The organism is Finegoldia sp., assembly GCF_046991905.1.
Classification (GTDB): Bacteria; Bacillota; Clostridia; order Tissierellales; family Peptoniphilaceae; genus Finegoldia.
The window spans coordinates 1-57,671 of record NZ_JBKWZF010000011.1 but is presented as its reverse complement, the minus strand read 5'-3'; the positions used below and the strand labels follow the sequence as shown (position 1 = coordinate 57,671).

The 57,671-nt window shown below is 32.3% G+C and carries 56 protein-coding genes, 1 tRNA gene and 1 other RNA gene; 41 read left to right on the top strand and 17 right to left on the bottom strand.

The genetic code is table 11. From position 1 onward, the window contains the following. Positions 1–109 precede the first annotated feature (109 nt). Complete coding sequence (locus ACLUJM_RS06350; RefSeq protein WP_294685394.1) at positions 110–628, top strand: adenine phosphoribosyltransferase; 519 nt, start codon at positions 110–112, stop codon at positions 626–628. Positions 629–711: 83 nt separating this feature from the next. On the opposite strand, the gene ACLUJM_RS06345 is transcribed toward ACLUJM_RS06350, so the two are convergent. Then, positions 712–2,160 (bottom strand): nicotinate phosphoribosyltransferase, encoded by a 1,449-nt coding sequence (locus tag ACLUJM_RS06345; protein WP_294685395.1) that lies wholly within the window; start codon positions 2,158–2,160, stop codon positions 712–714. A 114-nt stretch (positions 2,161–2,274) separates the two neighbouring features. Here ACLUJM_RS06345 and ACLUJM_RS06340 point away from each other — a divergent pair, with 114 nt between their 5' ends. From ACLUJM_RS06340 to ACLUJM_RS06240, 21 genes are all read left to right on the top strand, one after another. Then, positions 2,275–4,617, top strand: a complete 2,343-nt coding sequence (locus ACLUJM_RS06340) for a heavy metal translocating P-type ATPase (RefSeq protein WP_412412473.1) — start codon at positions 2,275–2,277, stop codon at positions 4,615–4,617. Continuing rightward, a complete protein-coding gene (locus ACLUJM_RS06335; protein ID WP_294685397.1) occupies positions 4,617–4,817 on the top strand; it encodes a heavy-metal-associated domain-containing protein in 201 nt (66 codons plus the stop codon). Before ACLUJM_RS06340 ends, ACLUJM_RS06335 begins: the two co-directional genes overlap by 1 nt. Further along, positions 4,817–5,080, top strand: coding sequence for a metal-sensing transcriptional repressor (locus ACLUJM_RS06330; protein WP_002841343.1), 264 nt, complete (start codon positions 4,817–4,819; stop codon positions 5,078–5,080). Before ACLUJM_RS06335 ends, ACLUJM_RS06330 begins: the two co-directional genes overlap by 1 nt. A 140-nt stretch (positions 5,081–5,220) precedes the next feature. Beyond that, positions 5,221–5,760 (top strand): ribosome hibernation-promoting factor, HPF/YfiA family, encoded by a 540-nt coding sequence (hpf, locus tag ACLUJM_RS06325; RefSeq protein WP_316082973.1) that lies wholly within the window; start codon positions 5,221–5,223, stop codon positions 5,758–5,760. A 69-nt stretch (positions 5,761–5,829) separates the two neighbouring features. Then, on the top strand, positions 5,830–6,093 hold the full coding sequence (locus tag ACLUJM_RS06320) for a hypothetical protein (RefSeq protein ID WP_294685398.1): 264 nt from the start codon (positions 5,830–5,832) through the stop codon (positions 6,091–6,093). Positions 6,094–6,102: 9 nt separating this feature from the next. After that, the gene (gene deoD, locus ACLUJM_RS06315) at positions 6,103–6,807 is read left to right on the top strand and encodes a purine-nucleoside phosphorylase (protein ID WP_094223250.1); all 705 of its coding nucleotides are present in this window, start codon (positions 6,103–6,105) and stop codon (positions 6,805–6,807) included. A gap of 1 nt (position 6,808) precedes the next feature. Further along, entirely contained in the window at positions 6,809–7,450 is a 642-nt protein-coding gene (gene deoC / locus ACLUJM_RS06310; RefSeq protein ID WP_316072282.1) for a deoxyribose-phosphate aldolase, read from the top strand. A gap of 48 nt (positions 7,451–7,498) precedes the next feature. Further along, entirely contained in the window at positions 7,499–8,290 is a 792-nt protein-coding gene (locus ACLUJM_RS06305; protein ID WP_294685400.1) for a PHP domain-containing protein, read from the top strand. Next, a complete protein-coding gene (locus tag ACLUJM_RS06300; protein WP_412412472.1) occupies positions 8,290–9,231 on the top strand; it encodes a 2-hydroxyacid dehydrogenase family protein in 942 nt (313 codons plus the stop codon). The genes ACLUJM_RS06305 and ACLUJM_RS06300 overlap by 1 nt, the downstream gene beginning before the upstream one ends. A gap of 59 nt (positions 9,232–9,290) precedes the next feature. After that, entirely contained in the window at positions 9,291–10,583 is a 1,293-nt protein-coding gene (locus ACLUJM_RS06295) for a hypothetical protein (protein ID WP_412412471.1), read from the top strand. A 2-nt stretch (positions 10,584–10,585) separates the two neighbouring features. Next, positions 10,586–11,605, top strand: coding sequence for a YveK family protein (locus ACLUJM_RS06290; RefSeq protein ID WP_094205370.1), 1,020 nt, complete (start codon positions 10,586–10,588; stop codon positions 11,603–11,605). Between the two features lie 83 nt (positions 11,606–11,688). Beyond that, positions 11,689–12,342, top strand: coding sequence for a Crp/Fnr family transcriptional regulator (locus ACLUJM_RS06285; protein WP_094205371.1), 654 nt, complete (start codon positions 11,689–11,691; stop codon positions 12,340–12,342). Between the two features lie 89 nt (positions 12,343–12,431). Next, entirely contained in the window at positions 12,432–14,093 is a 1,662-nt protein-coding gene (gene hcp / locus ACLUJM_RS06280; RefSeq protein WP_412412470.1) for a hydroxylamine reductase, read from the top strand. A 132-nt stretch (positions 14,094–14,225) separates the two neighbouring features. After that, entirely contained in the window at positions 14,226–14,771 is a 546-nt protein-coding gene (locus ACLUJM_RS06275) for a GNAT family N-acetyltransferase (protein WP_094208352.1), read from the top strand. Between the two features lies 1 nt (position 14,772). Continuing rightward, the gene (locus ACLUJM_RS06270) at positions 14,773–16,170 is read left to right on the top strand and encodes an MATE family efflux transporter (protein ID WP_412412469.1); all 1,398 of its coding nucleotides are present in this window, start codon (positions 14,773–14,775) and stop codon (positions 16,168–16,170) included. Positions 16,171–16,255: 85 nt separating this feature from the next. After that, the gene (gltX, locus tag ACLUJM_RS06265) at positions 16,256–17,725 is read left to right on the top strand and encodes a glutamate--tRNA ligase (protein ID WP_412412468.1); all 1,470 of its coding nucleotides are present in this window, start codon (positions 16,256–16,258) and stop codon (positions 17,723–17,725) included. An 8-nt stretch (positions 17,726–17,733) separates the two neighbouring features. Then, a complete protein-coding gene (cysS, locus tag ACLUJM_RS06260) occupies positions 17,734–19,122 on the top strand; it encodes a cysteine--tRNA ligase (RefSeq protein ID WP_412412467.1) in 1,389 nt (462 codons plus the stop codon). Further along, positions 19,122–19,883, top strand: a complete 762-nt coding sequence (gene thyX, locus ACLUJM_RS06255) for an FAD-dependent thymidylate synthase (protein WP_412412466.1) — start codon at positions 19,122–19,124, stop codon at positions 19,881–19,883. The genes cysS and thyX overlap by 1 nt, the downstream gene beginning before the upstream one ends. A 12-nt stretch (positions 19,884–19,895) precedes the next feature. After that, entirely contained in the window at positions 19,896–20,741 is an 846-nt protein-coding gene (locus ACLUJM_RS06250; RefSeq protein WP_412412465.1) for a DegV family protein, read from the top strand. A 19-nt stretch (positions 20,742–20,760) separates the two neighbouring features. Next, positions 20,761–22,128, top strand: a complete 1,368-nt coding sequence (locus ACLUJM_RS06245) for an MATE family efflux transporter (RefSeq protein ID WP_154254464.1) — start codon at positions 20,761–20,763, stop codon at positions 22,126–22,128. Positions 22,129–22,472: 344 nt separating this feature from the next. After that, complete coding sequence (locus ACLUJM_RS06240; RefSeq protein WP_412412464.1) at positions 22,473–23,753, top strand: dicarboxylate/amino acid:cation symporter; 1,281 nt, start codon at positions 22,473–22,475, stop codon at positions 23,751–23,753. 111 nt (positions 23,754–23,864) lie between these two features. Here the strand turns inward: ACLUJM_RS06240 and ACLUJM_RS06235 are convergent, their stop codons facing one another. Together ACLUJM_RS06235 and murC are read right to left on the bottom strand one after the other, a co-directional pair. Then, positions 23,865–24,794 (bottom strand): linear amide C-N hydrolase, encoded by a 930-nt coding sequence (locus ACLUJM_RS06235; protein WP_412412463.1) that lies wholly within the window; start codon positions 24,792–24,794, stop codon positions 23,865–23,867. A 1-nt stretch (position 24,795) separates the two neighbouring features. Further along, positions 24,796–26,181: a UDP-N-acetylmuramate--L-alanine ligase gene (gene murC / locus ACLUJM_RS06230; protein WP_311437313.1), complete on the bottom strand. Its 1,386-nt coding sequence runs from the start codon at positions 26,179–26,181 to the stop codon at positions 24,796–24,798. A 145-nt stretch (positions 26,182–26,326) separates the two neighbouring features. Here murC and ACLUJM_RS06225 point away from each other — a divergent pair, with 145 nt between their 5' ends. Together ACLUJM_RS06225 and ACLUJM_RS06220 are read left to right on the top strand one after the other, a co-directional pair. Further along, entirely contained in the window at positions 26,327–27,112 is a 786-nt protein-coding gene (locus ACLUJM_RS06225) for a PfkB family carbohydrate kinase (RefSeq protein WP_412412462.1), read from the top strand. 102 nt (positions 27,113–27,214) lie between these two features. Continuing rightward, positions 27,215–28,087, top strand: coding sequence for a YitT family protein (locus ACLUJM_RS06220; protein WP_412412461.1), 873 nt, complete (start codon positions 27,215–27,217; stop codon positions 28,085–28,087). 129 nt (positions 28,088–28,216) lie between these two features. Here ACLUJM_RS06220 and grdD read toward each other — a convergent pair whose 3' ends face one another. The 7 genes from grdD to ACLUJM_RS06185 all read right to left on the bottom strand — a co-directional run bounded on the left by grdD (position 28,217) and on the right by ACLUJM_RS06185 (position 34,932). Continuing rightward, positions 28,217–29,362, bottom strand: a complete 1,146-nt coding sequence (grdD, locus tag ACLUJM_RS06215; protein ID WP_412412460.1) for a glycine/sarcosine/betaine reductase complex component C subunit alpha — start codon at positions 29,360–29,362, stop codon at positions 28,217–28,219. Between the two features lie 10 nt (positions 29,363–29,372). Further along, positions 29,373–30,920 (bottom strand): glycine/sarcosine/betaine reductase complex component C subunit beta, encoded by a 1,548-nt coding sequence (gene grdC / locus ACLUJM_RS06210; protein ID WP_294684145.1) that lies wholly within the window; start codon positions 30,918–30,920, stop codon positions 29,373–29,375. Positions 30,921–30,959: 39 nt separating this feature from the next. After that, on the bottom strand, positions 30,960–32,270 hold the full coding sequence (gene grdB / locus ACLUJM_RS06205) for a glycine reductase complex selenoprotein B (protein WP_412412459.1): 1,311 nt from the start codon (positions 32,268–32,270) through the stop codon (positions 30,960–30,962). Between the two features lie 18 nt (positions 32,271–32,288). Next, the gene (gene grdA / locus ACLUJM_RS06200; RefSeq protein ID WP_080545250.1) at positions 32,289–32,765 is read right to left on the bottom strand and encodes a glycine/sarcosine/betaine reductase complex selenoprotein A; all 477 of its coding nucleotides are present in this window, start codon (positions 32,763–32,765) and stop codon (positions 32,289–32,291) included. 58 nt (positions 32,766–32,823) lie between these two features. Further along, complete coding sequence (locus tag ACLUJM_RS06195) at positions 32,824–34,116, bottom strand: glycine/sarcosine/betaine reductase component B subunit (protein WP_412412458.1); 1,293 nt, start codon at positions 34,114–34,116, stop codon at positions 32,824–32,826. A 99-nt stretch (positions 34,117–34,215) separates the two neighbouring features. Further along, positions 34,216–34,536, bottom strand: coding sequence for a thioredoxin TrxA (gene trxA / locus ACLUJM_RS06190; RefSeq protein ID WP_002835444.1), 321 nt, complete (start codon positions 34,534–34,536; stop codon positions 34,216–34,218). A 21-nt stretch (positions 34,537–34,557) separates the two neighbouring features. Next, positions 34,558–34,932, bottom strand: a complete 375-nt coding sequence (locus ACLUJM_RS06185) for a GrdX family protein (protein WP_294684237.1) — start codon at positions 34,930–34,932, stop codon at positions 34,558–34,560. 332 nt (positions 34,933–35,264) lie between these two features. Here ACLUJM_RS06185 and selA point away from each other — a divergent pair, with 332 nt between their 5' ends. After that, positions 35,265–36,653 (top strand): L-seryl-tRNA(Sec) selenium transferase, encoded by a 1,389-nt coding sequence (gene selA / locus ACLUJM_RS06180; protein WP_412412457.1) that lies wholly within the window; start codon positions 35,265–35,267, stop codon positions 36,651–36,653. Between the two features lie 259 nt (positions 36,654–36,912). Next, positions 36,913–38,046, top strand: coding sequence for a hypothetical protein (locus ACLUJM_RS06175; RefSeq protein WP_412412456.1), 1,134 nt, complete (start codon positions 36,913–36,915; stop codon positions 38,044–38,046). A 196-nt stretch (positions 38,047–38,242) separates the two neighbouring features. Here the strand turns inward: ACLUJM_RS06175 and grdA (ACLUJM_RS06170) are convergent, their stop codons facing one another. Beyond that, positions 38,243–38,719: a glycine/sarcosine/betaine reductase complex selenoprotein A gene (gene grdA / locus ACLUJM_RS06170; RefSeq protein ID WP_080545250.1), complete on the bottom strand. Its 477-nt coding sequence runs from the start codon at positions 38,717–38,719 to the stop codon at positions 38,243–38,245. Positions 38,720–38,894: 175 nt separating this feature from the next. Further along, positions 38,895–39,827 carry a thioredoxin-disulfide reductase gene (gene trxB / locus ACLUJM_RS06165; protein WP_094206891.1) on the bottom strand — a complete coding sequence of 311 codons (933 nt, stop codon included), beginning with the start codon at positions 39,825–39,827 and terminating at the stop codon, positions 38,895–38,897. A 439-nt stretch (positions 39,828–40,266) separates the two neighbouring features. On the opposite strand from trxB, the gene ACLUJM_RS06160 reads away from it, so the two are divergent. Then, positions 40,267–41,658 carry an alanine/glycine:cation symporter family protein gene (locus ACLUJM_RS06160; protein ID WP_294684648.1) on the top strand — a complete coding sequence of 464 codons (1,392 nt, stop codon included), beginning with the start codon at positions 40,267–40,269 and terminating at the stop codon, positions 41,656–41,658. Between the two features lie 182 nt (positions 41,659–41,840). Here the strand turns inward: ACLUJM_RS06160 and ffs are convergent. From ffs to ACLUJM_RS06145, 3 genes are all read right to left on the bottom strand, one after another. After that, positions 41,841–42,104: signal recognition particle sRNA large type (gene ffs / locus ACLUJM_RS06155), an RNA gene on the bottom strand. Beyond that, positions 42,104–42,194 (bottom strand) — tRNA-Ser (locus tag ACLUJM_RS06150). The genes ffs and ACLUJM_RS06150 overlap by 1 nt, the downstream gene beginning before the upstream one ends. Before the next feature lie 154 nt (positions 42,195–42,348). Next, complete coding sequence (locus tag ACLUJM_RS06145; RefSeq protein ID WP_002835434.1) at positions 42,349–42,603, bottom strand: GlsB/YeaQ/YmgE family stress response membrane protein; 255 nt, start codon at positions 42,601–42,603, stop codon at positions 42,349–42,351. A gap of 189 nt (positions 42,604–42,792) precedes the next feature. Between ACLUJM_RS06145 and ACLUJM_RS06140 the strand changes: the two genes are divergently transcribed. The 4 genes from ACLUJM_RS06140 to ACLUJM_RS06125 all read left to right on the top strand — a co-directional run bounded on the left by ACLUJM_RS06140 (position 42,793) and on the right by ACLUJM_RS06125 (position 47,864). Then, positions 42,793–43,692, top strand: a complete 900-nt coding sequence (locus ACLUJM_RS06140) for an ethanolamine ammonia-lyase reactivating factor EutA (RefSeq protein WP_412412455.1) — start codon at positions 42,793–42,795, stop codon at positions 43,690–43,692. 1 nt (position 43,693) lies between these two features. Next, positions 43,694–45,886, top strand: coding sequence for an RNA degradosome polyphosphate kinase (locus ACLUJM_RS06135; RefSeq protein WP_412412454.1), 2,193 nt, complete (start codon positions 43,694–43,696; stop codon positions 45,884–45,886). Positions 45,887–45,933: 47 nt separating this feature from the next. After that, positions 45,934–46,716, top strand: a complete 783-nt coding sequence (locus tag ACLUJM_RS06130; RefSeq protein WP_412412453.1) for a P-loop NTPase — start codon at positions 45,934–45,936, stop codon at positions 46,714–46,716. Positions 46,717–46,880: 164 nt separating this feature from the next. Continuing rightward, a complete protein-coding gene (locus tag ACLUJM_RS06125; protein WP_412412452.1) occupies positions 46,881–47,864 on the top strand; it encodes a helix-turn-helix domain-containing protein in 984 nt (327 codons plus the stop codon). A gap of 57 nt (positions 47,865–47,921) precedes the next feature. On the opposite strand, the gene ftsH is transcribed toward ACLUJM_RS06125, so the two are convergent. After that, the gene (gene ftsH, locus ACLUJM_RS06120) at positions 47,922–49,808 is read right to left on the bottom strand and encodes an ATP-dependent zinc metalloprotease FtsH (RefSeq protein WP_412412451.1); all 1,887 of its coding nucleotides are present in this window, start codon (positions 49,806–49,808) and stop codon (positions 47,922–47,924) included. A 9-nt stretch (positions 49,809–49,817) separates the two neighbouring features. Further along, complete coding sequence (locus tag ACLUJM_RS06115; protein ID WP_412412450.1) at positions 49,818–50,255, bottom strand: MarR family winged helix-turn-helix transcriptional regulator; 438 nt, start codon at positions 50,253–50,255, stop codon at positions 49,818–49,820. Between the two features lie 123 nt (positions 50,256–50,378). Between ACLUJM_RS06115 and ACLUJM_RS06110 the strand changes: the two genes are divergently transcribed. The 10 genes from ACLUJM_RS06110 (at position 50,379) to rimI (ending at position 57,552) form a co-directional block, all read left to right on the top strand. Next, the gene (locus tag ACLUJM_RS06110; protein ID WP_412412449.1) at positions 50,379–51,053 is read left to right on the top strand and encodes a hypothetical protein; all 675 of its coding nucleotides are present in this window, start codon (positions 50,379–50,381) and stop codon (positions 51,051–51,053) included. Further along, positions 51,053–52,591, top strand: coding sequence for a chloride channel protein (locus ACLUJM_RS06105; protein ID WP_412412448.1), 1,539 nt, complete (start codon positions 51,053–51,055; stop codon positions 52,589–52,591). The genes ACLUJM_RS06110 and ACLUJM_RS06105 overlap by 1 nt, the downstream gene beginning before the upstream one ends. Next, entirely contained in the window at positions 52,584–53,546 is a 963-nt protein-coding gene (locus ACLUJM_RS06100; RefSeq protein ID WP_412412447.1) for a hypothetical protein, read from the top strand. Before ACLUJM_RS06105 ends, ACLUJM_RS06100 begins: the two co-directional genes overlap by 8 nt. A 2-nt stretch (positions 53,547–53,548) precedes the next feature. After that, positions 53,549–54,130, top strand: coding sequence for a sulfurtransferase-like selenium metabolism protein YedF (gene yedF / locus ACLUJM_RS06095; RefSeq protein ID WP_306479302.1), 582 nt, complete (start codon positions 53,549–53,551; stop codon positions 54,128–54,130). Further along, entirely contained in the window at positions 54,130–54,384 is a 255-nt protein-coding gene (locus ACLUJM_RS06090) for a DUF3343 domain-containing protein (protein ID WP_002835422.1), read from the top strand. Before yedF ends, ACLUJM_RS06090 begins: the two co-directional genes overlap by 1 nt. A 3-nt stretch (positions 54,385–54,387) precedes the next feature. After that, entirely contained in the window at positions 54,388–55,227 is an 840-nt protein-coding gene (locus tag ACLUJM_RS06085; RefSeq protein ID WP_306479303.1) for a mechanosensitive ion channel family protein, read from the top strand. Beyond that, positions 55,217–55,444 (top strand): DUF951 domain-containing protein, encoded by a 228-nt coding sequence (locus tag ACLUJM_RS06080; protein ID WP_373276985.1) that lies wholly within the window; start codon positions 55,217–55,219, stop codon positions 55,442–55,444. Before ACLUJM_RS06085 ends, ACLUJM_RS06080 begins: the two co-directional genes overlap by 11 nt. A gap of 17 nt (positions 55,445–55,461) precedes the next feature. After that, positions 55,462–56,451, top strand: coding sequence for a bifunctional glycosyltransferase family 2/GtrA family protein (locus ACLUJM_RS06075; protein WP_094223280.1), 990 nt, complete (start codon positions 55,462–55,464; stop codon positions 56,449–56,451). A gap of 122 nt (positions 56,452–56,573) precedes the next feature. Further along, positions 56,574–57,047, top strand: coding sequence for a hypothetical protein (locus tag ACLUJM_RS06070; RefSeq protein ID WP_094223281.1), 474 nt, complete (start codon positions 56,574–56,576; stop codon positions 57,045–57,047). A gap of 61 nt (positions 57,048–57,108) precedes the next feature. Then, positions 57,109–57,552, top strand: a complete 444-nt coding sequence (gene rimI, locus ACLUJM_RS06065; protein WP_412412446.1) for a ribosomal protein S18-alanine N-acetyltransferase — start codon at positions 57,109–57,111, stop codon at positions 57,550–57,552. Positions 57,553–57,671 lie beyond the last annotated feature (119 nt).

Sequence of the window (57,671 nt, the reverse complement as noted above, 5' to 3'; positions counted from 1 at the left end):
TTAAAAACTTGTGCATTATAATACTATTAATAATTTAACAACAAACAAATCCCACAATATGGTATACTATTAATGTAGATAATACAGTATAAAAGAAACGGTGATGAAAATGGATTTAAAAGAAAAAATTAGAGTTATAGATGGATTTCCAAAAGAAGGAATCTCATTCAAAGACATTACTACATTATTAAATGATAAAGATGCCTACAAATACGCGGTAGACCTTATGGTAGAAGATTTAAAAGACAAAGGAATAACTGTAATTGCAGCTCCTGAAGCTAGGGGATTTTTGTTTGGATCAGCTGTAGCATATGCTCTTGGAGTTAGATTTGTTCCAGTGAGAAAACCTGGAAAACTTCCTGGAGAAGTGTCAGAATATTCTTATGATTTGGAATATGGAACTGATAAATTAGAAGTTCACAAAGATGCAATTCAAGAAGGCGATAAAGTTGCAATTGTCGACGATTTATTGGCAACAGGAGGAACTGTTAATGCAGTTGCTAAGTTGGTTGAAAAAAACGGCGGAGAAATCACAGCTATGGAATTTTTGATCGAACTTACAGAACTTGGCGGAAGAGATGTCAACAAAAATTATTACATCAACACATTAGTTCAATACGAATCATAAAACTTATCCACATGTAAAAAGCATGTGGATTTTTAATTGCAAAAAAAGCACAACCTCTGACATTCAAAGGTTGTGCTTTTAAGTTATTTGCTTTGCATTAATAAATTGTATTTGATATCCCATAATTTTTGAGATAAATCGACATGGAACAAATGAGGATGTTCAAATCTTTTAACTTCTTCCCATTGTTCGTCGATTTGTTCATTCTTTCTTTTGATGATTTCTTCTAATTTAGGTAAATCGTACACTAATTCTCCCTTATCAAACACTCTCACTAACAACTCTTTTGTTGTAAAGTTAGTCAATGTTTTTCTCTTCCAAGTGTGAATAGGGTGGAAGATTTCCAAATCTTTTGTTTCATCAATTTTTTCATCGTGAAGAGTAATCAAATCAGCTTCTGCTTTTCCACTATTTTTGTCGTAAATTCTGTAAACTGTTTTGAAAGCAGGTGTTGTGATTTTTTCGATGTTTTCACTGATTTTGATTTTAGGGATGATTTCTCCGTTAGGTTTTTCAACGGCGCATAATTTGTAAACGCCACCTAAAACAGGATCTGATTTTGCTGTAATCAATCTTTCGCCGACCCCAAATCCGTCTAGTTTTGCTCCTTGTTCAATCAAATCTGCTATTGTGTATTCATCTAATGAGTTACTTGCCATGATTTGACAATTTTCATATCCTGCATCATCCAACATTTTACGGGCTTGTTTGGATAAATAAGCAAGGTCTCCACTATCAATTCTAATCGACATATTTTTGATTCCACGAGGTTTCAAAACTTCATCGAAAACTTTAATCGCATTTGGCACACCTGATTTTAAAACATTGTAAGTGTCTACCAAAAGTGAACAAGAATTTGGGAAAATTTCTGCGTATTTTTTGAATGCTTCGTATTCTGAATCAAACATCATAATCCAAGAGTGAGCCATTGTTCCAAAAGCTGGAACATCGTAAGTGAGATCTGTCAAAGTGTTACTTGTAGCAGTAGCACCACCTATAAAAGCTGCTCTTGCTCCAAGAACTGTCGCATCCACTCCTTGTGCACGTCTTGCACCGAATTCCATGACAACTCTTCCTTCAGCTGCATGAACAATTCTATTCGTTTTTGTTGCAATCAATGATTGGTGATTGATAGATAACAGAGCAAAAGTTTCTATTAATTGCGCTTGAGGAGCAGGACCTCTTACTATCATCAAAGGTTCGTTAGGAAATGCAACTGAACCTTCAGGCATTGCCCACACATCGCATTCAAATTTAAAATTTCTAAGATAATCTAAGAATTTATCGCTGAACATATTTTTGCTCTTGAAATATTCAATGTCTTGTTCATCAAATCTTAAATTTTGAATATATTTTACAACTTCTTCCAATCCTGCAACGATAACAAACCCTCCGCTGTCAGGAATTTTTCTGAAATACAAATCAAAATAAGCATATTCATCTTCCATATTATTTTCTAAATATCCATTCATCATTGTAAATTCATAAAAATCAGACAACATGCTTAAATTTTCATAATTTTTCCAATCCATAATTTGCCTCCATATTATATTATGATTATTATAATCCAAATCCAAATGTTTGACAAAAAATTTAAAATATTATATAATAACCATACCATCAGTAGGGGGGTAGAAAGGGGAAAAATGGAAGAAATAAAATTAAAAATACAAGGCATGAGCTGTGAATCATGTGCGGCTAGAATAGAAAAAGTATTAAGTAAATACGAATACATCGACACAGTTAACGTGAACTTGCTTCAAGAATACGCATATTTGAAATTAAAAGAAGGATACGACATAGAAACTATCGTAGACAAAATAAAAAAAGCGGGGTATGATGTTCCTGTGAAGACATCGAAGTTTGACATCGAAGGAATGAGCTGTCAGTCATGTGCATCTAGAATAGAGAAGGTTTTGAACAAAAATAATTTTAAAGATGTTAACGTAAATTTGTTGCAAAACTCACTTACAGTAAGTTTTTATGAAGGATACAAGACCAATTCTGATGTAAAAAGATTAGTTGACAAAGCAGGATATTCTGCAGAAATAAAAACAGACAATAAAATAGCTAACGAAAAAAATATAACTGAATACGAAAAATTGAAACGTGATTTTATAATTTCTGCGATTTTTTCAATTCCTTTATTTTCAGCGATGTTTTTTCACATGGCAGGAGTTCACACGATTTTAAATAATGGATATTTTCAATGGGCATTGGCAACAGTTGTTCAATTCTACATCGGAAGAAGATATTATGTGAATGCATACAAATCATTAAGAGGTGGAGGAGCAAACATGGATGTTCTCATAGCATTGGGAACAAGTGCTGCCTACTTCTACTCGATTTATCATGTATTAGTAGGATCTGACCAATTGTATTTTGAATCGTCTGCTGTTGTTATCACTTTGATTTTACTCGGAAAAGTTTTCGAAAAAAGAGCAAAGACAAGGACAACTGATGCTATAAGTAAATTAATGGGACTCCAAGCGAAAAAAGCTAACATAATAAAAAATGGTAAAACTATTGAAACTGATATTGAAGATGTAATGGTTGGAGATAAAATTCTTGTAAAACCAGGAGAAAAAATCGCTGTTGATGGAATAATTGTTGAGGGAAGTTCATCAATTGATGAATCGATGATTACTGGAGAATCGATGCCTGTACAAAAACAAGTTGGAGATGAATGTATTGGCTCTACGATTAATAAAAATGGATCATTTGTATTTGAAGCGAAAAAAATTGGTGAAGATACAGTTCTAAGTCAAATCGTAAAATTAGTGGAAGATGCACAATCCAACAAAGCACCAATTCAAAGATTAGCAGATAAGATTTCATCTGTTTTTGTACCCATTGTTATTGTAATTGCTGTAATTACATTTGTCATCACTTATTTTGTGACAAAACAATTTGACAGGGCGTTGCTAAATTCGGTTTCAGTTCTTGTAATAGCGTGCCCTTGTTCATTGGGACTTGCAACTCCGACGGCCATTATGGTAGGAAGTGGCAAAGGCGCAGAGCTTGGAATTTTAATAAAAAGTGCTGAAGTTTTAGAAACTGCTAACAAAATCGATGCAGTTATTTTGGATAAAACAGGAACAATAACAAATGGTAAACCAGAAGTTGTAGATTACCAATCAAAAGATACAGACTTCTTAAAAATTGTATCATCAATTGAAAAAAATTCTGAGCATCCACTTGCAGATGCTGTGGTTAAAGAATATGAAAAAAATAGTTCGGAGTTTTATAAAGTTGAAGATTTCGATTCGATTACTGGTAAAGGACTTTCAGCCACAATAAATAATGACAATTACTACATTGGCAATGAAAAATTGATGAGAGACAATAATATTGATGTCAATGTAGATATTCAAAAATATCAATCTCAAGGAAATACAGTTGTGCTTGTTGGAAAGAACGATGAGTTTTACGGATATATTTTGATTGCAGATAAAATAAAAGAATCTTCTTCAAAAGCTGTGGAAAAATTAAAGAATGATAATATCGATGTGTATATGATTACAGGAGACAGCGAAAATACTGCAAAACATATCGCAGAAAAAGCTAACATCGACCATGTGATAGCAGAATGTTTGCCAAAAGACAAATCAGACAAAGTTTTGGATTTGAAAAATAAAGGCAAAAAAGTTGGAATGGTTGGAGATGGAATAAACGATGCTCCAGCACTTGCGACAAGTGATGTTGGATTTTCTATTGGAACTGGTACTGATGTTGCGATTGAGGCGAGTGACATCACAATTATAAATGGAGATTTAAATAAAGTTAATACTGCGATTAGATTAAGTCACAGAGTAATAAAAACAATAAAACAAAATTTGTTCTGGGCGTTTTTCTACAATGTTATTGGTATTCCGATTGCTGCATTTGGATTTTTAAATCCAATGATAGCAGGTGCTGCAATGGCGTTCAGTTCGGTAACTGTAGTTACAAATTCGTTAAGAATTAAAAATTTTAAGGAGGAAAAATAATGAAAAAAGAATTTGAAGTGTTGGATATGGTGTGCAATCATTGCGTAGAATCAGTGACAAAAGCTTGTAAATCTGTAGAAGGTGTGACAGATGTCAATGTAAATCTTGATGACAAAAAAGCGGTAGTAGAAGGAGATTTTAACGAAGCTGATATCATTAAAGCAATTGATGAGATAGGGTTCGAGGCAGTTGCAAAATAATGACAGAACACAAACAAAAAGCTCTCAAAAAAATCAAAACCGTTCGTGGGCAACTTGATGCGATTGTAAATATGATTGAAGAAGACAGATATTGTGTGGATATTTCAACTCAAATATTAAGTTGCATCGGACAATTAAAGAAAGCTAACATTGATATTTTGAACGGTCACATGAGGACATGCGTTAAACATGCTATTGAAAATGATAACGCAGATGAAAAAATAGAAGAAGTGATCAATATTATCGACAAATATATCAAATAATCGAAAAACTTTTCCGGCACAAATTCAAAGTTTGTCGGGGAAGTTTTTTATTTTGTGTATAGTATCGTTTGCAAAATCATAAATTGGGTATATATAGAATAAGAAAATTATTTCTTAATTCGCAAAACAGGAGGAATTTTATGAAACTCAATTATGTAACAAAAGGTATCAAATTGACTGATGATTTGAAACAAATGGCAGAAACTAAATTACACAAGTTAGATAAATATTTCCACGATGAACAACAAGCTCGTGTAGTTTTCAAGAAAGAAAAGGACAAAGCCAGAGTTGAAGTCACAATGGTTTTAGATAAAGGAGTTGTATTAAGAGCAGAAGAATCCAACGAAGATATCAAAACTGCAATAGACAAAGTTGAAGATGTACTTGCTAGACAAATCAGAAAACACAAAACAAAATTACAAAAGAGATTTACAGAAAGTAACTCCATTAGATTTGAAGCCGTTGAAGATAATAGCGACAAAGAAATTCCAAATGGTACAATCGTAAAAACAAAAGAATTCGGAATAAAACCAATGGACAAGGAAGAAGCTATCATGCAAATGGAATTGATTGACCATGATTTCTTCGTATTTTTAGATTCTAAAACTAATAATGTAAATGTAGTTTACAAAAGAAAAGATGGCAACTACGGATTATTAGTTCCAGGATTTGAAAAATAGCAAAAATGTTCAAATTGATGATATAATAAGAGAGAAACAAGATTTCTCTCTTATTTGATTGGAGAGAATATGAAAATAGAATTAAGCGAAAAATTAAAATCATATTGCAATCAAAAATCCAAGGACAAAATATTGTTGTACATGGGTCAAAGTCCGTGCTGTACAATTGCTGAAGCTAAGTATTACGCTAAGTTTATCTCAAAAAAACCTAACTTAAATGTAACTAAAGTGGAGGGGATTAGCGTTTATTATGAAGATTATATCGAAAAGTTTTTGGATAAATGTCAATTAGATTTGGTAAAATTTTTGAATATGATTATAGTAAATTATTAGGAGGCTATTATGTCAACACCACATATCGAAGCGAAAAAAGGAGATATCGCAAAAACAGTTTTATTGCCAGGAGATCCATTGAGAGCGAAATTTATTGCAGATAATTTCTTGGAAGATGTAAAACAATTCAACACGGTTAGAAATATGTTCGGATACACTGGAAAATACAAAGGAAAAGAAATTTCTGTTATGGGAACTGGAATGGGAATTCCATCTATAGGAATTTATTCTTACGAACTTATCAACGAATACGGAGTAGAAAATCTTATTAGAATTGGTTCAGCAGGGGCTTACAGCAAAGACCTTGATTTGTACGATGTCGTAATAGCAATGGGAAGTTGTTCAGATTCCAATTTTGCTCACCAATTCGATTTGGAAGGAACTTTTTCAGCGATTTGTGATTATGATTTGTTGAGAAAAGCAGTAAATGTTGCAGAAGAAAAAAACATAGACGTTCACGTTGGAAATGTATTCTCAGCAGATATTTTCTACAACCAAAAATCTGAAGAATGGAAAAAATGGGAAAAAATGGGCGTGCTAGCAGTTGAAATGGAAAGCTACGGATTGTATTTGACAGCAAAAGCCAACAACGCAAGAGCTTTGACTATTTTGACAATTTCTGACTCATTCCATTCAGATAAGCAAACTACTCCTGAAGAAAGACAAACATCATTTACAAAAATGATGGAAATAGCATTGGAATTGGGTGAATAATATGGAATTAAATAAATATATTGATCATACTTTATTAAAAGCAGATGCAACATCGGCTGACATTAAAAAAATCTGTGATGAAGCAATCAAATACGATTTTAAAAGCGTGTGTGTGAACTCTTGCTACACTTCACTAGTAAAACAATCGTTAGAAAAATCAAGCGTTTTGGTGTGCACAGTTGTTGGATTTCCGCTTGGAGCTATGAGTTCTAAAGCCAAAGCTTTTGAAACTAAGACTGCAATCGAAGATGGCGCAGATGAGATAGACATGGTTTTAAATATCGGAAAATTAAAAGAAAAAGATTATGATTATGTCGAAAAAGATATCCAAGCTGTAAGAGATGCTTCAAAGGGAAAAGTTTTAAAAGTAATCATAGAAACATGTTTATTAACTGATGAAGAAAAGAAAAAAGCTTGCGAAATCTCTGTTAAATGTGGCGCTGATTTTGTAAAAACTTCTACAGGTTTTTCAACAAGTGGTGCAAAAGTTGAAGATGTAAAATTGATGAAGGAAACTGTCAGAGATAAAGCCAAGATTAAAGCAAGCGGTGGAATACATTCTAGAGAAGAAGCTCTGTCTATGATAGAAAATGGAGCAGATAGAATTGGAGCATCGAGCGGTATTAAAATAGTAGAAGGATAATTGTAAAGATGCTAATTTTTAGCATCTTTAATTAATTTAAGGAGTAATATGTATTATAGAGATCAACATTGTCACACTGAGTTTTCATTTGATAGCAAGGAAAAATTTGAAAATTATTTGAAACTGGTACAAGGAGATATCATAACCACAGAACATTTGGATTATGGATTTACCTATAATGATGGAAGAGTTGAGGATGTGGACATTGATTACGATAAGTATTGCAAAGTAATCGATGAACATAATCAAAAAAGTTCACAAAAAATCCTAAAAGGAATTGAAATAGGATATACTACGGAAAATTTGGAGAAAATAAAACAAACTTTAAGTAAGAGAGATTACGATATTCAACTTTTATCAATTCATCAGTATAACGGCAAGGATTTTATGAATCCAAAGCCAGAAGATTATTCTCAAAGAGAGTTTCTAATAAATTATTTTGAAAAAATGTTAGAAGCTGTGAACAAATTCAAGGATTATGATGTTCTAACACATATTGATTACGCATTAAGACTTAATCGATTGGATCCTAAAAATATGGACATTGTAGATGAATATTTGACGAAAGTTTTTGCTGAACTTATTAATGACGAAAAAGCGTTGGAACTGAATACTAGAAGCGTGTACCAATACAACAACTTGGATTACTACACTTTTGCAATAAAAAAATACGTCAAAATGAAAGGCAAGTTGTTTTCTGTAGGAAGTGATGCTCATTTTGAAAACTATTACAGATATCACTTTGATGATGCTTTCAAATTATTAAAAAGCGTGGATGCAAAGTATCTTGCAATGTTTGAAAACAGAAAAATGACGACTATTAAAATGGAGGATATGTAGTGAAAGTTTTGATTACCAATAGAATTCCAGAAGAAATAATAAAAAAATACGAAGAGAATTTTGAAGTTGATTATAACGATAGCTTGGATTTTTTGTCAAAAGATGAATTGAAAACTAGAATAAAAGATGCGCAATGTTTGGTGTGTCCTTTGAGCGAAAAAATTGACAAAGAAATAATAGATGCAGCTGAAAATTTGAAAATAATAGCAAATTATGGAGCTGGATTTGACAATGTCGACATAAACTACGCAAAAGAAAAAGGAATAATAGTAACAAATGCACCGGCATCAGCCTCTACAAAATCAACTGCAGAACTTACTTTCGGTTTGATTATAGATTTGCTCAGAAATATTACGAAGATGAATGCTGACTGCTACGACGATTCTTTTGAAGGTTGGAAGCCTGTGTATGGTTTGGGAGAAACATTAGAAGGAAAAACTTTGGGAATAATTGGACTTGGAAGAATTGGAACTGAAGTTATGAGAAAAGCAAAAGCTTTTGATATGGATGTGATTTTCTACAATCGCAGCAAAAAAGAGGTAGAAGGCGCAAAACAAGTCGATTTGGATTATTTGTTAGAAAACAGTGACGTTATAACTTTGCACACTGCCTACAGCGATGAATTGCACCATTTAATAGATAAAAAAGCTTTTGAAAAAATGAAAAAATCAGCATATCTAATCAATGCATCTCGTGGCAAAGTAATCGACGAATTGGATTTGTTAAATGCTTTAAACGAAGAAAAAATAGCAGGCTGTGCGCTAGATGTATATGAATTTGAGCCTAAAATTTCAGATGAATTGAGAAATGCCAAGAATATTTTATTGGCTCCTCATTTGGGAAATGCCACTAAGCTTGCGCGCGTTCAAATGGGAGATTTTACATTCGATAATATTATGCAATTAAAAAACGGAGAAATCCCTAAAAATAAAGTAAATTAGTTTGATATCGCGTTTTTTTGTGGTATACTAATTTAGTAAAAAAATGAAAAGGGGAATTTATGACTGATGATATAAAAGCATTGTTCCAATCAAAAGGGTTTTTTGTGTTTTTATCATTGATGTTTAAATTGTTTCTGGATTTAAGTTACGCTTATGCAATAAGTCCGTTGTTTTCGTACATGGGACTGGTGAACAATTTAGATATATATAAATTGATAGAATCATACGCTTTGGTTGTAATAATGTGTTATACGATAAGGCATAAAGTAGAAAGAGTCAGCGATTTTTACCTGATGCTATTTTATGTTTTGATAATCATACCGTGTTTAAATATTTATCCGTTTAAGGATTTCTCCAGATTATATATGTATATGCTGATAGCATCTTTTTATACTATGCAAATTTTCGCAAATTCACCAAAGTTGAGACTATCTTTGTCGGACAAAAAAATCAACGAAAGTTTCATAGTTTATGCTTTTGCACTAGTGGGAATATTGATGTTTGCTTGGATAATAATGAGAGGCGGACTAAAATATTTGAATTTTGATTTTAGAAAAGTTTACGACACTAGAAGAGAAATCGCGGAAGTAATCTTCCCGGGACCATTCGCATATTTTATGAACTGGTATGGTAAAATTATCAACCCAACTTTGTTGGTGTTCTGCCTATGGGATAGGAAAAAATTAGGAACTGTAATCACATTGATTTGCCAAGTATTTTTCTTTGGATTTACTTCACATAAGTCAATGCTGTTTTATCCGGTTTTGGTAATTTTTATAGCTATCGTAAAAGGAAATAAATACACTGGAAATTTAATGACTATGGGACTAGCTGGTCTTACGTTTTTGTGTTTGGCATTTTATTTAATAACAGATAATTGGCAACCTATAAGTGTAATCGTAAGGCGTGTTTTCATGGTAACTGCAGATAATCATTTCAGATATTATGATGCATTCAAAAATATTGATTTCGTGTATTTGACAGACAAATCTTGGGTATTTGGAGGTAGATTATATCCATACAACTATCCTATTCAAGCTTTAATTTCGATGATTTACTATGGTCATCCAAATACTTGGGTAAATACAGGATTTATTGCAAACGGATACGCTAACTTTGGTTTTTACGGAATGTTAACTTATTCTGCAATTACTGGTTGGTTAATTGGAATTATGGATGAAATCTCATACAAAAAAATGCCTTTATGGGTAGCTATAGCGATAACTATTGTGCCTATGTTCAATCTTATTAGTGTAGATTTACTTACAGGACTTCTATATCACGGGTTGATTATGAGCATATTTTTAATGTGGTTATTGAGTAAAAGAGATAAAAAAGTTAAGGAGATATAAACTTGGAAGAATTAAATTTAAAAGAAGCGTGGCAAGCAATACTTAGAAAATTGCCACACATTATAATAATAATGCTTGTGTGTGCGTTATTGACAAATGTTTTTAATAATGTTTTGGGAAAGGACTCTTACTCATCAAAAGTTTCAATAATGGTGGGAAGTCCAGAAGATTTTGAAAAAGAAGGAGCAGTTGTTTCCAAAGTAGATGCAATGATCAATACACAATTGGTTTCAAATGTTGAACAATTGATTAAATCAAATTCTGTTTTGGATACAGTAGCAGAAAAAGTAGGAAATGGTGTTAGCTCTTCTGATTTAAGAAAAGATTTGAAAGTAAAAAGCGTTCCATCTACATCAATTATTGAAATGGAATATTCAAGTGAAAGCGCTCAACAAACTAACAAAGTATTGGAAGAATCATTAAAAGCTATTACAGATTTGACTAAAAAGACAATGAAAAAAGATAATATTCAAGTCGTTGATGCACCAAATGCTAAGAAAAAAATCAAACAACTTATCAATAAAATAGACACAGCAATAGGATTGTTCTTGGGAATGTTAATAGGTCTAGCATATGCATTCGCTTCATATTACAAAGATCCTAATATTTTCAGCAAAGAACAATTGCAAAACAAATTGGGACTTGAAACAGTTAGCGTACTTTCAAATGATTATGACGAAAATTCAAATAGCGCATTGAGCTTATTGAACAGAAGAATAGATAGTTTTGACAATGTTGGTGTGTTTAGTTTTGATCAAAACACAGCAAATTTAGCCAAAGCATACAATTCAAATTTCGAAAAGAAAATTACAGCTATAAGTCCAATTTCAGAAAAAGTAGACCTTACAGACCTGACAAAAGACATTCAAAACGCAATCGTACTTTACAAGAAAGACGATTCAAGATTAGGAGAAATCAAAAACACATTGGAAGCCATAAAATCGTTGGGAATTAATCCAATAGCAGCAGTTGAAATCTCCAAATACAATTCAAACGACAAAAAATATTTACCATATGCTTAAAACCAAACGCATTAGAATGAAAATTCTGATGCGTTTTTTGTTGTACATAGAAAATTATTGGGTATAAAAATAATGGTGATTAAATGATAAATTCAAAACTTTTTAAAAATTTTACAGAAGAAGAATTTGAACAATTTCTTATTGAATCCAATTCGATAATAAACAAATACAACAAAAATTCGTACGTTTTTTCTCCGGGAGATATTTGCAATAAAATCTACGTTTTGAAAAGCGGAAAGCTCAGTCTTGAAAAGACGGATATTAATGGGAAAAACACTGTCGTGAATATTTTCAAAAATCATGGGGAAGTAATGGCTGAGGTGTATTCGTATTTGAATAAAATCAGCGATTTTACATTAGTGTGCAACACTGATTGCGAAATTCTTGAAATTCCTGTAAGTTTTTTCGATATATCTGAAAGCTCCACTTCGATTAAAAATAAAATTATGACTAATCTTATAACGATTCTTGCAGAAAAAGCATTTTTCTTAAATAGCAAGGTAAGATTGTTGTCTAGTTTTTCGTTGAGGCAAAAAATCGCAACTTTTTTAATTCAAACAGAAAAAAAAGACGTATCAAACACGGAAATGACAAGGCAACAGATGGCAGATTTTATGGCTACGACCAGACCTTCATTATCAAGGGAATTATTGAGCATGGAGGATAGTGGTCTTATTGAATTAAACGGATCTGAAATTAAAATTAAAAACAGAGAAGAATTGGAAAACTTATTGTAATGAACAAATGTAACTTATGTTACAGAAACTCATACTTATGATTCATTATAATTAAATCATAAGTTAGACTTAATCAAGGGGGAAATAAAATGGAAAAAACTATTGAAAAAAATGAAGAAATGTTTTGTTATCAATGTCAAGAAACAGCAAAAAACATCGCATGTACAAAAAAAGGGGTTTGCGGTAAAACATCAGATGTAGCAAACATCGAAGACTTGCTTGTATGGGTTACAAAAGGATTAGGCGAAATCCTAACTAGAATGAGAAAAGAAAACAAAGATATCTCTGATTTACATTCTTATGTCAACAATAATTTGTTTACTACAATTACTAATGCAAACTTCCACTACGAAGATTTGTTAGAAAAAGTAAAAGAAACTATCGATTTGAACCAAAAATTAATCGAAGGCTTAGATGACAAAGAAAACTTGTCAAAGGCAGCTTTGTATAACGAAAAAGACGATGATGAATTAAAACTAAAATCACAAATTATAGGCGTGTTGAATACTTTGGATGACGATAAGAGAAGTCTTAGAGAACTTATAACTTACGGATTGAAGGGTATGGCAGCTTACAATAGACATGCAAATGTTCTTGGTAAGTTCGATGAAAATGTCGACATTTTTATGGAAGAAACACTTGGAAAATTAATGGACGATAGTTTATCCGTAGAAGATTTGATAGCTCTTACATTAGAAACTGGATCAAATGGTGCAGCAGCAATGGCTCTTTTGGATAGTGCAAATACATCTGCTTACGGAAATTCAGAAATTTCAGAAGTAAATATAGGAGTTAGAAACAATCCTGCGATTTTGATTTCAGGTCATGATTTGAAAGATATGGAAATGCTTTTGGAACAAACTCAAAACACAGGAGTAGACGTGTACACTCACAGTGAAATGTTACCTGCAAATTATTATCCAGCTTTCAAAAAATACGATAATTTCGTGGGAAATTACGGAAATTCTTGGTGGTTACAAGACAAGGAATTTGAATCATTTAATGGTCCAATCTTGATGACTACTAACTGTATAACTCCACCAAAAGATTCTTACAAAGATAGAGTATTCACAACTGGCGTTGCAGCATATCCTGGAATGAAACACATTGTAGCAGATGAAAATGGTCACAAAGATTTCTCAGAAATAATCGAACTTGCAAAAAAATGTGATTCTCCAAAAGAAATCGAAAACGGTAAAATAGTCGGTGGATTTGCACATAATCAAGTGTTAGCTTTGGCAGACAAAGTTGTTGAAGCTGTTAAAAATGGAGATATTCAACAATTTGTAGTAATGGCTGGTTGTGACGGAAGACAAAAAGGTAGAAATTACTACGAAGATTTTGCGAAAGCATTGCCTGATGACACAATTATTTTAACTGCTGGTTGTGCAAAATACAGATACAACAAATTAAACTTAGGAGATATCAATGGAATTCCAAGAGTTTTAGACGCAGGTCAATGTAACGATTCTTATTCATTAGTTGTAATAGCACAAGCTTTACAAAAAGCTTTTGGTCTTGATGATATCAACGATTTGCCAATTAGCTACAACATTGCATGGTATGAACAAAAAGCAGTAATCGTACTACTTGCACTTTTGAGCTTAGGCGTTAAAAATATTCATCTTGGACCAACTCTTCCTGCATTCCTATCTCCAAATGTAGCCAATGTTTTGGTAGAAAATTTTGGAATTGCTCCAATAGGAGAAGTTGATGAAGATATGGAAAAATTTGAAATAAAAACAAAATAATTCGTGAAAATTCATTTAATTAAGAGTCCGAAAGGGCTCTTTTTTGTTTGAAGAAATCTTGTTTTAAAATCGATTGACTTCCAATTTTTAAAGATATATTATTAAATAGATTGAAAAAATTTGGAGATATAAATGAAATACGAAGATTTTATTTTAAAATGTGAATATGTAGAAATAAAAGCGTTGGAAATGAAATATTTGAGAGATTTTTATGAATACGCCATGCAAAATGAGGTGGGACCATCTGCGGGATGGAAACCACACAAATCCATCGAACAATCTAAGAAAATTCTCAACGATTTCATCGATTCAAAGTTAGAATATGGTATTTTTCAGGAAGACAAACTAATAGGAATGATTGGAGTGTACGAAGACGATTATTTGTATGCACAGCCAGAGTTTGAAGGGAAAACAGGCGTTGAAATCGGGTATAGTCTGAACAAAAATTATTGGAATCGTGGGATTATGACAAAGGTTGTGAAGTGTTTTGTAAATCATTTGCTAAAGGATTTGGATTACGATTATGTTTCTTGCAGTTGTTTTGTTGAGAATAAAAAGAGTGCAAGAGTTATTGAAAAATGTGGGTTCAAATTTTATGGTGAACATCTGTATGAAAACTTTGATGGAACAAATAAGCTTTGCAATTATTATTACATAAAGAATTTGAAGGAGGGATAGATTGAATTTAGTATTAAAGAAGAGTAAGTTTTTCGGGGATAAAAATTTCTACAAAGGTGTGTTGGTACTAGCAATTCCAATTATTATTCAGCAACTTATTACATCGTTTGTAAATATGTTGGACAATATTATGGTTGGACAGACTGGAACTTTTGCGATGAGTGGAGTTTCTGTTGCTAACCAATTGATTACTGTATTTAACTTGGCAATTTTCGGACTTGTGTCAGCGGCTAGTATTTTTGCGGCACAATTTGCAGGTAAGAAAGATTACAAGAATGTACAAAACTGTTTGTATTTTGATGTGGTGTTATCTTTTATCGTTTCTGTTATTAGCGTTTTAATTTTCTGGGTTTTTGGCGAGAAATTATTGTATTTATTTATGAATCCAGATGCAGATACTGTAAAAAATATTAATACGACTATGAAGTTTGCACTAGATTATACCAAGATAATGACTATAGGATTTATTCCTTTTGCTTTTTCACAATCCATCTCATCCTCAATGAGAGTGAATGGCGAAACTAGACTTCCGATGATAACGTCGATTATTACTGTTTTAGTAAATTTTGCGTTCAACTTGGTTTTGATTTTCGGACTTTTAGGATTTCCAGCATTGGGACCAAAGGGCGCTGCGATTGCGACTGTTATTTCAAGATTTGTTGAACTTTCATTGTTTATTTATTTTGCAAACAAAAACAAACTTAGATTTACATTTTATTCTAATTTTTTCAAAAATTTCCATGTCGATACAGGGCTTTTCAAAAATATAACTGTTGCGGGAATCCCTTTGATAATCAATGAAGTTTTGTATTCTGTAGGGATTGCTGCGATCACACAATCTTATTCAACAAGAGGAATTGAAGCTTTGGCTGCGTACAATATTTCTCAGACAATTATAGGACTTTTCATCGTTTTTAATTTGGCGATGGGAGATTGTATTTCAATTATGGTAGGAAGACTTTTAGGTAGTGGAAATGTCGATGAAGCTGTGGATACAGACAGGAAATTAATCGTGTTCTCACTTATGTTATCACTTGTAGTTGGAATTGTGTTGATTATTTTGGCGCCACTTTTTCCAGAATTTTACAACACAACTTATGATGTAAAATTGATGGCGACAAATATGCTTAGAGTTGGTGGAGCATTTTTGTGGATATCTGCTTTATACAATGCATCATATTTTACACTCAGAAGCGGAGGCAAAACTATTCTGACTTTGCTTTTTGATTCTGTAGGAATTGTTTTGATTTCGTATCCAATTTCGTTTTTATTGGCAAAATTTACAGATTTAAATGTGGTGTTGATGTATTTGATAATTTCTGTGATTGATTTGTACAAGGTTATTTTGGGATTGTATTTAGTTGGAAAGAAAATTTGGGTAAAAAACTTGGCGAAATAATTGCTTTGGGTTTATTAATAAATGTTGAATTTGGCTATTTGTGATATAATAAAATAAGTTAAATTTATTTTTTATGGAGGATATTATGAGTGAAGTAAGAGTAAGATTTGCTCCAAGTCCAACAGGATTTTTGCACATTGGTGGACTTAGAACAGCTTTATATAATTATTTGTATGCTAAAAGAAATAACGGAAAATTTCTTTTGAGAATTGAAGATACTGATAGAACTAGATATGTTGATGGTGCTATCGAAAATTTATTGGAACAATTAAAATGGGCAGGGCTTGATCCGGACGAAGGAGTTGTCCTTGATGATGAAGGAAACGTAACTGAAGTTGGAGAATGTGGTCCTTATGTTCAATCTGATAGAGTAAAACAAGGATTGTACCAAAAATATATCGACGAACTTATTGAAAAAGGATACGCTTATTATTGTTTCTGTTCAAAAGAAAGATTGGATCAAGTTAAGGCACAACAAAAAGCGGATGGTTTGATGCCTAAATACGATGGTCTTTGTAGAGGAATTAGCGTTGAAGATGCTAAGAAGAGAATTGCAAATGGCGAAGAATATGTTATTAGATTGAAACTTCCTGAAAACAAAGAAATCACATTTAACGATGCGATTAAAGGTAAGATTACTTTCAACACTAATGATATGGACGATCAAGTTTTGATAAAATCAGACGGATTTCCAACTTATCACTTCGCAGTTGTAGTTGACGATCATTTGATGGGAATTACTCATATTGTTCGTGGTGATGAATGGATTTCTTCAACAGCAAAGCATGTGTATATGTATCAATGTTTCGGATGGGATGTTCCAGAATTCGTTCACTTACCAGTTGTTTTAAACAAATCAGGTAAGAAATTATCTAAGAGAAATGACGACGTTGCAGTTAAAGATTTCCGTACAAAAGGATATTTACCAGAAGCTATCGACAATTACCTTGCACTAGTAGGTTGGTCAAGTGAAGATAACCAAGAAATTATGTCGATGGAAGAATTGGAACATAAATTTGATTTCAGTAGAGTTTCAAAATCTGGAGGAGTTTTCGATACAGAAAAATTAAACTGGATTAACAGACATTATATAAAAGAAATAGAAAACGAAGAATTAGCATCGATGTTAAAACCATACTTGGTTGAAGATGGTGTGATTTCTGAAGATTATCCAGATTACAAATTATTAGAAATTGCTTCATTATTCAAAGAAGAGTTGGATTATTTACAAGAAATTACTGAAAAAGTTGAATTCTTGTTCAAGGATTACGAAATGGATGATGATGCTAAGGAATTCCTAAACTACGAAAAATTAGACGAATTGATGAATGCACTAAAAGAAGAAGTCGAATCAGTTGATGAAATCGAAAAAGAATTTGCATCAGGAGTTATGAAGAGAGTTCAAAAGAAGACAGGAATCAAGGGCAAGGATTTGTGGATGACTACAAGGGCTGTAATTACTGGAAATGTTCACGGACCAGACTTGGATTCTATTATGGTAGTTTTAGGAAAACAAGAAGTTTTAGATAGGATAAACAAAGCTTTAAATAGATAGGAGAAGATATGAAGTTATACAATACACTGACACGAAAGAAGGAAGAATTCAAACCAATAAAAGAAAAAAATGTCGGTATATACGTATGTGGTCCTACAGTTTATAATTATATTCACGTTGGAAATGCAAGACCGATTGTGGTATTTGATACTTTGCGAAGATATTTTATTTACAAAGGATATAATGTTAAATTTGTAAGCAACTTCACTGATATCGACGACAAAATTATAAATAAAGCAAAAGATGAAGATATAGACTTCAGAGAAATCACCAAGAAATACATTCAAGCTTACTTGGATAATGTATATGGACTTAATTTCGACGAAGAAGACACAATTCATCCAAAGGCTACTGAATATATCGATGAAATGATTAAATTCGTGAAAACTTTGGAAGACAAGGGCGCAGCTTACAATGTCAATGGCAATGTGTACTTCGATATAACAAAAGCAAAAGATTATGGTAAATTATCCAAGAAAAATATCGATGATTTACGTGCTGGAGCTAGAATTGATGTAAATAGCGAAAAGAAAAATCCAATGGATTTTGCTTTGTGGAAAAAGAGAAAAGAAGAAAGTGAACCGGCTTGGGAAAGTCCATGGGGAATGGGAAGACCTGGTTGGCACTTGGAATGCTCTGTAATGAGTAAATCAATTTTGGGTGACACTATCGACATTCACGCTGGTGGAGAAGATTTGCAATTCCCACACCACGAAAATGAAATCGCACAATCAGAAACATGCACTGGAGCTCATTTTGCAAATTATTGGCTACACAACTCAATGATAACTGTAGACAAGGAAAAAATGAGCAAATCAAAGAATAATTTCTTCTTATTAAAAGACATAGAAAAAGAATTTGATTTGGAAGTTATCAGATTGTGGTTGTTATCAGTTCACTACAGAAATCCGATTGATTTCAGTCACGACACATTAGTTGCTACGAAAAATTCTCTTGATAGATTGTACACTGCTAAGAAATTTTTGAATAGAATTTTAGAAAACTCTTCTGAAAAAGAAGAAAAAGATAATAATATACAATCATTCAGAGAAAAATTCGAACAAGCTATGGATGATGACATCAATACGGCCGATGCAATTAGCGTATTGTTTGATTTCATTAAATATATCAACAAAAATTACAATGAAAATACATCGAAAAATATCTTGCTTGACGCTAAGAAATTGATGGATGATATTTCTTATGTTTTGGGAATTTTATTCAAAGAAGATGACGATGATTTGGATTCTGAAATAGAAGATTTGATCGAACAAAGAAATGCTGCTAGAAAAGAAAAAGACTTCAAAAAAGCAGATGAAATAAGAGACAAACTCTTATCTATGGGAATTGTGTTAAAAGACACAAGAGATGGAGTTATATGGGAGAGAAGTAATTAATGAAGGTTAATCTAATTAGATACACTCCTGATGCACAAAAACTTGTCGCATCAAGTGCAAAACTTTGCTATTCAGATAGTTCTGTTATGGAGATTGAAGAAGGACTAACTGATGAAAATGTAGAAAATTTCATAGATAAATTAATGGATTTAGGACACATGTCACCGGTTGAACACATTAGTTTTACTTTTGCAATAGAGGGTGTATCTAGAACTTTGACCCACCAATTGGTCAGACACAGATTAGCAAGCTACTCGCAGAAATCTCAACGATATGTGAGAGCGAATAATTACGAGTATATTATCCCTCCAAAAATAAAAAATAATCCCAAGGCTTTAGAAATCTACGAAAAACACATGCAACATACAATTGACGCTTATAACGAACTTACTGAGATTCTTATTGAAGAAGAGTACGACAAATTAATCGAATCTGGTGTTGACGAGAAAAAAGCAAAATCAATGTCAGAAAAAAGCTCCATTGAAGATGCGAGATATGTTTTTTCAAATGCAACTGAGACTAAAATTGTCATGACAATGAATGCTCGTGAATTGTTGCATTTCTTTGAAGCTAGATGTTGTCAAAGAGCGCAATGGGAAATTCGAGAAATGGCGACACTAATGCTTGTTGAAGCGAAAAAAGTGTGTCCACAAATTTTCAAAAAAGCAGGACCAGGTTGTGTTAAAGGAAGTTGTCCAGAAGGAAAGATGACTTGTGGTAAAATAAAACAAGTTAGAGAATATTTTAATAGCCTTGACTAAGTAGGAGATATTATGGGAAAAATCGCAATTTTAACAGATTCAGGTAGTGAAATTACACCAAAAATAGCTGAAGAATACGGCATAGAATTGATACCACTTCAAATAAACTATTCTGATGTTTCATACGATGATTACACTGTTGAACCTAAATATATATACGAAAACATCGATAGAGAAGTTCCAAAAACTTCTATTCCATCAATTGGAGATATAGTTAATAAATTAAATGAAATAAAAAATAAGGGATTTGACAAGATAATCTGCATTTCAATTTCTTCAAAATTGAGTGGAATGTACAATGCTTTTATGTTGGCAAAAGATCAAGTGGAAGATGTGCAAGTAGAAGTATTTGACTCAAAAAATATTTCGATTGGAACTGGGTTTTTTGCAATATTTGCGAGAAAATTAATTGATGAAGGGTTATCTTTTGAATCTGTAATCGAAAATATGAAATCAAAGATAAAAGATTCAGTGCCAGTTATAACTTTGGATACTTTAAAATATTTGTCTTTAGGTGGTAGAATAGGTAAAATTACTGGGATCGTTGGTAATTTATTAAATTTGAAGCTTATAATATCTTGTAATGAAGACGGAGAATATTATACAGTAGAAAAAAATCGTGGTACTATGAAGAACATTAATCATGCAATTGATATCGTAAAAAAAGAATTATCAGATATCAAAGATTATTACTTGGTTTTATTAAACGGCGACAATAAAAATGCTATGGAAATAGCGAAGGATAGCATGAAGGATTTAATTGAAGGAGCAAAGTTCTACTACGAAGGACAAATCGTTCCAACATTAAGTATCCATACTGGACCGGGATTATTTGGAATAGGTTATTTTAAATTATAAATTAATAGGGGGCGAGTAAATGGGAAACAAAAAAAGCAATATAGAATTTATTACTAATGGAAATATTACTGATGTGATTTTTAAATTAAGTATCCCATTGATGATTAGTAATCTAATCAAAACCCTTTATGGTATAACTGATGGAATATATGTAGCTCGAATTAGCTCGGAAGACTATGCTGCGACATCTTTTACTTGGCCTGTGCTGTATTTGTTTATAGCAGTTGGACTTGGAGTAAGTGTGGCAGCTACTTCTTTAATGAGTCAAAGACTTGGCGCTAGAAAACTAAAAGACTGCTCAATTTATGCTGTGCATACTTTAATTCTCACGACAGTACTTGGAGTTATCTTTAGCATTCTAGGTGTAATTACCGCACCATTTATTGTAAGATGGATGGGAGCGACAGGAAGCTTTGAATATAAATCATACATATTTCTTGCGATAAACTCTGTAGGGCTATTGTTTGATATGATATTTTTTGGATATCAATCGATACTCAATTCTCAAGGAAGAACGAAATCTATGACGATTATATCGACAATTTCATCTGTGACAAACGTCGTTATAGATCCATTCTTTATTTTTGATAATGTTTTGGGAATTCCAGGACTTAACATGGGACTTGCAGGTGCCGCATGGGCGACTGTTTTATCCAAAGTATTGCTTGTAGTTTTTGCGATAATAGTTGTCAAAAAAGAATCTGAGATCGAAGTTAGTTTCAAAAACTTCAAACTTGATATGGGAATTATCAAACACATTTTTTCCATCGCTATCCCAGCATCACTTGGATCAAGTGGGGAAGCTATTGGGTTTACTGTTCTTAATGGATTTATCCAATCGTACGGTACAACTACGCTTGCTGCATTTTCTATGGGCAACAGGTTGTCCGATATATTCAATCAAGGAGCTATAGGAATTGGAATGGCGTTGACATCAATTACAGGACAAAATATTGGAGCAGGTAAAAAAGAAAGAAGCAAGGATATTTTCAAACGTGCAAATATTATAATAACTTTCTTCTCTTTGGCTTCTGCGATAATTATTTTGCTTTTCAAAGATCAATTGCTATCCATATTCATCAAAGATCGTTCAGATATAGAACTATGGAGACAAGCAAGTGAGTACATGTACTTCTCAGCGATAATTACATTTTTCATGGGATATTTCTCAGCGATTAATGGTTTCTTCCAAGGTGTTGGAAAAACAAAGCTTACAATGTATTTGTCACTCGCAAGGTTATGGGTTCTAAGACTTCCGCTTATTATGATACTTAAGAGCTTGACAAATCTCGGTTCTACAGGAATTTGGATATCAATGTTAGTGTCAAATGCTCTGACAGTTATTGTGGGATTTATTATTTACAAACGAGGTAGATGGGAAAGATAAGGCTGATGTTTAACATCGGTCTTTTTTTATTGAAATATTCTATATATTTCAAAATTGAAATAATATTTGTAAATTTCAATTTAAAATTAAATAAATAAAAAGCATTGATATATTAACGATAACCGGCATAAATTGTAAAATAATTTAAAAATCTTTATCAAACCATCTTTTCTATAAATTTATAAAAAAACATGGAAACCTTAGAATTTACATAGAAAATCGGTATATAGAATAATATAATAAATAAATTTTGTGAAAACGATACATCTAAATATCAATCATTGTCTATTATAAGACAATATGATAAGATTAGTGTGACAAAAATATATAAAGGAGATGTTGAAATGATTAAAAGCTTAATCGCTTTAGTTGTAGCTTTCTTATTGTGCGTAGTTATTGATCGTTTGAAGAAAAAAGGTACTTCATTCATGATCAGAATTTTATTAGCTACAGCAATGGGTGCTATAGTAGGACTTATTTTTAAAGGAGCCACAGACTATGTAGCAATATTTGGTCGTGTGTTTATTAGTTTATTACAAGCATTTGTAATTCCGCTATTATTATTTTCAATTATAACTACAGTTGCATCTTTGGAAAGTACAGAAAAATTAAGATCAACAGGAGGAAAGACAATTGGTATACTAGCTTTACACAATGTTTTAGCTTCTGTTGTAGCATTAATTTTAGGCAAATTAGTAAATTTAGGGGTAAATGCAAATATTAAAATGGATGTTGCAGATAAGGTTAAGGAAGTGCCACCTTTCTCAGATGTATTTGTAAGTTTCTTCCCAAAAAATATTGTAGATAGTATATTGCATACTAAAGTTGTCCCAATAGTCGTTTTTGCTGTTATAATTGGTGTTACTGCATTAAAGTATTCGAATAAGGATGAAATAAAACCATTTATGGATTTTACAGCAGCTGCTGACAAAGTAATGAACAAAGTAATTGGAGAAATCATAGAATTTACTCCATACGCAGTTCTTTCATTATTAGCTCACCAAGTAGCTACTTTGGATTTATCATTTGTTGCATCATTATTATTCTTATTATTAATGGTTTATGTATGCTGTTTCTTCCACACATTTATAACTACGACAGTGATGTTAAAATTAATGGCACATGTCAATCCATTTAAGTTCCAACGTAAATTCTTCCCAGCATGGTTATTAGGATTTACAACTCAAAGTTCATTGGGAACTTTACCAGAAAATATAAGGGAACAAGAAAAAATGGGTGTTCCAACAGAAACTGCATCATTTGCAGGTTCAATTGGTACTACATTTGGTATGCCAGGTTGTGCAGCTGTATGGAATATTTTATTAGCAGTTTTCACAATAAACGCTCTTAATATTCCATTTACAATGACACAATATGTAATCATGGTATTTACTGCACTTCTTGCTTCTGCAGGAACAGTAGGGGTTCCAGGAACTGGTACTATGTTAAATGTAGCTTTATTTACAGCTATGGGATTACCACTAGAAATGATTTTAGTGCTAAGCCCAATCCAAGGTGTTGCAGATATGGCACGTACTTCAACTAATGTTCATGCAGGTGGATCTACTGGTGTTATAGTAGCAGCTATGCAACACGATTTAGATTTAGAAAAATATAATGCATAATTGATTAAAAATAGAAGCATTTTGATTTTTCAAAATAGCTTCTATTTTTTTGATTTTAATTTTGCAAAAATTTAAAAGATAGGCTAATCCAAGCCTATCTTTTAAATTCTTTTAAATTCTTTTAAATTCTAATTTGTTTTCAAAATAATATGAGTATATTTCATTTTGGTCTGGTATATCATCAAAATCTATCAAATAAGTTTGAGTATTGGAATGCGTTCTAACAGCCATAGAAGCGGTCTGTGTGTCGAAAGCACTTATATACCTAGTAAATGTATAGTAATCGTGTGAATCGTTCTTAAAAAAGCCCTCAGTGATTTTTAGGGGCTCTAAGATACTAAATGCTGATGAGTATGCTTCATTTACATTATTAGATTTCTTGTGAGTTGACAGGATGTATTTTGCTCTGATAAATCTACTCACAGGATCATAGGCTCCTGTCAAATCTTTTATCTGATTAAACTTGGACAAATCACCGACGGATTTTTCATATCTTTTAACGTGTGAAGAATATTTTGGTGAATTAGTCATTACTTTAGGATTATCTCCACATGGGACTAATTTGTGATTTTTGTATTCCAAAACCGTTGAATCACCTGTTCTGTCGACAAACATAAAGTGGAAATCAGGGCATATCACAGAATTTCCATCAACATCTTTGTTAGCTAGGTGAATATTGTCCAAATCATTTAACAATTCTTCAACTGTTTTGTAATTTCCAAGTGCAAAATTCATAAAATCTAGTGAATTTGTGTTTATTTTTCCTTCAACTGGATGATTGCTGAACAAATTATTTGCGATAAACATATTCGTACAACCGCACAGTCCGTGTTCATTTACACCATCTTTTATAGGGTACAGATTTCTAAAACACATTCCCATCATTTTATATTTTGAACGCAGAGGTTTGTGATATAAATCATCCGCATAATGAAATCCTCTTGGAATATATATCATATTGTATTCCAAAGGCACTTCAAAATCAAGCGTACGTGCCATCACAGAGCCTTTTGGATAGTCTACGATAATTGTTGTACACATATTATTCTACAATCATTTTGGCAAGTACATCAGGGTTTCCGCAACCAGTAGTCAATACCATGTCATTCTCAGAAACTTTAGATCGGATATAATCACGTGCTTCTTCAAAAGTTTTGTAGTATTTTGCATTCACGCCATTTTTAACTAGTTTTTCGACCAAATCTGTGGAATGAATGCTGCTGTCGAATTTTTCCCTTGCAGCGTATATTTCAGTTACTATAACCTCATCACAATCGTAGAATGCATTGGCAAAATCATCCAATAACATCTTTGTTCTCGAGTAAGTGTGGGGTTGGAATACGCAGTAGAATTTACCCTTTTTGTGCTCATCTAATGCTTTCAATGTATTTTTGATTTCGGTAGGGTGATGACCATAATCGGTCTTTATTTCACAACCTTTGTAAAAACCTACAGTCTCCATTCTTCTATGAAGATTTTGGTATTCCTTCATATTTTTTCTTATAGTGTCGATATCGATGTGGAATTCGTAACATGCGATAATCGCAGCCGCTGCATCGTATATGTTGTGACGTCCAATTATAGAAAGTGAGAATTCTTCATCTTTGTCGAATTTTTTAGATGAAATCACGAAAGTTGGATTTCCATTTTCATTGAAAGTTATATCGTGAATGTTATAATCAGCTTTTTCATTTTCGATACCAAATGTTATGATTTCACCTTTGATGTGTGATAACAGAGGTTTGCAGTTTGGATCATCTATATTTATTATTGCCTTGGAATTTTCGTCTAAGTTTTTCATGTAGCCGATGAATGTTGCTACGATGTGGTTCAAATCTTTGTAGAAATCCAAGTGGTCTTCGTCGATATTTAAAATAATAGCCATAGAAGGGTAGTAGTTTAGTATATTTGCTTTGTATTCACAGGCTTCAGTAAGCATGTATTCGCTATTTCCACAGTGAACATTTCCTTGGATTTCGTCAAGTTTTCCACCTAAAAGTATAGACGGATCAACTTTTGCATCAATTAAAATTTTCGCGATCATTGAAGTTGTCGTTGATTTACCATGAGATCCACTAACTCCTATGGAGTATTTGTAATTTCTCATGAGTGCTCCAAGGAAGACACCCCTGCTTACAACATCTACTCCAAGTTCTCTTGCAGCAACTAATTCTTCGTTGTCATCTAAGATTGCATCAGTGTATACAATTAAGTCAGGATTTTTGATATTTTCTCTTTTTTGTCCGATAAATATTTCAACGCCTAGACTTTTTAGTCTATTAGTTTCATCTGATTCTTCTCTGTCGCTTCCAGATATTTTGTATCCGTAGTGGTTTAACAACTCAGCGATACCACTCATTGATATTCCACCGATTCCTATAAAATGTATATATTTAAATTTGTGCTCTTCTATATTAAAATTGAACATAAGCCCCTCCTTATTTCCATCTGATATTATATCATAAAAAACACAGAAAATATGAGCATTCGAGAGGTTAATATCTACAAAAATATAAAGATTGATTTGATATACAAATCTATTTTTAGTGTTATAATTAGATGGAGGAGAAAACATGAAAGATATATTACTAATCAATGATATGCCAGGATATGGGAGAGTTGCTCTCAGCTGTATGATTCCTGTGCTTAGCAACAAAGGTAAAAGCGTTTTTAATTTGCCGACAGCTGTTGTAAGCAATACGTTGGATTATGGCAAATTTGCAATATTAGATACAACTGAATACATGAGAGAAGCGACAAAGGTTTGGGAGGAATTGGATTTTAGTTTTGATTTGATAGCTACAGGATTTTTGAATAGCTTGGAGCAAGTTGATATCATAAAAGAATTCATATCTAAACAAAAAAATTCACCAGATGTTGTAGTGGATCCTATTATGGCTGATAATGGCAAACTGTACAATGGTTTGGATGAAAAAAACATAGAAAATTTCAGAAAACTTATCGATGTAGCGACTGTTATAATCCCGAATGAAACAGAGGCTAGATTAATAACATCCATGATAGACAATCCTATAAAAGATGTTTCCGAAAAACTGATACAAATGGGTGCAAAATACGCTGTTATAACTAGCGTTGAAGAAAATGATGAGCACTTCGTTTTTTGTATGGATGAGAATTTGAAATATGATAAGATTTACTATGAATACATAGATACATCGTATGCTGGAACGGGGGATTTGTTTTCGGCGCTGTTTATAAGTCAATATACAGAAAATAAATCTATATTTGAATCTGCAAGATATGCAAGTTTGAAAACAACTGAATTATTAAAACTTTCCTTGGACATAAGAGATAAAGCTAGAGGCTTACCAATAGAAAGATTTATTGATATTTTGTAAATTAACATAAGCACATACTTATTAGAAATATTTGAATATATCGTTGTAAATTGTATATTCAATTGTTATAATATTATTGCATAAAAATACTAGGGGGATAATATGATTGATTTAGACGCTTTAGAAAAGAGAAATAAAAGGAAAAGCGTAATTATGATGGCAGTAGGCGTAATCCTTATTGCATTGGGAATTCATTTCTTCTTGGCACCTAACAAATTGTCACTAGGTGGGGCAGCCGGAATGGCAATTGTAATAGGTAATTTCGTTCCTATTTCAACAGGTCCAATTTTGATTATAATAAACACGGTTTTATTTATCGTAGGATTTATAATGCTAGGAAAAGCATTTGGACTTAAAACTATAATTTGTTCTTTGGGACTTAGTTTATTGGTTTGGATTTTAGATATTGTATTTCCTATGGAAAAACCATTATTTGAAGGAAAAATGATTCAATTAATAGCAGCAGTAATGATTTACGGAACTGGTGTAGGGATTGTACTTAATAATTACGCATCAACAGGTGGATCTGACATATTCGCTAAGATATTGAATAAATACTTGGGAATTGAGTTGGGTAAAGGATGTTTGATGGTGGATTTCCTTATCACATTATCAGCATGGTATGCCTACGGAACAGAAATAGCGATATACTCACTTGTAGGTACTGTACTTAATGGTTTAATAATAGATTTTACAATTAATGGTATGAATACATCAAAACTTTGCACTATTACTACTTCGAAGCCTGATGAGGTAAGCAAATTCTTAGTAGACAATCTTACAAGATCTGCTAATATTTACACTGCAAAGGGTGCTTATTCTGGATTGGAAAAAGAAATTGTTCAAACAGTTGTAAGCAACAGAGATTTTATAATGCTTAAAAAATACATTCAAGAAATAGATCCATTAGCATTCGTAATTGTATGTAATGCAAGTGAAACTTACGGTTGGAGATGGAGAAATATAATAGAATAGTAAAAACAAATTTGAGACCAATTGTTTAATAAACTTTTGGTCTTTTTTTATTATCAGACTAAAATAATAAAAATATGTAACAAAAAAAGATGTGTGACTAATCACACATCTTTTTAAAAGCCTATAGAATTATTCTATATAACCATTTTGTTTTAGTATTTGTGATGCTTTATCTAAGTTTGCATCAGACACTTGAACGATTGGACCAGTACAGCCCATACCGCTTTCAGCGTATATATTTTCTTTCCATAAAGCTTGAACAGCATCTTCAATTTCAAGAATATCAATTCCTGAGATTGTTGCAGATACGACTTCTTTGTCTGGCATTTTAACTTCTTCAGAAGATTCCTTTGGAGCTTCTTTCTTAGTTAAAGAATCTAAGATGCCTTTGAAGTCAGCCTTAGCAGCTTGTTTATAGATAGATTTTTTATTGTTATCAATTCCACCAGCTACAGTTTGGAAAGCATATTTTAAAGCATTTGCAACTACAGGAGCACCTGAAGCACGAGATACTATAAATATGTTTCTTTCGTAGCCTTCACCGATACCAGGACCATATCCAAAACCAGTAGTTTCGTAGTTACCACCTGATGTGAATGAACCGAACATCTTCATTAATAAGTTACCTGTTAATGAATCAGTTACCATTACATCACAGCTTCCCATAAGAAGGTCATTACCTCTCATTACGATACCACCGTCAGCTCTTTGGCTTTCAGCAAATTCGATATCGAATCCGTTGTCTTTGAAGTGTTTCAAAGCTTTTTCTACTTGTCTTGCACCATCGATATTTAAAATACCAACTGTTGGTTTTGTGATACCACAAGATTTAGCTGCGATAACACCTGCAACTGCATTTCTTACCATAGCTTTTGTTCTTTCTGTATCACTAGTTCCTGTAGTAGTAGCTAAGAACATTTCTTTGCCAGTACCAGGAGTGATTACTCTACCAACTGTTGAAACACCGATAGGGAAGTTGTAGTGAAGAGTTACACAGGCTTGAATTTCGCCACTGTCAAGTAATTCTTCCATCTTTTTGTACATATCTTCATCGTTATCAACTTCATAAGTTTCATGTTCGTCATCAACTTTTTCACCAATAACAACTACTTCAAAAAGATCAGAATCAGCTAATTCAATAGCTTTTTTCATGTTTTCAACACCGTGTTCACTACCTAAAGTAGTAAGACCGATTTTTACTTTCTTACCAAATTTTCCGCTTTCGATAGCTTCAGATATTTCAAGAAATACTTCGGAAATTTTTTTATTATCCATGTCTACACCTCTATTCTGCTAAAAGATTTTCAGCTAGTTTTCTCATGGATTCTGCGATTACTTTCTTAATTTGATCCTTTTCTGATTCAGATGAAACTGATGATTCATCTTCCATTTTACCATCATTTCTTTCCATAACGATAGATACACCATCAAATAAGTTAGTCATTCTACCTAGGAACAAACTACCTTTACCAACGAACATTACTCTGTTGTAATCTCCTTCAGTTAAGTCTTTAATAGCATGTCCTGCATAAGGAATACCTGATGGGATGTGTCCTTGTGTTGGAGCCCAACCTACTAAGCCTTTTTCTTTAATGAAATTAGCTAATTCTTTTCTGTCTAAGTCTCCTTGTTTAACAGCAAGGGCAGCGATCATCTTATAGTTAGCTTCAGGAACATTTCCAGCTCCGGCAGGTTTAGTGATATCTGGGTTTTGCATTTCTACTGAGAATTTATCTACATCAGTAATCTTTAGTCCATTTTCTTCTAATGAATGAGATACTAAGCTAGAGATAACTGCTTGTGGTGAAGAACCAGTCTTAACTGTGTGACGTCCTACGATGTCAGTTCTTAATACTGGGTGAACACCATCATTTTCAGAGATTAATATTGCAAATCCACCAACTACGTCTTCAAGAACTGGGAAGCCCTTTTTAACGTGGTCTTTAGCATTCATACCTAATTTAGCAGTTGAACCACCTGCTACTACCATAACATTCTTATAAACACCAGATTTAACTAAAGCACTTGCTTCAATTAATGAGTGAATAGGAGCTGCACAGAATCCTCTTGTATCAGAACCTGTTGCATTTTGTAATCCTACGATTTCAGCGATTGATTTTGCAAAGTTACCGCCACCTCTTTGGTTAACGTCTCCGCAGGCTTCTTCTGAACATTCGATTACATAATCTATATCATCTCTATTAATGTCGTTCTTAGTAACTAATTCTACAGCTGCTAATACACCTGAAGCTTTTACTACTAAGTTTTCAAACATTGTGTGAGCGCTTAAGTTTACGTCGATATCATGAGCTGCTTTGATATAACCACAAACTTTACCATCGTGGTATAAAGCTTCTGCCATGTGAGTGTCGAATAATTCTTGAGCATTTGAAATATCAGAACCTTTTAAGTGAGAAAAATATGGTTCCAAAATAGGATATTCTTCTTCAATAACTGGTTTGATTTCGTTTACGAATTCTTCAGAAAGTTTAACTAAGTCGAATGCATCACTCATTTGTAATAGGGCAATGAATACGTCTTGTTTTACGATTTTACCCATTTTACCATCAGCCTTACCTTCTTCGTAAGAATGATCTGTAAATGGCATTTCATAATTATCAAGTTCTTGAGGAGATAAATTTCCTATATAAACTTGGTTAGGAAGATATTTTACTACCTCATCAAAACTTCTAATGTGTTTTCCAACTTCTTTTAAGAATTCAGAATCTGGGTTTACTACTCTTTCAGTTTGACATGTTGATCCGTTTTGGATAATCATATCAGGAGTGTTGACTAATACATAGCCAGCTCCCTTTAATACTGGAAAATTCATCTGTTAACTATTCTCCTTTATTATTTATTTATATTTGAATTAGTCTTCAAAAACTGTTTGATCTTCTACCTCTGTAGTCAAAGCGTTTAATGCTTTCATAACAATCTTTTTACGAAGACTATATTCTTCTTCTTTAGTTAATGCTGGGTTTCCTAATGGGTGAGGAATAGCAATAGCTGGGACAATTCTGTTAGCACCTACTGTTAATGAGATAGGAGTAACTGTACAAATATGAACAACAGGAAGTCCTGTACGTTCAATTGCTTTTACCATCGTTGCACCGCAACGTGTACAAGTACCTCAGGTACTAGTAAGAACAACTGCGTCTACGTTGTCAGCTAATAATTTTTCACCAATTTCAGTACCGAAAGCATCAGCATTAGCAACGGCAGTACCATTACCTACAGTTGAATACCAAGTTTCGTGTAATGAACCAATAACGCCTTCTCTTTCGAATTCTCTCATAACATCGATAGGAGTAACTCTGTCTCCATCTTCGTTAGCGTATACTGGGTCGTATCCACCGTGAGCTGTTTCAGAGTTTTCAGCTGTTAAATCATCGATTCCGTGGAAATCATAAGAACCGTATTTAGTTGCTGAAGATGATTCAATGTGATCTGGGTTTCCTTTTGGAACTGTACCACCAGAAGTTACAAGAGCGATTCTTGCTTTTGATAAATCTTTGATAGCTTTACCAGGTTCAACTCTATCGAATGCAGGCATTGGATATTCTGTTTCGAATTCTTCGCCATTAATTTTCTTAATAAGCATTTCAACAGCTCTTTGAGAACCGATTTTGTCTGAGAAGAAGTTAACACGAACTCCTCTTTCAATATATCCTTCTTCTTTAGGAGCGCCAATTTCTTCTCCCTTAGCAACCTTAGGACCTAATTTACCGATTTTCTTCATAGCGTCTCTCATACCAGCGGCACTATTCTTAGTTTCTACGATATAAACGTCCTTTTTGTACATATCTGCACCTGGGTTTTCAGGATACATACCTGTTAATACAGGAATATTTAATTCATCTTTAACTGCTTTAGCCATAGTACCAGCAGCAACACCGTATCTACCAGCGTTGAATGCAGGACCAGTTACTACGAAGTCTGGGTTAGCTTCTTTGATCATTCCCAATACTTCTTTTTGAGCAGCTTCCATATTTTCACCGAAATATGAGTCACCACATACTACAGTTCTAACTACTTCAAAATCTTCTCCCAATGCTTTTTGCAATTGAGCAGAGATAGGAGGTAATTGTTCTGCTATAAATGGTTTTGTATCAGCTTTTTCTTCTCCACCAATACCAGCGAAGAATTGGTTTATATAATGAACAACTTTAATTTTATCCATTAAGCTTACTTCCTTTCTTTATAAAAATTTACAATAATCGCTTCTGATATCGTTCATTTCTTCAGCGATTTCATCAACGTCAAGAACCATTTCCATCATACCAACTTGTTCATCATATACGTCAGCATCGAATTGTTCTTTACATTCTTCTTCTACAACATGGTAAACTAACAATCCAAGTTCAACGCCTGCTAATGGGCCTGCGAATGTTGGGTCACCTGCTGTTACTGTTTCAGCTGCAAGACCTGCAGCTTCAGCTTCTGCGGCACCTAGAAGAACCACTACGTTTTCAGCTCCGTATTGTTCAGCGAAGTCTTTAACTCTCTTTTGGTTTTCTAAGTCCATAGCTCCTGCGCTAGTTCAGACAAAGCATTCAGTACTTGAGAAAATTACTTCTGTATTTTCTACTGTGTTTACACATGTTTCAATTGCAAGACCTGGAATTCCGTCACGGTCTCCAATTATGATAACTTTTTTATTTTCTAAAAATCCCATAACTATCCTTTCTTAAGTTTATATTTTGTTTATATTTTGAATAAATCTTTTTTATTAATTAATAAGTTTTTGCTGTTAATCTGTTGAATCCAGTTTCGTTAGTAGCACCAGTAATTGCTTGGATTTCTACTTCGATAGTACCGTCATCTTTTAATGCTCCATCAGATCCACCAGCGATAGTGTCAACGAATTGGATGTGACCAATTACTTTGTCCATCTTTGGTAAAGTGATGAATTGGTTAGCATTACCACCAGTTACTACTGCGTTTGCAGCTGGGTCAGCATCTGCTAATGATTGAGAAGCACCGTCACGTCCTGCATATTCATCAGTGATGATAACAGTTTGGATTCCTTTGCCTTCAATCTTCTTACAGTTCATGATTAAGTCAGTATCTGGGTTACCGAAACCTTCTTGTGATACGATAGCAGCGTCAGCTCCTAAGAATTCACAAAGTTTTGCAGTCATGTCAGAGTGTCTAATCTTATCCATCAAGTATACATTTTCGTTAGTAATTACAACTCCTAAGAAGTTGATTGATTTACCGTGTTCTTTGTATAATTCTCTGATTACACCATTGTTTAAGTGAACGTAAGTTGGGTTTTTGTCACAAGCACTTACACAGTTACCTGAACAAATTGCTCCGTCCATGATTTCAGTTGGGTATAAGAAAGTTGGAATAATTTTCTTAGCGTCAACTCCGTAAACATAAGTGTCGTGTAATAAACCTTGAGTTTGTAACATGTAAACATATACAACTTTTGGTAATTCTGGATATTGTTTAACTTGTTCTAAGATTGGAAGAGTTTCGAATGTTTCCCATTCATCTGCTTCTAAATCTTTTGCTAATCTACCGATGAAATCAGTGATTCTTAAACCAGCCATTCTAACTCCAGCTTCGTGATTGTGTTGTTTAACACCTTCAACTGGTTCGATAGTTACTACTAAGTTAACTGTTTTAGAGAATGGAGTGTATTCAGCACCTAAACCTGACATGTCGATGATACCTTCTTGGAATCCTACGATTTTACCTGTTGTAACAACAGCAATGTCTTTAAGAGCGATTGTCTTTCCTGAACCAACAGGATCAACTTTGTTTAATAATCCTGGGAATATTTCTCCACCTTCAACTTTAACTCTTGGTTCGTTAACATCCTTAACTGGTGTTATACGAGTGCTTTCGCCTGGATGAGCGATATCAAAATCAATTGATTCTAAGTGTTCATCATCAGCTACACCTGATACATCTGCTAATTCTTTCTTATTAAGATACAAAATGTGGTCTTCGATTCTTGACTCACCTTCATCAAAGATGATGTCTTTAATAAAAATCTTACCTAATTCAAGACGCATATCTTAACCTCCTATTATATTTTTTATTTTAAACTCAATAGGGGAATGCCCCCTAATGAGTTTTTAACTAATTTACTTCTACTTTAATCTAGCTTTAGATTAGTTGTAGTGTTTTTGGATCATTGCTTCTATGTTTTCCAAATTAGCGTCATCTTTATTGATTTCATCAATTTTTTGACCGTCTTTGTACATTAACATAGTTGGTAATCCTAATACTTGTTGTTTGATAGCAACTCTTCTAGCTGAAGTAATGTTTAGTGAACAGAATTTAATTTTGTCACCGTATTTTTCAGCTAATTCATGAACGCCTGGCATAAGTGCCTTACATGGTTCACATCCGTCACTCCAGAAGTCTACGAATACTAATCCTTCAGCTTCTAATACTTCTGGTTCAAAAGTTTTCTTGTCTAATTCTAACATTTCAAATGCCTCCTAAAATTTTTATATTAATATCCTATCCAAAGTTTGACTAATAATATCGAAATCGACAACTCTAAAATCATCTAAGATTTCAGCTGGCCAACGCTTTGGCTTAGAAATATTCATAAACTTAGTTGCAGTATTGATACATTCTTCAATCATCATTAATGAATCCGTATCAAATTTGTCACCCTTTTCCAAAATAACCGATCTAAAAACCGTTTCGTTTGGCTTTACTGATCCATAAAGTGGGTGAGTTACTAGGCGATAATTTTGATGAATTAAATCGCGTGCTTTTTTCAAAATTCCGATGTAGTCGATATCCATGTATTCAACTTTTACATCAGTTCTTTTGATAGCATCTTTAAAATATTCATTGTTTGTGATTAATAACATCTTTTACCCTACCTGTCTTTTGATTCGTTATAAGCTATCTTTTAAGCTCAATATTATTATATAACAAAATCAGTCAAATGTAATCATATATAGGAAATCATAATAACCGCTCATAAAAAATAACAAAATGCTTTACTATATAAAATTCATTTTGTTAAAACCAAAACATTAATGATTAAATAAAAAATAGAATTATTTGCAAAATAATAAAGCGATTACAATCATCCAATCGCTATATGATAGACAATTCTCTGCACTTATATTATAATTTACTCATAAGTTAATGTCAAATACAGTAATATTATATAGAAGAAAATGGAGGACAAATAAAAATGGGAGCTAATTTACAAGAAATGTTTAAAAAACTTCCTCAAGTTTCAGAAATTTTAGAATCTGAAGAAATTTTAAAAGCATACAATGATTATCCTGAAAGCTTAATCAAAGATTCTGTAAGAGAATCCATAGAATTTTTTAGAAATAGAATATTAAATAAAGAAGAATTTGATTTTTACAATAAAGATGTAATAGACAAAGCGTTTGAATTAATGGACAAAAATTTCTCTCCATCATTGAAACCTGTAATAAATGCAACAGGAGTTATTTTACATACTAATCTCGGTAGATCATTATTAAATGAGAAAGTTGTAGATAATTTGTGTAAAATTGCGGGAAATTACTCAAACTTAGAGTACGACATCGATGAAGGCAAAAGAGGGTCAAGATATGTACATGCAGTAGAACTTCTTAAAAGAATTACTAAAGCAGAAGATGCTGTAGTAGTAAACAATAATGCTGCGGCTGTTTTTCTAGTTTTAAACACTCTTTGCCAAAACAAACAAGCGATTATCAGTAGAGGAGAGTTGGTAGAAGTCGGAGGATCTTTTAGAATATCTTCTATTATGGAAAAGTCAGGCGCAAAATTAGTTGAAGTAGGTTCCACTAACAAAACACACTTATACGATTATGAAGATAATATTAATGAAGAAACTGCGCTTATAATGAAAGTTCATACTTCCAATTATTCTGTAGTAGGATTTAGCGAAAGTGTAAGTGGAGATGAATTGAGAGATTTGTGTGATGAAAAAGACATACATTTAATAGAAGATTTGGGTTCAGGTTCACTGATAGATTTGTCAAAGTTTGGACTTAGTTATGAAAGAACTGTGAAGGATTGTATAAATGAAGGAATTGATTTGGTATCATTCTCTGGCGACAAAATACTAGGTGGACCTCAAGCAGGAATTATTGTTGGAAAGAAAGAATTGGTATCTAAAATCAAGAAAAATCAATTATTGAGAGCTTTCAGAGTTGATAAATTTACATTAGGAGCTTTAGAGGAAACTCTAAAATTCTACTTAGATGATGAAAAGGCAATTGCAAATATCCCAACTTTGAAGATGATATCCATGCCAAAAGAAGAAATTCTTAGAAAAGCAGAAAAACTTAAATCTATGATAGAAAAAGAAGTGGACTTGAATATGGAAATTATGGAATCTCAAAGCGAAGTTGGTGGTGGAGCATATCCACTTGACAGATTAAATTCGTATTCTATTGCAATAAAACCAGACATGAAGGTTTCAGAATTTGAAAGAAGACTTAGGTTATCTGATGAACATATTATAGGAACTGTTCATGATGATACTTTCTTTATGGATTTAAGATGTATTTTCGAAAAAGATTTTGATAGAATTGTAAATGTGATAAAATCTAATATACTATAGGAAAAATGAGGAAAACTCCGGGTTTGCGATTCGGAGTTTTTTGATTTTTTAGACAAAAATTTTATAAAAATTGCAGGAAAATATTTACAAAGTTAGAATTAATATGTTATAATGACTAAAAAGGATTTAATCCTTGTTTTTTACTGTTTATTGTTTTGATGTAAAAATTTCAAGTTAATAATATTTAACTCTTTGCATTTTTTGGAAAACGATACACTTAATAATATCAATCAGAAGAAAAATCAATAGGAGGTAAATTATGAAACAAAAGTATAATGTAGGGCAGGTAATAACCTATGCCGGAGCATTTATTGCATTACTTATAGGATCAGGATTTGCAACTGGACAAGAAATTTTACAATTCTTTTCTTCATATAGATTATATGGATTAATTGGGATTATGATTTGCTTTGGACTGTTTACGTTTGCAGGATTATCATTCTTAAATGATGGTTATTATTCAAAGTTTGAAAAACCAAATGAGATTTACAAATTGATGTGCGGTAATAAAATAGGAAGAATTGTAGATTATTACGCGGTATTTTTTATTTTTCTATCATACACAGTTATGATTGCTGGTGCACAAGCTACAGCTGTTCAACACTTCAATGCTCCCCAATATGTAGGTGGAGCTATTATGGCAGCTGTTTGTATTCTTGTTGTTATGTTAGGATTGGGAAAAATTGTCGATGTTATTGGGAAAATTGGTCCAGTTATCGCAATTATGGCAATTATAATTGGTCTTATCTCAATTTTAATGAATATGGATAAGTTGGGAAGTAGTTTGGATTTAATGGGTCAATTGGTTGATTCAGGTAAAGTTAAAGTTGCAAGCAGTAACTTCTTTTTATCAGCAGGATCTTATGTTGGATTTAATATGATATGGTTAGTTGCATTCTTAGCTGAAGTTGGTAACAAGGCAAAAAGTCTTAAAGATGCAGAAGCAGGGGTTTTTGTTGGTGCTACAGGATTTTCAGTTGCGATATTCATCATGAGTATAGCAATCATATTATCAATTCCTGATTTGTACGACTCACAAATTCCAGTTTTAGTATTAGCAGGAAAAATTAATCCAATTCTTGCGACAGTCTTCTCAATATTTATAATGTTAGGTATATTTACAACATCTGTTCCATTGTTATGGACAGTAACAGGAAGATTTTTCGATGAAGGAACTAAGAAATATAAAACTTTTACTTTAATAGCAGGAGTTGTTGGTGCAGTTATCGGATTAACTTTGGAGTTTGACTCTTTAGTAAACATAGTATACGTTGTTAATGGATATATCGGAATGATTCTATTGGCATGGATGATTATAAGAAGTGCAACAGGAAAAGCTAAAAAACAAAGAATGGAAGCAGCACAAAGAAATAATATCGAATTTGAAGATTAAAATTAGGTCAGCGATTTATTTCGCTGACTTTTTTCGAGAGTTTATTTATAAAAATTTACTATTAATCAGATAAATATGTAACGATATAATTTAGCGCAAAAATTGAAAATCTATAAAAAAACAGCCTCCAAAGAGGCTGTTTTTTCTTTTAAATAATAATAAGAAGAATATTCACTTTTAAGTGAAATGTTAGATTCTATAAAAATTTGCAATAATCGCTTCTGATATCGTTCATTTCTTCAGCGATTTCATCAACGTCAAGAACCATTTCCATCATACCAACTTGTTCATCATATACGTCAGCATCGAATTGTTCTTTACATTCTTCTTCTACAACATGGTAAACTAACAATCCAAGTTCAACGCCTGCTAATGGGCCTGCGAATGTTGGGTCACCTGCTGTTACTGTTTCAGCTGCAAGACCTGCAGCTTCAGCTTCTGCGGCACCTAGAAGAACCACTACGTTTTCAGCTCCGTATTGTTCAGCGAAGTCTTTAACTCTCTTTTGGTTTTCTAAGTCCATAGCTCCTGCGCTAGTTCAGACAAAGCATTCAGTACTTGAGAAAATTACTTCTGTATTTTCTACTGTGTTTACACATGTTTCAATTGCAAGACCTGGAATTCCGTCACGGTCTCCAATGATTATAACTTTTTTATTTTCTAAAAAACCCATAATACATCCTTTCTTTATTTTAAAATATATTTTTCATTCTAATAAGAAGAATGAAATTACCACAATCGAACGCCTATCGTTCGTTGACATCATTATAATATCATAATAAAAAAAAATTGCAAATTTCACAGCGGAAATCTGCAATTCTTTTATAGAAAATCTCAATAAATGAAATTTAGAATTTATCTACGTATTTTTCAGCTTGAGTAGCAGCGATAGCACCGTCTGCAGCAGCTGTAACTACTTGACGTAGAGTTTTTTGTCTAACATCACCAGCTACATAAACGCCTTCAACGTTAGTGTGCATTTCTTCGTCAGCTAAAACATATCCGTAATCATCTAATTCGATTTTACCTTTGAATACATCAGAGTAAGGGATTGTACCTACGAATACGAATACACCCATAGTTCCGTCATCTTCGTCACAGTGGTATTCTTCTTCGTTACCTGATTCTTTGTCAACCATAACGATTGATTCCAAGATTCCTTCACCTTTGATTTCTTTAATAGAAGTGTTAAATCTCATAGATAAGTTATCGCAAGCTTTTGCTTCGTCTTCAGCAGTTTTATCACATTTCAAGTGATCGCCTCTAACTAATAAAGTAACTTTTCTAGCGAATTTTGTTAAGTAAGTAGCTTCTTCAACTGCAGAGTTACCGCTACCAACAACAAATACTTCTAAGTCAGTAAAGAAATCTGCGTCACAAGTTGCACAGTAAGATACACCTTTACCAGTGAATTCTTTTTCACCAGGGCATCCTAATTTTCTTGGAGCAGCACCAGTAGCTATAATAACTGATTTAGCTTCTAATACATCTCCGTTTTTTAATGTAAGTTTTTTTACTTTGTCAGAAAAATCTACGTCAACAACATCTGCTCTTCTAATTTCAAGACCGAAGTTGTCAATTTGGTCAGCCATTTTTTTAATTAAGCTTGGGCCAGATTCTCCAACAATTCCACCTGGATAGTTTTCGATAGAATCAGTAGTAGTGATTTGTCCACCAGTTTTTTCTTTTTCAACTATCAATGTGTTCATTTTTGCACGTGCAGCGTATAAACCAGCTGATAAACCAGCAGGACCTGCACCAATAATAATTAAATCATACATGTAAATTCACTCCTTAAAATTCTTTAGAGTAAGAACTCTATAAATAATAATATCACAAACACTAAAAAAAATCACTATTAGGCTCTTATTTAAGAAGGGGAAATAATTATAACAAAAATGTAATAATTAAGCTGTTAGCGTAATATAGCAGTTAGTTTACAATAAAACGATAAATATTTGTAAAATAATAAAAAAATTAGTAAAGTTATTGCATTTTACTAAAAACATAGTATAATAATAGTTAAGAGATATGAAAAGATTTTCATAAGTGATTTGGTTAGACTTACTTATTCAAGCAAAAGCATTAATTTATTTATTAATCCAGGGTAAAAGCGATAAATTGCTTGAAATAAGCAAATTTGAGAGAAAATTTGTTGTATCATAGTATAATCACAATAAAGGTTTTCAAGTATCTCAAAAAATTTAAGGAGGAAATATTATGGATCAAAAAGCATTAAACGATACCATAGTGGCCATCAATAGTTTTCTAAGTAACAACATATTATTGATCGCACTTTTAGGTTGTGGTATATTCTACACAATCTATTCAAAAGGCGTTCAATTTAGAAAATTAGGCGCAGCATTTAAACAAACTTTTGGAGGAGTTTTCTCAAAAGAAAAGAAATCTGAAGATGAAGGAGTATCTTCTTTCCAAGCTTTAGCAGTAGCAATTGCAGCTCAAGTAGGTACTGGAAACGTTGCAGGGGTTGCAACAGCAATCATGGCAGGTGGTCCAGGTGCAATATTCTGGATGTGGCTTGCAGCAATATTAGGTATGGCAACAATCTATGCTGAAGCAGTTTTAGCACAAAAATTTAGAGAAAAAGATGACGAAGGTAACTACGTCGGAGGTCCTGCTTACTACATTAAAAACGGTATTGGACCAACTCATCCTGGATTAGCAAAAGTAATGTCAACAGCATTTGCAATTTTAATTGTAATAGCATTAGGATTCGTAGGAAATATAGTTCAATCAAACTCAATCGCAACAAGTGTTGTAGCCGCTACAGGCGGTAAACTTAATCCTATTATTGTGGGTGTTATAGTTGCAATATTAGCTGGTGGAGTTTTCATCGGTGGTATTAAGAGAATTGCAAACTTTGCTCAATTAGTAGTTCCAATTATGGCTTTGATTTATATAGTTGCAGCAATAATTATGATGGTTAAGTTCCATGATCAAATTGGACCAGCATTTAAACTTATATTCCAAGCAGCATTTAACCCAGAAGCAGCTCTTGGTGGTGCATTAGGTATCACAATTAAGGCAGCAGCAGCAAAAGGTGTTGGTAGAGGATTGTTCTCTAACGAAGCTGGTATGGGTTCTACACCACATGCTCACGCTACAGCTCATGTAGCTCACCCTGTATTACAAGGTTACACAGCTATGGTTGGTGTATTCATAGATACTATAGTTATTTGTACAGTAACAGCATTAATGATTTTAGTAACAGGTGCATGGACAGATAAAAGTCTTAACGGTGCATTAGTTACTCAAGAAGCTTTCACTAGAGCTTTTGGACCAGCTGGTACAATTTTACTAGCAGTAGCATTAGGATTCTTTGCATTCACTACAATAGTTGGATGGTATTACTTCGGTGAAACAAATATTAGATTTCTATTCGGTCATAAAGGTTTGTGGCCATACAGAATTTTAGTATTGTTATGTATCATTGCAGGTTCTTTACAAGAAGTAGACTTAGTATGGAACACAGCAGACTTAACAAACTCACTAATGGTAATCCCTAACATTATTGCAATCATAATGCTTCATAAACACGTTAAGAATATGAGTGTACATTATGAAACAAATGGCAAAGAAGGTTCATTATAATATAACTCAAGATTTATTTATAAGAGATAGAAAACATCACGAAAGTGGTGTTTTTTATTTGTCTAAATTTAATTGGAATTATTATTCGTTTTGCTAAAAATAGAATACTGATAATAATAGAGGGAAATTATAAGGATAAATTTTGCAAAAAAAAATACCAGCCTTAGGCTAGTAAAGTATGTAAGCACACCCGAGTCTGTTAAAAAAAGCGGAGGCGATCCTTAACAGTTAGCTCAAAATAGGCACCCTCACATCACACAGGAATGACTGCTTATGGCTGCTACCTTCCGATCCTGACCAGGTTCACAGGTTCCTGTTGCGTGAGACCCACTTCTCAACACCACTTGTTAAGTTCATACCAACACTTTTAATCCCTCGCTCGGGAATTCGATCCTGCTGTAGCGATTGCAGGTTACAGGGCATCGCTAATTCCCCATCTAGTGCATGGCGGAGAGTAAGGGATTCGAACCCTTGAAACACGTGAATGTTTACATGATTTCCAATCATGCTCCTTCGGCCAACTCGGACAACTCTCCATATATCATATTGTTAAATTATAATATGATAATTAATATTTGTCAAATTTTAACAAAACTTACATTAATAAGATTAAAGATTCAAATATCAGTCTTTTTGATGATAAAAACAAAAAAATGGTATGCCAAACTTGACATACCATATAAAATCAATTTATTTTTTCTTTTTAATAGCATTAATAATAGATAATAATATTACTGAACCTAAAATTGCAACTAAAATGCTGTAAAGGTTGAATCCGTTTACTCCACTTTTTCCGATAATGCTCATTACCCAGCCACCGATTGTAGCTCCGACAATTCCGCAAAGAATGTTAGCACCTGCTCCCATGTTTGCATCATTACCAGTTATTTTAGATCCTATCCATCCTGCTAATGCTCCTACTATAATCCATGATAAAATTCCCATATATAACACCTCCTTATTGGTCATAATCTATTACAGTGTTATTTATACCCTCGGTTTTGCAATTTTAAACATAGATTGTAAAAATCATTATATAATTTGTAAAATTAATGTAAGCAATTTGATAATTTATTGTAAAACACTTAGAAAAACAGATAATATATAGTAAAATTAAGTAAAGAGGTGTTATTAATGATTTATGCAGTCATAGATATAGGTTCAAATACAATAAGATTATCAGTATATAAGGTGATTAAAGATTCTACCAAAAATCTTTTTAATGAAAAGTCCACAGCATCTTTAGCATCGTTCATTGAAAAAGGTGTCATGAATGAACACGGCATTCAAAAACTAATCAATACTTTAAATGAATTCAAGAATTTAATATCAAATTTCGAAGATATTTCAAAAACCTTTGCAATTGCTACGGCATCAATTAGAAATTCTTCTAATAGACGAGAGATAATTGAGAGGGTACGAACAGAAGTTGGAATGGATATTGAGCTAATAAGTGGAGAAGAAGAGGCTAAGTTATCTTTTTTAGGTGCGGGAATTGATTCAAAAAGTGGAATTCTAACTGATATAGGAGGAGGAAGTAGCGAAATCGTAGTTTTCGAACAAGGAAAAGTTGTTAGAACTTCAAGTTTAAATATCGGATCGCTTGTAGCATTCGATAATTTTTCAAAAAATTTGTTTATGACAAATGATGAGAAGAAATTGTTAGAAGATGATATTAAATTAATGCTTGCATCTAATAATCTTAACAGAGTACAACACGATATCGTGTGTGCGGTCGGAGGAACAGCTCGTGCTTGTTTGAAATTATACAATGAAATTTATGATAAAGAGTCTGGTAATGTGATTATTACTATGGATGGACTAAAAAAATTGATTAATACACTCATGAGTATGCCTGATAGAGAAAAAATGAAACTTATTTTAAAGGTTAAGGCGGATAGGGTTCACACATTAATTCCAGGAATGATTATTTTGTATAGAATTTCTAAATATTTTTATGCAGATATTATTAGAATTAGCATGACTGGAGTTAGGGAAGGTTTTGTTTATCATAAAATTTTAGGAAGGGGATAAAATGTACGATATTTCGTTTACGCAAAATAGGGAACTATCGTGGTTGAAATTTAACGAAAGAGTTCTTGAGGAAGCATCGGAAAAGAATGTGGAATTATTTGAAAGGTTGAAGTTTTTCTCAATATTTGATACTAATTTTGAAGAGTTTTTCATGGTTAGAGCGGGTAGTCTTACTGATATCAACGATATGAAAAAGAAAGTTATTGACAATAAGACTTTGATGAATGCACAAGAGCAATTAGATTGTATCATGGATGAATCTAAAAAGTTATATGAGAAAAAAGATTCTGTTTATGAAGATTTAAAAAAAGATTTACAAAAAGAAAATGTAAATATTTGTAAAGTAGATGATCTGGATTATAAAGAAAAAAGGCTTGTTTATTATTACTTTAATTCTACGATTGCTCCTATATTGAGCTTTCAGATAGTAGACAGGGTTCATCCATTTCCTCAAATTCCTAATTTAGCTATTGTAGTTTTGTTTCAACTGACTTCTCAATCTAAGAGCAAAAAACAATTTATGGGATTGATCCAAATTCCAGATAAAATTAAAAGGTACTTTAAACTATCTGACACTAAAGTTGTTCTAATTGAGGATATCATAAGGGAATTTGGTCAAGAAATATTCGATAATTATGAATGTCAATCAAAATACATTTTGTCTGTAACAAGAAATGCTGACATCGAATATGATGATGAAGATTTAGAATTAGACGATGATTACAGATCTTATATGAAAAAGATGATAAAACTCAGAAAAAGATTGAGGCCTGTGAGACTCGAAATTAATGAATTTCCTAATGATGATACTAAGGATTTTTTGTTGAAAAACTTGAATTTGACACAACATCGTATGTTTGTCACAAAAAGTCCAATGAGATGTGGATTTTTGTTTGATTTGGTATACGATATGCCAAAGGATGTAATTCAAAAATATACTTATGAAGAATTTGCTCCACAAGATTCTTCTATGATATCAAAAGAAAAATCGGTCATAGAGCAAGTATACGATAAGGATTTGTTTCTTTCTTTTCCTTACGAATCAATTGACCCATTTATAAGACTTTTGAATGAAGCTTCTGAAGATGAGTCAGTAGTTTCAATTAAGATTACGATTTACAGGTTGGCAAAAAATTCTGAAATCACAAAAGCTCTAATTAAAGCTGCTGAAAACGGCAAAGAGGTTGTGGTTCTTATGGAATTGAGAGCGAGATTTGATGAAGAAAACAACATTTTATGGTCATCAAGATTAGAAAATGCCGGTTGTAGAATAATTTATGGATTTGACCATTATAAGTGCCATTCTAAGGTTTGTTTGATTACTAAAATTAAGAATGATAAAATTTCATACATTACTCAAATTGGTACTGGAAATTATAACGAAAAAACAGCAAAACTTTACACTGATTTCTCTTATATGACTACAAGGCATGAAATTGGAGAAGATGCAAAGGAACTTTTCGATAATTTCTTGATAGGAAATCTAAATGGCGAATACAAGCATTTAATGGTCAGTCCTCATTCTATGCAAGTTGGCTTAGACAAGCTCATTAATGAACAAATTGAGAAGGCGAAATTTTCAGATGATGGGTATATTAGGCTAAAAATGAATTCAATTTCAGATAGAAAATTAATCGATAAATTATCTGAAGCTTCTTGTAAAGGAGTAAAGATTGATTTGATGGTTAGAGGAATTTGTTGTTTAGTTCCAGGAGTTAAGGACAAGACTGAAAATATCAATGTATACCAAGTTGTAGGGAGATTTTTGGAGCATCATAGAATTTATCAATTTGGAAAAGCTGAAGACTGCAAAGTATACATTTCTTCTGCGGATTTCATGACTAGAAATATTAGAAAAAGAGTGGAAGTAGCTGTTCCTATTTACGATGATTTTATTAAGCATAGAATATTGAATTTTATGGACATAATGTTTGCCGATGATACTAAAATCAGAAAATTAAACGTAGACAAAACATATTCAAAAGTTGAAAATACTGATGGTAAAATAGCGCAAGAAATGTTAATAGATATAGCAAAAGAAAACGCCGAAAAACAAACTCAAAATGATGATAAAGATGACAGAGTGATTAATTATAAATCAAATGAAAAAGACAATACACAAAATAATCATTCTAGTAAAAGGGTTGGTTTGTTTGAAAGAATTAAGAATTTCTTCAAAAACTTGACACATTAATAAATTATATGAGAATATTTAGGTATAATTTTTAATGGGGTGAAATTATGACAGAAAGAAAAGTTCCTAATTTTTTGATTGAATCAAATACAGGGAGTAATATAAAAAACATCGTTGGTATTGTAAGTGGTAAAGGCGGAGTAGGAAAAAGCCTTGTCACTTGTTTATTGGCCAATGAAATGGCAAAAAAAGGATATAAAGTTGGTATCATGGATGGAGATATAACAGGTCCATCTATACCAAAATATTTTGGTTTGACTGAAAAAGCGACTGCTGATGCAGATGGTCACATCAATCCTGTTACTACATCAAATGGGATTAAAGTTATTTCTATGAATTTAATGCTTCCAAATGATGATGATGCAGTAATTTGGAGAGGACCTGTGATTGCAGGTGTTGTTAAACAATTTTATCAAGATGTAAACTGGGGAGATTTGGATTACTTATTTGTAGATATGCCACCTGGAACTGGGGATGTTCCTTTAACTGTGTTCCAATCAATTCCTATCAAGGGAATAGTTGTAGCTATGTCTCCATCAGGACTTGTTGAAATAATCGTGAAAAAGGCATTGCACATGGCAAAAATGATGGGCAAGAAAGTTATAGGCGTTGTTGAAAACATGAGTTATTTGGAATGTCCTGACTGTGGAAAGCACATCGAAGTATTTGGTACTAGTACAGTTGATAAAATTGCACAAGAAGAAAATATCGATGCAGTTTGCAAACTTCCAATCAATCCAGAAATTTCGAAATTAACTGAAACTGGAAAAATAAATGAAGTCGAAACAAATTATTTGGAAAATATTACAAATAAAATTGAAAACTTATAAAAACAAAATGACTAGCTTGATTGATCTTCAGGCTAGTTTTTTTATAAAAAAGCTGTAAATATCATAAAAGCAACCGGTGGTTGCGTAATTTCAAATCAAAGTTTGTGGCAATCAACTGCAAGATTTCATAAAATTAAATTAACAAAAATTCAAGGAGGTTTGAAATGATATTAAGTGATAAGATAATTCTTCTTAGAAAAAAGAATAATCTAACTCAAGAAGAGTTGGCAGAAAAGTTAGGCGTTAGCAGGCAATCTGTATCGAAATGGGAAATGGGAAACTCAATTCCAGATATCAATAAGATTATTCAATTGAGTGATGTTTTTGGAGTAAAAACAGACTACTTATTAAAAGATGAAATTGATGATATTGAATATTCGGATGATACGGTAGAAGAGTTGGAGCATAAGAAGACAATTAGTGTAGAAGATGCTAATGATTTTATGAGTGCATACGAAGAATTTTCGAATAATGTTGCTGATAGCATAAGCTTATTCATAATATCTCCTCTAGCAGTTTTGGTATCTCAAATCATAGCGTTGACAACAAATGTTAAGAGCGAGGATTCTTTAGTAATAGGAGGGACTATTGTATTATTTCTTATAATAGCTTTTGGAATATATAAATTGATAGTGAAAGCGAATTTAATTGAAAAATATGATTTTATTTCAAAAGAATCATTCAACTTATCATATGGTGTAAGAGGAATAGTCGAAAAGAAAAAGGAGGATAGAGAACAAAAAGATAATAAAGCAATAGCCGCTGCGATAATAATGTATATATTATGTGTGATTCCTGTTATACTTGTATCTATATTAGACAGTGAAATATTACAATTATCGTCTGTAATATTGTTGTTAATTATTGTATCAGCAGCTACTAATATTTTAATCAAAAAGCTTTCTGTGATATCAAGTTATAACATGTTACTTCAAGTAGAAGATTACACTATAAAAAATAAAAAATTGAGAGAAAAGACGAGCGGATATGTTACAGCTTATTGGCTTATAATAACAGCGATATATGTTGGGGTTAGTTTATACACAAATAGATGGGAAATCACTTGGGTGATTTTTGCAGCAGGAGCAATTTTGTTCGTAGCATTTTATTCAATATTAAAAACTCGTTTCAACAATCAAATGAAATAACATAAAAAACATTCTCTGATATTGAGCAAGAACTCAAAACAGAGAATGTTTTTATTTTTATAAATCGCTGACTGTAGTATCATCGACTCCATCTTTTTTCACTGTATTTTCATCTACTTCAGATTTTTTTTCATTTTCTAGGTTAAGAATTTCCATAAATTCTTCGCCTGTGATGGTTTCTTTTTCTAGTAAAAATTTTGAAATTTCGTGAAGTTTGTCGATGTTTTCTGTCAATATATTTCGAGCTTTTTCGTGAGCAGATTTTATTATAGATTCTACTTTATCATCTATTTGTCCTGCTTTTTGATCACTTGCAGCTAAAGTATTACCTCCGCCTAGATATTTTGAGTTAGTAGTTTCCAAGCTCATCATATCAAACTCGTCAGTCATGCCATATTGAGTAACCATCGCACGTGCTATTTTTGTAGCTTTTTCTATATCATTAGAAGCGCCTGTAGTTCTTGTGTTGAACACAACTTCTTCTGCACTTCTTCCTCCTGTTAATGTAACTATCATGTTGAATAGTTCTTCTTTATTCATGAGGAATTTTTCTTCTTGATCTACTTGCATAGTGTAACCCAATGCACCGCTTGTTCTAGGAATAATTGTAATCTTAGTTACAGGAGCGGAATGTGATTGCATTGCGGCAACTAATGCGTGTCCTACTTCGTGATAAGCTATTAGTTCTTTTTCTTTTGGAGTTATAACTGTGCCTTTTCTTTGTTGACCTGCAATTACAACTTCAACAGATTCTATCAAATCTTCTTGTGTTACGATATTTCTTCCCATTCTTACAGCTCTTAATGCAGCTTCATTGACTATATTAGCCAATTGGGCTCCACTAGTACCTGCTGTCATCAAAGCGACTGCTTTGTAATCCAAATCTTTTTCGATTTTAATTTTACGAGCGTGAACTTTTAGAATATCGATACGGCCTTGTAAATCTGGAAGTTCCACAGGAATTTGTCTGTCAAATCTACCAGGTCTAGTAAGTGCTGGATCCAAAATTTCTGGTCTATTAGTAGCAGCTAATATTACTACTCCAGAATTTCCGTCGAAACCGTCCATTTCATTTAACAATTGGTTAAGTGTTTGTTCTCTTTCATCGTTGCCAGAAATTCCCGCAGTATCACGTCTCTTACCGATAGCATCGATTTCGTCGATGAATACAATACAAGGAGCTTTTTCTGCAGCTTGCTTGAACAAATCACGAACCTTGCTGGCTCCTAATCCGACAAACATTTCAACGAATTCTGAACCACTCATTGAAAAGAAAGGAACTTTAGCTTCACCAGCAACAGCTTGTGCAAGTAATGTTTTACCTGTTCCAGGAGGGCCAACTAACAAAACTCCTTTCGGTAAAACTGCACCGATTTCGTTGTATCTTTTTGGATCGTGCAAGAAATCTACAACTTCAAGCAAAGCGTCTTTGGCTTCTTCTTGACCTGCAACATCTGTAAATTTCTTTCCAGTTTGACTTTCAACATAAATTTTTGCATTGCTTTTACCAAATTGTAGAGCATTACCTCCCATTTTTTTAGTAGCTTGGCTCATTGCTAATTGCAAGAATCCAAATATTATTATAAATGGTAGGATAAATTGCAAGAAAATTGATAAAAGTGGAGCATATTTGCTCGGAATGTCGCTTGAAAATTGAACCTTACTGTCTAATAATCTGTCGACCAATTTTTCGTCTCTTATCAAACCTGCTTTGTAAATAACGTTGTTTTTGTCTTTTGCTTTGAAATTGATATGAGTGTCTAATATTTTTACCTCTTTAACTTCTCCTTTATCGAGCATTTCGATAAATTTATTGTAAGGTACTTCTTCTTCTTTTGTTTTTGAAAAAGTAGGGAAAAGCAAGCCGGCAACCACAGCATAAAGAACTATAGCTATTAGATAATATATGATTATCTTTTTCTTATTTCGCTTGTTTTCTTTCATATTTTGCCACTACATTAATTCAACATTTAATTTTTCGTTTAATAAATTCAAACTTTTGATAATACTGTTGTATTCTTCGTTAGTTAATTTAATTTGTTTTTTGTATTTTTCTGAAATTTCTTCAACGATATTGTTGATGATTTTCTTACCTTTTTCTGTCAAACGAACAGTAACAATTCTTTCGTCCTTTTCAGATCTTTTTCTTGAAACATAACCTTCTTTTTCTAATGCTTTACATAAGTTAGAAATGTTTCCTCCAGCCATTCCAACTAAAACTCCGATATCTCCAATAGTTAAATCGTCGTTTTTAGCTAACTCAAATAAAGTTTTAACCTTCATAATTGTTAATCCGTATTTATCTGAGATTGGTGCTAATAAAGCGTCTGTTTTACGATAAGTTTCTCTCAATAATTGAGATAATTCTGTGTTAATTAAATTGTAATCCATACTTCCTCCATTTAATTTTTAAAATATTATGTGTTTTGATATAATAAAATACACATAAGTGGTTATCCACTAAGTACAGTATATATGTTAATTATATAGAAATTATGGAGATAAATGTAAAATATGGAAAATTTTAATAAAAAAGACTTTAAAAAATTGTGGGTAAATTTTGAATCTAGTACACAAGCTATGGATTTATTGGTAATTTTATATAATATAGAAATTTTTGAAATATCTTTAATCACAATAGAATCTGATGTCAACAATAACGTACTGGATTTGTTGGATAATTTGGATTGGGATGTAGAAGTTGTTTTCCTAAAAGATTTTATGAGTGACAATGACGTTGTATTATCAAGGTTTTTAGGAGATTTCAAAAATATAGATTTGGTTAATTTTTCTGACATGAAATACTTGTCTGAGTTTTTTGGTCAAAACAGTGAATCACTTGAAGCATTAGATGATATTTTCATGTACGACAAATACGTCAAATCAAACGAAAGTGATTTGAGTGTATTAAATGAAAAGAGTGTGTTCATGATTACAAATGATACATTTAATAAAAATGATTACACTGATATTTTAAACGAAATGTTCGATGAATCATCAGAACAATTAATAGAAGATTTGTTCTTATTATACGCTTATTCTAAGAAAGATCATTTTATCTACGCACAAACAAATGTAAGAATAGACGAAGAAAATAACTTGATAGAAGGCGAAGGAATTGATACATACATTTCAGTTACGTATAATTTGGATAGATTTAGAGAATTTTTAGAAAGTGTGATAATTTAATGAAGAAAAAGTTTAAAATAGGAACTTCTATGTCACTTTTCTTGGCAAGTTTATCTATCGGAGTATTTTCCGGTGGATTAGCTGTGTTTTACAGGTTTTTGCTAAGTAAATTAGAAATCGTTAGAAATTCTATTTATTCAACTGACAGTATTCCAAAATCAATTTTGATTGTAGTGTGTTCATTTGCACTTGGAATTGTTGTCAGCAAATTACTTAAATGGGCTCCGTTATCTGGTGGTAGTGGTATTCCACAAGTTCAGGGAGAACTTATTGGAGCATTTAACCAAAATAGTTTCAGAGTTACTGTTTCCAAAATTGTAGGAGGAGCAATTGCCTCATTAGTGGGACTTTCTTTGGGAAGAGAAGGCCCTTCTATACAATTGGGGGCAAGTAGTGCAAAATGGTTGTCAGAAAAATTTGGAAAAAGCAAAACGGATGAGAAATTGTATTTAACTGCAGGAGCTGCGGCAGGTCTTTCAGCTGCTTTTTCAGCACCAATTTCAGGTCTTGTTTTCATATTGGAAGAACTTCACAAATCTTTTTCAAAAAAAGTAGTTGCAATAAGTTTTGCAGCAGCGGTTATTGCAGATGTTATTGCAGTTTGGGTTTTCAAAATCAAACCAGTGTTTTCGTTTGGAATGACCTATGCACTGCCAACAAAATACTATTTATTGATTATTCCGATGATTATACTTTGCTGTGCTGTGGGAAAGCTGTTTAATTATTCAATCACGTTTTTTCAAGATGTATTTGCGAAGATTAAGCTGGAGCAAGATTTGAAAATAGCAATATTTTTTGTATTTGTATCTGTAGTTGGATTATTCTACAAAGATATTTTAGGTGGCGGACATTCATTTATAGAAAACATGGCAGCACATAATTACCATTCATTTTTGCTTTTAATAATACTTTTGTTATTCAAAATGTTTATGACATCGACATCTTATGCGACTGGAACTCAAGGTGGTATTTTCTTGCCAGTTTTGGTTTTGGGTGGAATAACAGGATTATTTTATTTTAATTTGATGAATTATTTTGGAGTAGTACAAGATGTTTATTTATCAAATTTTGTTGTACTAGCTATGGTATGCGTTCTAACAGCTGTGGTTAGAAGTCCTCTATTGAGTGTTGTATTGGTATTGGAATTAAATGGAAATATGACGCATTTGTTGGGACTAGCATTCTGCTCAATCATGGCGTATTTCATATGTATGGCGTTGGATTTCGAACCAATTTACGATGTTTTATTAAAGAGAATGTTGAACAAAAGAGTTGTTGGAAATGGTGTCAACGACAAATTCACAATGTTTGATATAAAACTTGGATACGAAAATTGTGTTTCTAATAAGAAAATCAAAGACATTGATTTTCCAAAAGACGCATTAATTGCAGAAGTAGACTCAAATGGAGAAAAATACGTTCCTAATGGAGACAGCATTTTGAAAACAGGGGATATTGTTACTGTTTTGGTAAAAGATGAACAACTTTACGATACCAGAATGAAAGTTTTGGAAGTTTTTGGAGAAAATCATGGATAAAATAAAGGAAAACTTAAACTATATTCTACTAGCCGTTGTCGCTATTCTCGTATGTGTTTTGGCTATTATGATGTTTTCTAAGAAAAATGTGTACAATATTAATACTGGTAATAGCACTGTGTTGAAGAAAAATTACGTTATAACACATTACGACAACAAGATTTTCATGTACAAAAATGACAATCTGAGAATGAAGAAAGATTACGACGACAAAAATCCATTTTATTTCGATGGTAAATTTCTTTATTTGATTGATAAAAAGGATTTATTGCAATATAATACAAAAGGAAAGATGAATTCAAAGTTATCTTTTAAATCGAACATAGATTATATTTATGCGAACAAAGACCATATTATTGTCGATACAGCAAATGAATTTTCAATTGTTAATAACATGAAAATACTGGAAAGTTTTAATATCAAAGATGAGGTATCTAGTTTGATAGCTTCAAATGGATCCAACTATTCTTTCAATACGATTGGAAAACGTGACGGAAGAATTTTTTCTAAGATTTACATGTACGACGATAAGGGACTTTTTTACAAGAATATTTTTATAGACAAGCCGGTTTTTAGAATGAAATATGTTGAAGATAAACTAATTGTCGTGTTTGATGGATATATTAAAGTTTTTGACAAGGCTAAGATTATAAATTCAAAATCATTTGACGGAACAAAAGATGTGGGAATCTCAGATAAAAACATTTATGTAATGACTAAAACAGGTGAGCTTTTGATTTACGATAATGATTTGAATTTAGTAAGTAAAACTAAGGTAGATGATTCTCTTAAAATTTACTCAAATGATAAAAACTGCATATTATATAATCAAAACGGGTATTTTATGTTTGAGGACTCCAAGTTAGTGGAATATAAAGCATCGGATCTTAAATCAATAACAGGAGAAGATGATTTTTATTTAGTATTTAATAACAGAATAGAAAGGATAAGATAATTATGGAAATTGTAGATGCAAGAGGACAAGTGTGTCCAAGACCAATTATTATGACAAAAAATGTTTTTGATGAATTAGAAGAAGGTACTGTTAAAACACAAGTTGATGACATGTACTGCGTTGAAAATCTTCAAAAATACGCTAATGGTCAAGGCTTCGAATTCAGCTATGTAGAAACTGATTATGGTTTTGAAACAACTATTGTAAAAGAAAAAGGAGCAGTTAAAAAGGTTGAGGAATCTAATGGTAATTTAGTATTGGCTTTTTCAAGCGACAAAATGGGTGATGGAGATGAAAAATTAGGTAAATCACTTATTAAATCCTACATTTATTCTGTAGCAGAAGCTGACGAAGTTCCAAGTACACTTTTGTTTTTCAATTACGGAATCCACTTAACTACAGAAGGATCAGAAGTTATTGATGATTTAAAGAGAATCGAAGAAAAGGGTGCAAAGATTATGACTTGCGGAGCTTGCTTAGACTTCTACGACAGAAAAGAAAAACTTTTGATAGGCGAAGTTACTAACATGTATGTAATTTACGATACTTTATCAAAAGCAGACAGAAATGTAATTATAAGATAATGGAAAAAATATTACTAACTTTTACATCAGTTAATTTTACAATGATGACAGAAAGTAAACTTGTGAGTATGGGATACGATATTAAAACTATCCCTACTCCAAGGGAGATTTCTGAAAGTTGTGGATTAGCTATTATGTTGGATCCAGATAAAAAAGATGAGATGATTGCATTGAAAAAAGAACTTCCAATCGCTAAGATATGGTCGTATCTTAAAGTAGATGGAGTAATTTTTGTAAATGAGGTAAAAGAATAATTCATGTTATTTAATATTGAAAAATTCAACCAAATATTTTATAATTCTGCTGGTCAACTAAATTTGTTGGCCAAGATTTTATTATCCCTGCTAATTATCGTGCTTACGCAAATTGTCGTAAGCATTTTAACTAAAAGCTTCGATAAATTATTAATGAAAAAGGGAAAATCTATTGAAGGCAGACAAATCACAGTTACTAAATTGTTGAACAATACCATCAAATATATAATTTATTTTTTCTGTGTAGTCCATGTACTAGATTTGTTTGGAGTAAAAACAAATAAAATACTGGCTACTGCTGGAATTGGTGGGGTTGCTATTGGTTTTGGGGCACAATTTATAATAAGAGATGTAATCAGTGGACTTGCGTTGATTCTTGAAAATCAATTCAAAGTCACAGACCATGTGATTATAAATGGAATTGAAGGTAACGTTCAAGAATTGGGACTTAGAGTTACAAAAATAAGAGGATTTGACGGAGCTATTCATATGATAAGTAATGGTCAAATCAACACGGTGACTAATTTATCCAAAGAAAACCAAAGAATTGAAGTTAAAATGGAAGTTCCAATCAAATACAGTTTGGGTCAATATACTGAAATCATAGATGAAATTTCTAATGAATTGGTAGATGAGTATTCAGATATTGTAAAAAAACCAGAGCTAATAGGCGTTACAAAAATGGATAAAAACTCCATGACTATTACGATTTGGGGTAGTTGTAAACCAGAATCTCAATACTTGTATCAAAGAGAAATTATCAAAAAATTCATAGAAAAAGCCAAATCAAAATCAATGGATTTGAATTGTTATTTTGTAGCAGGTGATGAAGATGAAATATAAAGTAAATGATATTGTAACACTAAAAAAAGGTCACCCATGTGGTGAAAACAAATGGGAGATTTTAAGAACTGGAGCAGATATTAAATTAAAATGCTTGGGTTGCGATAAAATAGTGTGGCTTACAAGGTTAGAATTTAACAAAAGAATCAGGAAAATTCAAGATAAAAACGGCAAATTTGTATCCATAGTTCATTACGAACCAGAAGATGACGAATAAAAAACGATAGGAGAATTATGAATTACGTTGTAATACCAGCGTACAAACCAGATGAAAAACTCACAAAATTGGTGGAAAATTTAAACAACAACCACCTCAATATAATTGTGGTTAAAGACGGTCCGTGCGAATATGATTTTTCAAAACTTAATAATATAGTTCTTCTTGAGCATCAAACTAATATGGGAAAAGGAGCTGCACTTAAAACTGCATTCAAATATTTGAAAGCACAACAAGCGTCAGGGACTGTGGTTACAAGTGATGCAGATGGACAACACTTGGTCAAGGATATTTTGAAATTGATAGAATATTCTGAACAAAATCAGGATAAATTAATACTTGGAGTGAGAGATTTGAAAAGAGGAATCCCTCTTAAATCTCTGCTTGGTAATACTATAACTAGAATGGTATTTTATTCTAGTTCATCGAAATACATCAAGGACACGCAAACGGGACTCAGAGCTTTTAATACGTCTAATCTTGATAAAATGATAAGAATCGAAGGAGAAAGATACGAATACGAAATGAATATGCTTTACGAATTCGATTCTGAAAGCATAATGCAAGTTCCTATCGAAACTATTTATATAGAAAATAATGAAACAAGTCATTTTAATGCACTAAAAGATTCAGTCAAAATCTACAAAAGCATACTGAAATTTTCTGCGTCAAGTTATTTGAGTTTTTTGGTGGATTATTTTACTTTTTTATTATTAGTTTACAAATTAGACGTACAAAGTTTGGTGCTGTCCAATATAATAGCAAGGGCAGTGTCAAGCACGTTTAACTTTTATGTGAATAACAAATACGTATTCAAAAATAAAGATAAAATCCTAAAAAAATACATCAAATACGTGACATTAGTAGTGTTCATACTAGCTTTGAATACTATTGTGTTGAAAATTTTGTCAGGTTTAGGAATTAAAGTTTTTGTGGCAAAAATCATAACTGAAGCTTTGATGTTCATAGTAAGCTACAACATTCAAAAAAGAATAATATTCAAATAGCACTTTTAATAGAAAAAATTATAGAATTTTTAATAGAAGTGCTTTTTTAGTGCAAATCTTTAAAATTTTGTAGATTTTTGTGCATTAGGTTTGTTGTATAATAATTTTGAAAGGAGTTTATTATGAAAAAAATTGGATATTTGTTATTTGCGATTATCATTTCATTATTAATGGTAAGTTGTGCGCAAAGTGACAAATCAAGAGTGTCTGATGAACTTAAAATAAAATTAGTTAAAGAAAATCAAATCATGAAATACGATGATCATGGAGCAATGGGAGATGGGACAAGATTTATAACATTTGAATTTGATAGCAACGATACATTGAATCAGATAAAATCAGATAGTAATTGGAAGAAATTTCCGTTGGATAAAACAACGAAAACTTTGATGTACGGAGATGAAAAAACATCATCTTATGTGACGGATAATAATTCCAGATCGCTTTTTCCAGAAATTTCGCAAGGTTATTATATGTTGATTGACAGACAAGAAGACAAGAGTCAAAATATTTTAAAACGTTCATCTTTAAATTTTACACTTGCAGTTTATGATACAAAAACTAATACTTTGTTTTTTGCGGAAATTGATACTTAAAATTGAACATATAATAAAAAATAGGAAACCAACTTAGGACTACTATAAGAGAGGGATAAAATTGATTGTACAAATAGGAATTGACAGGATTGATGAAATAGTAGAATTTGAGAATTTGTGTTTTTCATATGATGCTTGGTCAAGGGAACAAATAATTGATGTTTTAAATGATAAAAGAACGATTTACCTTTGTTATGAAGAAAATGGAAAAATAATTGGATTAATAGGCCTTTACAATTGGTGTTCTGAGAAAGATTTTCTTAAAATATTTAGCATTGCAACTCATACTGAACACAGAAATCAAGGAATAGCACATGAATTGTTAAAAGAATCAATTAAAATAGCCTCAAGCAATGAGCTCAAAAGAATAAAAGCTGAGACTAGAAAATCTAATTTTAAAATGCAAAAAGTTTTTGAAGATATGAACTTTAAAAAAACGGATATGGTTGAAAATTATTACGAAGAACCTGACGAAGATGCTTTAATTTATGAATTTCATTTATAAAGAATAAAAGATTTACATCTTTACGTGTAACTAAAAAATAGCAAACCAACGGTGGACAATCCTCACTGACCTGAACCCGTAAACACGGAATAATTTAATAATATTTTAAGCGGAATGTA

Bases quoted from the DNA above. Each gene is read 5' to 3' on its own strand.
- ACLUJM_RS06350 (WP_294685394.1), top strand. From the start codon at position 110: ATGGATTTAAAAGAAAAAATTAGAGTTATAGATGGATTTCCAAAAGAA.
- ACLUJM_RS06345 (WP_294685395.1), bottom strand. From the start codon at position 2,160: ATGGATTGGAAAAATTATGAAAATTTAAGCATGTTGTCTGATTTTTAT.
- ACLUJM_RS06340 (WP_412412473.1), top strand. From the start codon at position 2,275: ATGGAAGAAATAAAATTAAAAATACAAGGCATGAGCTGTGAATCATGT.
- ACLUJM_RS06335 (WP_294685397.1), top strand. From the start codon at position 4,617: ATGAAAAAAGAATTTGAAGTGTTGGATATGGTGTGCAATCATTGCGTA.
- ACLUJM_RS06330 (WP_002841343.1), top strand. From the start codon at position 4,817: ATGACAGAACACAAACAAAAAGCTCTCAAAAAAATCAAAACCGTTCGT.
- hpf (WP_316082973.1), top strand. From the start codon at position 5,221: ATGAAACTCAATTATGTAACAAAAGGTATCAAATTGACTGATGATTTG.
- ACLUJM_RS06320 (WP_294685398.1), top strand. From the start codon at position 5,830: ATGAAAATAGAATTAAGCGAAAAATTAAAATCATATTGCAATCAAAAA.
- deoD (WP_094223250.1), top strand. From the start codon at position 6,103: ATGTCAACACCACATATCGAAGCGAAAAAAGGAGATATCGCAAAAACA.
- deoC (WP_316072282.1), top strand. From the start codon at position 6,809: ATGGAATTAAATAAATATATTGATCATACTTTATTAAAAGCAGATGCA.
- ACLUJM_RS06305 (WP_294685400.1), top strand. From the start codon at position 7,499: ATGTATTATAGAGATCAACATTGTCACACTGAGTTTTCATTTGATAGC.
- ACLUJM_RS06295 (WP_412412471.1), top strand. From the start codon at position 9,291: ATGACTGATGATATAAAAGCATTGTTCCAATCAAAAGGGTTTTTTGTG.
- ACLUJM_RS06285 (WP_094205371.1), top strand. From the start codon at position 11,689: ATGATAAATTCAAAACTTTTTAAAAATTTTACAGAAGAAGAATTTGAA.
- hcp (WP_412412470.1), top strand. From the start codon at position 12,432: ATGGAAAAAACTATTGAAAAAAATGAAGAAATGTTTTGTTATCAATGT.
- ACLUJM_RS06275 (WP_094208352.1), top strand. From the start codon at position 14,226: ATGAAATACGAAGATTTTATTTTAAAATGTGAATATGTAGAAATAAAA.
- gltX (WP_412412468.1), top strand. From the start codon at position 16,256: ATGAGTGAAGTAAGAGTAAGATTTGCTCCAAGTCCAACAGGATTTTTG.
- cysS (WP_412412467.1), top strand. From the start codon at position 17,734: ATGAAGTTATACAATACACTGACACGAAAGAAGGAAGAATTCAAACCA.
- thyX (WP_412412466.1), top strand. From the start codon at position 19,122: ATGAAGGTTAATCTAATTAGATACACTCCTGATGCACAAAAACTTGTC.
- ACLUJM_RS06250 (WP_412412465.1), top strand. From the start codon at position 19,896: ATGGGAAAAATCGCAATTTTAACAGATTCAGGTAGTGAAATTACACCA.
- ACLUJM_RS06245 (WP_154254464.1), top strand. From the start codon at position 20,761: ATGGGAAACAAAAAAAGCAATATAGAATTTATTACTAATGGAAATATT.
- ACLUJM_RS06240 (WP_412412464.1), top strand. From the start codon at position 22,473: ATGATTAAAAGCTTAATCGCTTTAGTTGTAGCTTTCTTATTGTGCGTA.
- ACLUJM_RS06235 (WP_412412463.1), bottom strand. From the start codon at position 24,794: ATGTGTACAACAATTATCGTAGACTATCCAAAAGGCTCTGTGATGGCA.
- murC (WP_311437313.1), bottom strand. From the start codon at position 26,181: ATGTTCAATTTTAATATAGAAGAGCACAAATTTAAATATATACATTTT.
- ACLUJM_RS06225 (WP_412412462.1), top strand. From the start codon at position 26,327: ATGAAAGATATATTACTAATCAATGATATGCCAGGATATGGGAGAGTT.
- ACLUJM_RS06220 (WP_412412461.1), top strand. From the start codon at position 27,215: ATGATTGATTTAGACGCTTTAGAAAAGAGAAATAAAAGGAAAAGCGTA.
- grdD (WP_412412460.1), bottom strand. From the start codon at position 29,362: ATGGATAATAAAAAAATTTCCGAAGTATTTCTTGAAATATCTGAAGCT.
- grdC (WP_294684145.1), bottom strand. From the start codon at position 30,920: ATGAATTTTCCAGTATTAAAGGGAGCTGGCTATGTATTAGTCAACACT.
- ACLUJM_RS06195 (WP_412412458.1), bottom strand. From the start codon at position 34,116: ATGCGTCTTGAATTAGGTAAGATTTTTATTAAAGACATCATCTTTGAT.
- trxA (WP_002835444.1), bottom strand. From the start codon at position 34,536: ATGTTAGAATTAGACAAGAAAACTTTTGAACCAGAAGTATTAGAAGCT.
- ACLUJM_RS06185 (WP_294684237.1), bottom strand. From the start codon at position 34,932: ATGTTATTAATCACAAACAATGAATATTTTAAAGATGCTATCAAAAGA.
- selA (WP_412412457.1), top strand. From the start codon at position 35,265: ATGGGAGCTAATTTACAAGAAATGTTTAAAAAACTTCCTCAAGTTTCA.
- ACLUJM_RS06175 (WP_412412456.1), top strand. From the start codon at position 36,913: ATGAAACAAAAGTATAATGTAGGGCAGGTAATAACCTATGCCGGAGCA.
- trxB (WP_094206891.1), bottom strand. From the start codon at position 39,827: ATGTATGATTTAATTATTATTGGTGCAGGTCCTGCTGGTTTATCAGCT.
- ACLUJM_RS06160 (WP_294684648.1), top strand. From the start codon at position 40,267: ATGGATCAAAAAGCATTAAACGATACCATAGTGGCCATCAATAGTTTT.
- ACLUJM_RS06145 (WP_002835434.1), bottom strand. From the start codon at position 42,603: ATGGGAATTTTATCATGGATTATAGTAGGAGCATTAGCAGGATGGATA.
- ACLUJM_RS06140 (WP_412412455.1), top strand. From the start codon at position 42,793: ATGATTTATGCAGTCATAGATATAGGTTCAAATACAATAAGATTATCA.
- ACLUJM_RS06135 (WP_412412454.1), top strand. From the start codon at position 43,694: ATGTACGATATTTCGTTTACGCAAAATAGGGAACTATCGTGGTTGAAA.
- ACLUJM_RS06130 (WP_412412453.1), top strand. From the start codon at position 45,934: ATGACAGAAAGAAAAGTTCCTAATTTTTTGATTGAATCAAATACAGGG.
- ACLUJM_RS06125 (WP_412412452.1), top strand. From the start codon at position 46,881: ATGATATTAAGTGATAAGATAATTCTTCTTAGAAAAAAGAATAATCTA.
- ftsH (WP_412412451.1), bottom strand. From the start codon at position 49,808: ATGAAAGAAAACAAGCGAAATAAGAAAAAGATAATCATATATTATCTA.
- ACLUJM_RS06115 (WP_412412450.1), bottom strand. From the start codon at position 50,255: ATGGATTACAATTTAATTAACACAGAATTATCTCAATTATTGAGAGAA.
- ACLUJM_RS06110 (WP_412412449.1), top strand. From the start codon at position 50,379: ATGGAAAATTTTAATAAAAAAGACTTTAAAAAATTGTGGGTAAATTTT.
- ACLUJM_RS06105 (WP_412412448.1), top strand. From the start codon at position 51,053: ATGAAGAAAAAGTTTAAAATAGGAACTTCTATGTCACTTTTCTTGGCA.
- ACLUJM_RS06100 (WP_412412447.1), top strand. From the start codon at position 52,584: ATGGATAAAATAAAGGAAAACTTAAACTATATTCTACTAGCCGTTGTC.
- yedF (WP_306479302.1), top strand. From the start codon at position 53,549: ATGGAAATTGTAGATGCAAGAGGACAAGTGTGTCCAAGACCAATTATT.
- ACLUJM_RS06090 (WP_002835422.1), top strand. From the start codon at position 54,130: ATGGAAAAAATATTACTAACTTTTACATCAGTTAATTTTACAATGATG.
- ACLUJM_RS06085 (WP_306479303.1), top strand. From the start codon at position 54,388: ATGTTATTTAATATTGAAAAATTCAACCAAATATTTTATAATTCTGCT.
- ACLUJM_RS06080 (WP_373276985.1), top strand. From the start codon at position 55,217: ATGAAATATAAAGTAAATGATATTGTAACACTAAAAAAAGGTCACCCA.
- ACLUJM_RS06075 (WP_094223280.1), top strand. From the start codon at position 55,462: ATGAATTACGTTGTAATACCAGCGTACAAACCAGATGAAAAACTCACA.
- ACLUJM_RS06070 (WP_094223281.1), top strand. From the start codon at position 56,574: ATGAAAAAAATTGGATATTTGTTATTTGCGATTATCATTTCATTATTA.